At 54.0% G+C, this 51,599-nt stretch carries 49 protein-coding genes and 1 rRNA gene (1 of these 50 only partly in view); 24 read left to right on the top strand and 26 right to left on the bottom strand.

The window, feature by feature from the left end; genetic code table 11:
• The first annotated feature begins 2 nt into the window (after nt 1-2).
• Nucleotides 3-118: ribosomal RNA gene (gene rrf, locus F3J30_RS21645) — 5S ribosomal RNA — on the top strand.
• 68 nt (nt 119-186) lie between these two features.
• Here the strand turns inward: rrf and mobB are convergent.
• Complete coding sequence (mobB, locus tag F3J30_RS21640) at nt 187-690, bottom strand: molybdopterin-guanine dinucleotide biosynthesis protein MobB (RefSeq protein WP_166718537.1); 504 nt, start codon at nt 688-690, stop codon at nt 187-189.
• On the bottom strand, nt 687-1,271 hold the full coding sequence (mobA, locus tag F3J30_RS21635; RefSeq protein ID WP_166718536.1) for a molybdenum cofactor guanylyltransferase MobA: 585 nt from the start codon (nt 1,269-1,271) through the stop codon (nt 687-689). The genes mobB and mobA overlap by 4 nt, the downstream gene beginning before the upstream one ends.
• A 68-nt stretch (nt 1,272-1,339) precedes the next feature.
• Here mobA and F3J30_RS21630 point away from each other — a divergent pair, with 68 nt between their 5' ends.
• From F3J30_RS21630 to dsbA, 3 genes are all read left to right on the top strand, one after another.
• The gene (locus F3J30_RS21630) at nt 1,340-1,609 is read left to right on the top strand and encodes a YihD family protein (RefSeq protein WP_014072418.1); all 270 of its coding nucleotides are present in this window, start codon (nt 1,340-1,342) and stop codon (nt 1,607-1,609) included.
• Nucleotides 1,610-1,684: 75 nt separating this feature from the next.
• Nucleotides 1,685-2,671: a serine/threonine protein kinase gene (locus tag F3J30_RS21625; protein ID WP_166718535.1), complete on the top strand. Its 987-nt coding sequence runs from the start codon at nt 1,685-1,687 to the stop codon at nt 2,669-2,671.
• Nucleotides 2,672-2,698: 27 nt separating this feature from the next.
• Nucleotides 2,699-3,322: a thiol:disulfide interchange protein DsbA gene (dsbA, locus tag F3J30_RS21620; RefSeq protein ID WP_166718534.1), complete on the top strand. Its 624-nt coding sequence runs from the start codon at nt 2,699-2,701 to the stop codon at nt 3,320-3,322.
• Nucleotides 3,323-3,337: 15 nt separating this feature from the next.
• On the opposite strand, the gene F3J30_RS21615 is transcribed toward dsbA, so the two are convergent.
• Complete coding sequence (locus F3J30_RS21615) at nt 3,338-4,246, bottom strand: acyltransferase (protein ID WP_166718533.1); 909 nt, start codon at nt 4,244-4,246, stop codon at nt 3,338-3,340.
• 438 nt (nt 4,247-4,684) lie between these two features.
• Between F3J30_RS21615 and polA the strand changes: the two genes are divergently transcribed.
• Complete coding sequence (polA, locus tag F3J30_RS21610) at nt 4,685-7,474, top strand: DNA polymerase I (RefSeq protein ID WP_166718532.1); 2,790 nt, start codon at nt 4,685-4,687, stop codon at nt 7,472-7,474.
• 312 nt (nt 7,475-7,786) lie between these two features.
• Here the strand turns inward: polA and yihA are convergent, their stop codons facing one another.
• The gene (yihA, locus tag F3J30_RS21605) at nt 7,787-8,416 is read right to left on the bottom strand and encodes a ribosome biogenesis GTP-binding protein YihA/YsxC (protein ID WP_166718531.1); all 630 of its coding nucleotides are present in this window, start codon (nt 8,414-8,416) and stop codon (nt 7,787-7,789) included.
• 580 nt (nt 8,417-8,996) lie between these two features.
• Here yihA and yihI point away from each other — a divergent pair.
• Together yihI and hemN are read left to right on the top strand one after the other, a co-directional pair.
• Nucleotides 8,997-9,512 carry a Der GTPase-activating protein YihI gene (yihI, locus tag F3J30_RS21600; RefSeq protein ID WP_014072411.1) on the top strand — a complete coding sequence of 172 codons (516 nt, stop codon included), beginning with the start codon at nt 8,997-8,999 and terminating at the stop codon, nt 9,510-9,512.
• A gap of 188 nt (nt 9,513-9,700) precedes the next feature.
• Nucleotides 9,701-11,074 carry an oxygen-independent coproporphyrinogen III oxidase gene (gene hemN / locus F3J30_RS21595; RefSeq protein WP_166718530.1) on the top strand — a complete coding sequence of 458 codons (1,374 nt, stop codon included), beginning with the start codon at nt 9,701-9,703 and terminating at the stop codon, nt 11,072-11,074.
• 72 nt (nt 11,075-11,146) lie between these two features.
• On the opposite strand, the gene F3J30_RS21590 is transcribed toward hemN, so the two are convergent.
• The 4 genes from F3J30_RS21590 to glnA all read right to left on the bottom strand — a co-directional run bounded on the left by F3J30_RS21590 (nt 11,147) and on the right by glnA (nt 15,437).
• Nucleotides 11,147-11,257, bottom strand: coding sequence for a YshB family small membrane protein (locus tag F3J30_RS21590; protein WP_125358805.1), 111 nt, complete (start codon nt 11,255-11,257; stop codon nt 11,147-11,149).
• A gap of 110 nt (nt 11,258-11,367) precedes the next feature.
• Complete coding sequence (glnG, locus tag F3J30_RS21585) at nt 11,368-12,780, bottom strand: nitrogen regulation protein NR(I) (protein ID WP_014072408.1); 1,413 nt, start codon at nt 12,778-12,780, stop codon at nt 11,368-11,370.
• Nucleotides 12,781-12,791: 11 nt separating this feature from the next.
• Nucleotides 12,792-13,841, bottom strand: a complete 1,050-nt coding sequence (gene glnL, locus F3J30_RS21580; protein WP_014072407.1) for a nitrogen regulation protein NR(II) — start codon at nt 13,839-13,841, stop codon at nt 12,792-12,794.
• A gap of 186 nt (nt 13,842-14,027) precedes the next feature.
• The gene (gene glnA / locus F3J30_RS21575; RefSeq protein WP_014072406.1) at nt 14,028-15,437 is read right to left on the bottom strand and encodes a glutamate--ammonia ligase; all 1,410 of its coding nucleotides are present in this window, start codon (nt 15,435-15,437) and stop codon (nt 14,028-14,030) included.
• A 379-nt stretch (nt 15,438-15,816) separates the two neighbouring features.
• Between glnA and typA the strand changes: the two genes are divergently transcribed.
• The 5 genes from typA to fabY all read left to right on the top strand — a co-directional run bounded on the left by typA (nt 15,817) and on the right by fabY (nt 20,669).
• Entirely contained in the window at nt 15,817-17,640 is a 1,824-nt protein-coding gene (typA, locus tag F3J30_RS21570; protein WP_166718529.1) for a ribosome-dependent GTPase TypA, read from the top strand.
• A gap of 134 nt (nt 17,641-17,774) precedes the next feature.
• Nucleotides 17,775-18,374 (top strand): glucose-1-phosphatase, encoded by a 600-nt coding sequence (gene yihX, locus F3J30_RS21565; RefSeq protein WP_014072395.1) that lies wholly within the window; start codon nt 17,775-17,777, stop codon nt 18,372-18,374.
• On the top strand, nt 18,368-19,249 hold the full coding sequence (locus tag F3J30_RS21560; protein WP_166718528.1) for a virulence factor BrkB family protein: 882 nt from the start codon (nt 18,368-18,370) through the stop codon (nt 19,247-19,249). Before yihX ends, F3J30_RS21560 begins: the two co-directional genes overlap by 7 nt.
• A complete protein-coding gene (gene dtd, locus F3J30_RS21555) occupies nt 19,246-19,683 on the top strand; it encodes a D-aminoacyl-tRNA deacylase (RefSeq protein WP_166718527.1) in 438 nt (145 codons plus the stop codon). The genes F3J30_RS21560 and dtd overlap by 4 nt, the downstream gene beginning before the upstream one ends.
• Nucleotides 19,684-19,727: 44 nt before the next feature.
• Nucleotides 19,728-20,669, top strand: coding sequence for a fatty acid biosynthesis protein FabY (gene fabY, locus F3J30_RS21550; protein WP_041162159.1), 942 nt, complete (start codon nt 19,728-19,730; stop codon nt 20,667-20,669).
• A 16-nt stretch (nt 20,670-20,685) separates the two neighbouring features.
• On the opposite strand, the gene F3J30_RS21545 is transcribed toward fabY, so the two are convergent.
• Entirely contained in the window at nt 20,686-21,603 is a 918-nt protein-coding gene (locus tag F3J30_RS21545; protein WP_166718526.1) for an alpha/beta hydrolase, read from the bottom strand.
• 227 nt (nt 21,604-21,830) lie between these two features.
• Here F3J30_RS21545 and F3J30_RS21540 point away from each other — a divergent pair, with 227 nt between their 5' ends.
• A complete protein-coding gene (locus F3J30_RS21540) occupies nt 21,831-22,142 on the top strand; it encodes a type II toxin-antitoxin system RelE/ParE family toxin (RefSeq protein WP_166718525.1) in 312 nt (103 codons plus the stop codon).
• Nucleotides 22,143-22,433, top strand: a complete 291-nt coding sequence (nadS, locus tag F3J30_RS21535) for a NadS family protein (RefSeq protein ID WP_166718524.1) — start codon at nt 22,143-22,145, stop codon at nt 22,431-22,433.
• A 41-nt stretch (nt 22,434-22,474) separates the two neighbouring features.
• On the opposite strand, the gene fdhE is transcribed toward nadS, so the two are convergent.
• The 4 genes from fdhE to fdnG are packed head-to-tail and all read right to left on the bottom strand — an operon-like array spanning nt 22,475 to nt 27,998.
• The gene (fdhE, locus tag F3J30_RS21530) at nt 22,475-23,404 is read right to left on the bottom strand and encodes a formate dehydrogenase accessory protein FdhE (RefSeq protein ID WP_014072388.1); all 930 of its coding nucleotides are present in this window, start codon (nt 23,402-23,404) and stop codon (nt 22,475-22,477) included.
• Entirely contained in the window at nt 23,401-24,036 is a 636-nt protein-coding gene (gene fdoI / locus F3J30_RS21525) for a formate dehydrogenase cytochrome b556 subunit (protein WP_008501832.1), read from the bottom strand. Before fdoI ends, fdhE begins: the two co-directional genes overlap by 4 nt.
• On the bottom strand, nt 24,033-24,935 hold the full coding sequence (gene fdxH / locus F3J30_RS21520) for a formate dehydrogenase subunit beta (protein ID WP_014072386.1): 903 nt from the start codon (nt 24,933-24,935) through the stop codon (nt 24,033-24,035). Before fdxH ends, fdoI begins: the two co-directional genes overlap by 4 nt.
• Nucleotides 24,936-24,947: 12 nt before the next feature.
• Nucleotides 24,948-27,998, bottom strand: a complete 3,051-nt coding sequence (gene fdnG / locus F3J30_RS21515; RefSeq protein WP_088201878.1) for a formate dehydrogenase-N subunit alpha — start codon at nt 27,996-27,998, stop codon at nt 24,948-24,950.
• 382 nt (nt 27,999-28,380) lie between these two features.
• On the opposite strand from fdnG, the gene fdhD reads away from it, so the two are divergent.
• Both fdhD and F3J30_RS21505 read left to right on the top strand, forming a co-directional pair.
• Nucleotides 28,381-29,217: a formate dehydrogenase accessory sulfurtransferase FdhD gene (fdhD, locus tag F3J30_RS21510; protein ID WP_166718523.1), complete on the top strand. Its 837-nt coding sequence runs from the start codon at nt 28,381-28,383 to the stop codon at nt 29,215-29,217.
• Nucleotides 29,218-29,331: 114 nt separating this feature from the next.
• A complete protein-coding gene (locus F3J30_RS21505; protein ID WP_014072382.1) occupies nt 29,332-29,544 on the top strand; it encodes a DUF1471 domain-containing protein in 213 nt (70 codons plus the stop codon).
• A 41-nt stretch (nt 29,545-29,585) separates the two neighbouring features.
• Here the strand turns inward: F3J30_RS21505 and F3J30_RS21500 are convergent, their stop codons facing one another.
• Together F3J30_RS21500 and F3J30_RS21495 are read right to left on the bottom strand one after the other, a co-directional pair.
• Nucleotides 29,586-29,909 carry an AzlD domain-containing protein gene (locus F3J30_RS21500; RefSeq protein ID WP_014072381.1) on the bottom strand — a complete coding sequence of 108 codons (324 nt, stop codon included), beginning with the start codon at nt 29,907-29,909 and terminating at the stop codon, nt 29,586-29,588.
• On the bottom strand, nt 29,909-30,568 hold the full coding sequence (locus F3J30_RS21495; protein WP_014072380.1) for an AzlC family ABC transporter permease: 660 nt from the start codon (nt 30,566-30,568) through the stop codon (nt 29,909-29,911). Before F3J30_RS21495 ends, F3J30_RS21500 begins: the two co-directional genes overlap by 1 nt.
• 101 nt (nt 30,569-30,669) lie before the next feature.
• On the opposite strand from F3J30_RS21495, the gene F3J30_RS21490 reads away from it, so the two are divergent.
• From F3J30_RS21490 to F3J30_RS21475, 4 genes are all read left to right on the top strand, one after another.
• On the top strand, nt 30,670-31,218 hold the full coding sequence (locus tag F3J30_RS21490; protein WP_014072379.1) for an XRE family transcriptional regulator: 549 nt from the start codon (nt 30,670-30,672) through the stop codon (nt 31,216-31,218).
• Between the two features lie 17 nt (nt 31,219-31,235).
• The gene (locus F3J30_RS21485) at nt 31,236-32,231 is read left to right on the top strand and encodes a LacI family DNA-binding transcriptional regulator (RefSeq protein ID WP_166718522.1); all 996 of its coding nucleotides are present in this window, start codon (nt 31,236-31,238) and stop codon (nt 32,229-32,231) included.
• Between the two features lie 104 nt (nt 32,232-32,335).
• Nucleotides 32,336-34,459 carry an alpha-galactosidase gene (locus F3J30_RS21480; protein ID WP_166718521.1) on the top strand — a complete coding sequence of 708 codons (2,124 nt, stop codon included), beginning with the start codon at nt 32,336-32,338 and terminating at the stop codon, nt 34,457-34,459.
• Nucleotides 34,460-34,503: 44 nt separating this feature from the next.
• Nucleotides 34,504-35,769 carry an MFS transporter gene (locus F3J30_RS21475; protein ID WP_166718520.1) on the top strand — a complete coding sequence of 422 codons (1,266 nt, stop codon included), beginning with the start codon at nt 34,504-34,506 and terminating at the stop codon, nt 35,767-35,769.
• A 37-nt stretch (nt 35,770-35,806) separates the two neighbouring features.
• On the opposite strand, the gene rhaM is transcribed toward F3J30_RS21475, so the two are convergent.
• From rhaM to rhaB, 8 genes are all read right to left on the bottom strand, one after another.
• Nucleotides 35,807-36,121: an L-rhamnose mutarotase gene (gene rhaM / locus F3J30_RS21470; protein ID WP_166718519.1), complete on the bottom strand. Its 315-nt coding sequence runs from the start codon at nt 36,119-36,121 to the stop codon at nt 35,807-35,809.
• On the bottom strand, nt 36,118-37,266 hold the full coding sequence (fucO, locus tag F3J30_RS21465) for a lactaldehyde reductase (protein ID WP_166718518.1): 1,149 nt from the start codon (nt 37,264-37,266) through the stop codon (nt 36,118-36,120). The genes rhaM and fucO overlap by 4 nt, the downstream gene beginning before the upstream one ends.
• Nucleotides 37,267-37,298: 32 nt before the next feature.
• The gene (locus F3J30_RS21460; RefSeq protein WP_166718517.1) at nt 37,299-38,303 is read right to left on the bottom strand and encodes an ABC transporter permease; all 1,005 of its coding nucleotides are present in this window, start codon (nt 38,301-38,303) and stop codon (nt 37,299-37,301) included.
• On the bottom strand, nt 38,300-39,304 hold the full coding sequence (locus F3J30_RS21455; RefSeq protein WP_166718516.1) for an ABC transporter permease: 1,005 nt from the start codon (nt 39,302-39,304) through the stop codon (nt 38,300-38,302). The genes F3J30_RS21460 and F3J30_RS21455 overlap by 4 nt, the downstream gene beginning before the upstream one ends.
• A complete protein-coding gene (locus F3J30_RS21450) occupies nt 39,304-40,806 on the bottom strand; it encodes a sugar ABC transporter ATP-binding protein (protein ID WP_166718515.1) in 1,503 nt (500 codons plus the stop codon). Before F3J30_RS21450 ends, F3J30_RS21455 begins: the two co-directional genes overlap by 1 nt.
• Before the next feature lie 113 nt (nt 40,807-40,919).
• A complete protein-coding gene (gene rhaS / locus F3J30_RS21445; RefSeq protein WP_166718514.1) occupies nt 40,920-41,906 on the bottom strand; it encodes a rhamnose ABC transporter substrate-binding protein in 987 nt (328 codons plus the stop codon).
• A gap of 153 nt (nt 41,907-42,059) precedes the next feature.
• Nucleotides 42,060-43,319, bottom strand: a complete 1,260-nt coding sequence (rhaA, locus tag F3J30_RS21440) for an L-rhamnose isomerase (RefSeq protein WP_166718513.1) — start codon at nt 43,317-43,319, stop codon at nt 42,060-42,062.
• Nucleotides 43,316-44,785, bottom strand: a complete 1,470-nt coding sequence (gene rhaB, locus F3J30_RS21435; protein ID WP_166718512.1) for a rhamnulokinase — start codon at nt 44,783-44,785, stop codon at nt 43,316-43,318. Before rhaB ends, rhaA begins: the two co-directional genes overlap by 4 nt.
• A 301-nt stretch (nt 44,786-45,086) precedes the next feature.
• Here rhaB and rhaS (F3J30_RS21430) point away from each other — a divergent pair, with 301 nt between their 5' ends.
• On the top strand, nt 45,087-45,923 hold the full coding sequence (gene rhaS / locus F3J30_RS21430; protein ID WP_166718511.1) for an HTH-type transcriptional activator RhaS: 837 nt from the start codon (nt 45,087-45,089) through the stop codon (nt 45,921-45,923).
• 73 nt (nt 45,924-45,996) lie between these two features.
• The gene (gene rhaR, locus F3J30_RS21425; protein ID WP_166718510.1) at nt 45,997-46,845 is read left to right on the top strand and encodes an HTH-type transcriptional activator RhaR; all 849 of its coding nucleotides are present in this window, start codon (nt 45,997-45,999) and stop codon (nt 46,843-46,845) included.
• Here the strand turns inward: rhaR and rhaT are convergent, their stop codons facing one another.
• Nucleotides 46,846-47,880 (bottom strand): L-rhamnose/proton symporter RhaT, encoded by a 1,035-nt coding sequence (rhaT, locus tag F3J30_RS21420; protein ID WP_014072365.1) that lies wholly within the window; start codon nt 47,878-47,880, stop codon nt 46,846-46,848.
• A 290-nt stretch (nt 47,881-48,170) separates the two neighbouring features.
• On the opposite strand from rhaT, the gene sodA reads away from it, so the two are divergent.
• Both sodA and yiiM read left to right on the top strand, forming a co-directional pair.
• Nucleotides 48,171-48,791, top strand: a complete 621-nt coding sequence (sodA, locus tag F3J30_RS21415) for a superoxide dismutase [Mn] (RefSeq protein ID WP_010436906.1) — start codon at nt 48,171-48,173, stop codon at nt 48,789-48,791.
• A 196-nt stretch (nt 48,792-48,987) separates the two neighbouring features.
• Nucleotides 48,988-49,662 (top strand): 6-hydroxyaminopurine reductase, encoded by a 675-nt coding sequence (gene yiiM / locus F3J30_RS21410; RefSeq protein WP_166718509.1) that lies wholly within the window; start codon nt 48,988-48,990, stop codon nt 49,660-49,662.
• 58 nt (nt 49,663-49,720) lie between these two features.
• Here yiiM and cpxA read toward each other — a convergent pair whose 3' ends face one another.
• The gene (gene cpxA, locus F3J30_RS21405; protein WP_014072363.1) at nt 49,721-51,094 is read right to left on the bottom strand and encodes an envelope stress sensor histidine kinase CpxA; all 1,374 of its coding nucleotides are present in this window, start codon (nt 51,092-51,094) and stop codon (nt 49,721-49,723) included.
• Nucleotides 51,091-51,599, bottom strand: the 3' portion of a protein-coding gene (gene cpxR / locus F3J30_RS21400) for an envelope stress response regulator transcription factor CpxR (RefSeq protein ID WP_006179159.1). It continues 190 nt past the right edge of the window; 509 of the gene's 699 nt are visible here — the last part of the coding sequence; the start codon falls outside the window, past its right edge; it ends in the stop codon at nt 51,091-51,093. Before cpxR ends, cpxA begins: the two co-directional genes overlap by 4 nt.

Raw genomic sequence — 51,599 nt, 5'->3', positions numbered from 1 at the left:
TGCCTGGCGGCTTTAGCGCGGTGGTCCCACCTGACCCCATGCCGAACTCAGAAGTGAAACGCCGTAGCGCCGATGGTAGTGTGGGGTCTCCCCATGTGAGAGTAGGGAACTGCCAGGCATCAAATAAGTGAAGAGGCCATCCGCAAGGATGGCCTTTTTGCGTTTCTGAACTACCGCTTTTGCAAGTCAGATCGCACTCCACGCCACAATAAACTCTGCAATCCCATCCACATCATTCAAATCCAGCACAGGTACAGGCAGGTCTAACCCGATATCGCTGGCCACTGCAATAACATGTTCATCAAGCGTTAATTCAGCGATATCGTGCCCCGCGTCGCGTCTGAAAAGCAGTATTTTCGGCACGGCTTCATGCTTAAATCCTTCTACCAGGACCAAATCCAGCAACGAATGATCCATCCGACTGACCAGATAAGCGAGATCCAGCGGTGCTTCATCAGGCGTTTCTGTCATTAATGCCCAGCGCTGGCTACTGGCCACCATCGTCTGCGCTGCACCTGCTTTGCGAAGTTCGTAGCTGTCTTTGCCGGGTTTATCTACGTCCATATTGTGATGAGTATGTTTGATTAATCCCGGGCGGATCCCTTTGTCGCAAAGAGCGGGTATCAGTTTTTTCAGGAGTGTGGTTTTACCTGTTCCACTCCATGCTGAAATGGCTAAAACCAGTGTCATTGTTTCACCTGCATCATCTGTAGATCTTCCGTTGTATTCACATTGATAAACGCCGACTTCAGATCGCTAAAATCAACTGAATGCCCGCCAGACTGGCGCATAAATACCATCACCCGCCGTTCTCCCGCCGCAAGATACGTTTGCAGGTCAGGGACTAACGTTTTGTTAATTAATGCAATTGTCGGATGATCTCGTTCACCATCATGCACCCAGACAACGGGTGATTCGCCTCGTTGCATCGCCATGCGCTCAACCAGGCAAGACGGAATAAAAGGCGTATCGCAAGAGCAAAAGAGAAACCACTCCCCCTGGGATTGCTGCATCACCGAGAGCATTCCAGCCAGAGGGCCCGGGTAATCCGCAAGGTTATCCTGATAGACGGTAAACCCACTGCGCTGATAAATATCAATATTGCGGTTAGCGCTAATGGCGATTGATTCCACCTGGCCTGACAGGGTATCGGCGACATGTTTCCATAAAGGCTTACCGTTTAGCGCCTCAAGCCCCTTATCTTTCCCTCCCATGCGCGTTGCTCTTCCACCTGCCAGAACGACTCCGGTAATTTCCTGATGTCGATTCACGAATATCGCCTCTTTTATTGTGGGATTGACCCTGCTAACGTGTCTTTCTAAATGAAAGGAGCACCACCATGAAATGTAAACGTCTGAATGAAGTTATTGAACTCCTCCAGCCGGCCTGGCAAAAAGAGCCAGAGCTGAATCTGATGCAATTTTTGCAGAAACTGGCGAAAGAGTCAGGTTATGACGGTGAATTGACGGACCTTTCTGATGACATCCTGATCTATCACCTTAAAATGCGCGACTCCGCAAAAGATGCTGTTATTCCGGGTATTCAGAAAGATTATGAGGAAGATTTTAAAACCGCATTACTGCGCGCACGTGGCGTAATTAAAGAGTAAAAGCTTGTAAGCGCCGACTCCGAAATCGCCACAAGATGATATCCTGAATCATTCGTATATTTTCCGGATGATCGGATGAACGACCAGGCTTTTACTTTCCAGACATTGCACCCGGATACCATTATGGATGCCCTCTTTGAGCAGGGTATTCGGGTGGATTCCGGGTTAACTCCCTTAAATAGCTACGAAAACCGCGTCTATCAATTTCAGGACGAGGATCGGCAGCGTTTTGTCGTTAAATTCTATCGTCCCGAGCGCTGGTCAGCGGAACAAATTCAGGAAGAACATCAGTTTGCCCACGATCTGCTGGAGGACGATGTCCCTGTTGCCGCACCACTGAAATTCAATAACCAGACGTTGCTCATCCACCAGGGATTCTACTTTGCTGTATTTCCCAGCCTGGGTGGCCGCCAGTTCGAAGCCGATAATATCGATCAAATGGAATGGGTGGCGCGTTATCTTGGGCGAATCCATCAGACTGGCCGTAAAAAACCGTTTATTGCTCGCCCGACAATGAGCATTCAGGAATATCTTCTGGCGCCGCGTCAGGTATTCGAATCGTCAGCGCTTATTCCGGCAATGCTGAAAGATAATTTTCTCGCTGCGACGGATAAACTTATCGATGCGGTGACGTCATGCTGGCGCGACGATATTCCAGTGCTTCGTCTGCATGGGGATTGCCATGCCGGTAATATTCTCTGGCGTGATGGCCCACTGTTTGTTGACCTGGACGATGCCCGAATGGGGCCTGCCGTTCAGGATCTGTGGATGCTGCTCAACGGAGACAAAGCCGAGCAGCGTATGCAGCTTGAAACCATCATTGAAGCTTATGAAGAGTTTAGCCCCTTTAATTCAGACGAAATTGCCTTGATTGAGCCTTTACGTGCGATGCGTTTTGTTTATTATCTCGCATGGTTAATCAGGCGTTGGGATGACCCCGCATTTCCCCGAAATTTCCCGTGGCTTACCGGGGAGGATTACTGGCGCAACCAGATATCCACATTTACCGAGCAGGTTAAGGTTCTTCAGGAACCCCCTCTGCAATTAACGCCGATGTATTAATTAGACACACCCAGGAGAAAGTTGATCATGAAAAAAATTTGGCTGGCGCTGGCAGGTATGATTCTGGCATTTAGCGCTTCTGCTGCTCAGTTTACCGACGGCAAGCAGTTCATCACGCTCGATAAGCCAGTTGCTGGCGAGCCACAGGTTCTGGAATTCTTCTCGTTTTATTGCCCGCACTGCTATGAGTTTGAGCAGGTGCTGCATGTTTCTGACAACGTGAAGAAAAAGCTGCCAGAAGGCACCAAAATGACCAAGTACCACGTTGAGTTTCTGGGCCCATTGGGCAAAGACCTGACTCAGGCGTGGGCGGTTGCCATTGCCCTGGGTGTGGAAGACAAGATCTCCTCCCCAATGTTTGAAGCGGTACAGAAAACCCAGACCGTACAAACCACTGCCGATATCCGTAAGGTATTTGTTGATGCAGGTGTGAAGGGTGAAGATTATGACGCGGCCTGGAACAGCTTCGTGGTGAAATCTCTGGTTGCTCAGCAAGAGAAAGCCGCAGCCGACCTGCAATTGCAGGGTGTTCCGGCGATGTATGTTAACGGCAAATACCAGCTGAACATGCAGGGCATGGACACCAGCAGCATGGATATCTTCGTACAACAGTATGCTGATACCGTGAAATATCTGGTTGAGAAGAAGTAAGAAAAAAAACGCCGGTCACTGACCGGCGTTTTTGTATGAAGATTTTATGTTGTTTATCTGCTCGTCTTTATCTTTCCAGAGCGTGTTGAGCCAAAGCTGGAAACGACGTTTGAAATTCTTATCGTTAACGTAATCACCATGCAACTCTGCATCCACAGGCACCAGATCGACTCGCACAACGATTCGCGTCAGCTTGCCGCTGAGCATATCGTAGAATGGCGTCTTATCGTTTTCCGGGTAGCATAAGGTGACGTTAAGCAGCTTATCGAACTGTTCCCCTAATACGTTAAGCGCCATCGCAATACCTGCGGCCTTCGGTGGTAATAAGTTCTGATAAGGTGATCGCGTTTGCTGGCGTTTATCTTCTGTAAAACGCGAGCCTTCAACAAAGTTAACGATGGTAGTTGGATGTGACCGAAACTTTTCGCATGAGCGACGCGTTGTTTCGACATCTTTACCGCGGCGTTCAGGATGGCGGATCAGATAGCTGCGCGAATAGCGCTTCATAAACGGCATATCCAGCGCCCAGCAGGCCAGACCAATAAAAGGCACCCAGGCCAGTTGCTGTTTCAGGAAGTATTTGTTCATCGGGATATGTTTGCGGAACAACACGCATAAAACCACGATATCTGCCCAGCTATGGTGATTACAGATCAGCAAATACCAGTTCTTTTTGTTCAGCCTTTCCAGGCCTTCGACATCCCACTTCAGGCGCGGGTTCAGGTAGAGCAGTATGGCCAAACCTTCACACCAACAGTACATCATAAAGTTACAAAATGCAGAAACCGCTCGCCAGACAGCGGGAACAGGCAACAGCAGTTTAATTATTCCGGCGACAATAATCGGCACAGAACAGGCGATGGTAACCAGAATAGTTAAAATGATGCTTAACAATAATGTTATCGCAGCGAGTAATCTCAACATAATGAGCTTTTTCAGATAGTTAGCTGTAAGGTGCGGCCGGTTTTCGGCGCTGGGCGCTGATTTTACCAGAAAACAGACAGAATAATGGCGCTTTCATACCGCGAGCCTGAGGCTTTTACGCAACCGCAGACGATTTCACTATGATGGTGGGAATGGCAAGGCTTATATCCACATGGAGTAAATTGTCATCAGTTGACACCAGAGATCTCGGATCAATAATCAACTAACTGATATTAAAAATAAAAATAGAATGCCGTATATAATTTTTATGGCTCTTATTCATATGAAGCAAAAATATGCACAAACTTATCCACAGATTGAAATTTGCGAGCGATCCTCACGATCGCAAAATCTTTTTCTGTAATCGGCGCTAAAAACTGATGTTTTCATCCTTCTGTGGCATCCTTTACCCATAAATTGATTAAAGGCACGGACATTATGGTTCAGATCCCAGAAAACCCTCTTATTCTCGTCGACGGCTCTTCTTACCTGTATCGGGCGTATCATGCGTTTCCTCCTCTGACCAATAGTGCAGGAGAGCCTACCGGCGCGATGTACGGCGTGTTAAACATGCTGCGCAGCCTGATCCTTCAGTATCAACCAACCCATGCGGCCGTTGTTTTTGATGCGAAGGGGAAAACCTTCCGTGATGAATTATTCGAAGACTACAAGTCTCATCGTCCGCCAATGCCTGACGATCTGCGCGCACAAATAGAGCCGCTGCACACAATGGTGAAAGCGATGGGTCTGCCGCTGCTGGCGGTGTCCGGGGTAGAGGCTGATGACGTTATCGGTACGTTGGCGCGTGAAGCCGAAAAACTGGGCCGTCCTGTGCTTATCAGCACCGGCGATAAAGATATGGCGCAGCTGGTGACCCCAGGGATCACCCTGATTAACACCATGACGAACACCATTCTGGGGCCGGAAGAAGTGGTCACCAAATACGGTGTGCCACCAGAGTTGATCATCGATTTCCTCGCCTTAATGGGCGACTCCTCCGATAACATTCCGGGCGTACCGGGTGTGGGTGAAAAGACGGCTCAGGCGTTGCTGCAGGGGCTTGGCGGGCTGGACACGCTTTACGGTGAATCAGATAAAATCGCGAGCCTGACATTCCGCGGCGCGAAGACGATGGCGGCTAAGCTTGAGCAAAATAAAGATCTGGCTTACCTCTCTTATAAACTGGCAACCATCAAAACTGATGTTGAGCTGGAGCTGGGCTGCGAGCAACTTGAAGTGCAGCAACCGTCAGCGGACGCTCTGCTCAGCCTGTTTAAAAAATACGAATTCAAACGCTGGACGACAGACGTAGAAGCAGGCAAATGGATGCAGGCGAAGGGTGCTAAACCTGCGGCAAAACCAAAAGAAACCATCGAGGTTGAGGTTGAAGTGGAAGAAGAGCTGGTGAACGCCCTGTCTTCTGAACACTATGAAACCCTGCTTGAAGAAGCACAGTTAATTGCATGGATTGAAAAGCTGAAGAAGGCTCCGGTCTTCGCGTTCGATACTGAGACGGACAGCCTCGACAACATCTCAGCCAATATGGTGGGTCTCTCGTTTGCAACGGAGCCGGGTCTGGCGGCGTATGTCCCTGTGGCGCATGACTACCTGGACGCACCGGATCAAATTCCTCGTGAGCGCGTGCTGGAATTGCTCAAACCTCTCCTTGAAGACGAAAAAGCCCTTAAGGTGGGGCAAAACCTCAAATATGACCGTGGCATCCTGCAAAACTACGGTATTGAGCTGCGCGGTATCGCCTTCGACACCATGCTGGAATCCTACATTCTGGATAGCGTTGCAGGCCGTCATGATATGGACTCCTTGTCCGATCGCTGGCTGAAGCACAAAACCATTACCTTTGAAGAGATTGCCGGGAAGGGTAAAAATCAGCTGACCTTTAACCAGATTGCGCTGGAAGAAGCAGGCCGCTATGCGGCAGAAGATGCCGACGTAACGCTGCAACTGCATCTGAAGATGTGGCCAAAGCTCCAGAAGAACGAAGGCCCGCTGAACGTATTCCAGCATATCGAAATGCCGCTGGTACCGGTGTTGTCCCGTATTGAACGCAACGGCGTGAAAATTGACCCAACGGTGCTGCATAACCACTCGGGTGAGCTGGCGCAACGTCTGACCGAGCTTGAGCAAAAAGCGCATGAGCTGGCCGGCGAGGCGTTTAACCTGTCATCGCCTAAACAACTGCAAACGATCCTGTTTGAAAAACAGGGTATCAAGCCATTGAAGAAAACCCCTGGCGGCGCACCATCGACCTCTGAAGAAGTGCTTGAGGAGCTGGCGCTGGATTATCCGTTGCCAAAAGTGATCCTCGAGTATCGTGGGCTTGCGAAGCTTAAATCGACCTATACCGATAAGCTGCCACTGATGATTAACCCGAAAACTGGACGCGTGCATACCTCCTACCACCAGGCGGTTGCGGCGACCGGACGACTGTCATCGACCGATCCAAACCTGCAAAACATCCCGGTTCGTAATGAAGAGGGGCGTCGTATCCGCCAGGCGTTTATCGCCCCGGATGATTACCTGATTGTCTCTGCGGACTACTCGCAAATTGAACTGCGTATTATGGCGCATCTGTCGCGTGACAAAGGTTTGCTGACTGCGTTTGCCGAAGGCAAGGATATCCACCGCGCTACCGCAGCAGAGGTGTTTGGCCTGCCGCTGGAAAGCGTGACCAACGAGCAGCGCCGTAGTGCAAAAGCGATCAACTTCGGTCTGATTTATGGCATGAGCGCATTCGGGCTTTCACGTCAGCTCAACATTCCGCGTAAAGAGTCGCAGAAGTATATGGATCTCTACTTTGAGCGTTACCCGGGTGTGCTGGACTATATGGAGCGTACCCGCGCCCAGGCGAAAGAGAAAGGCTACGTTGAAACGCTGGAAGGCCGTCGTCTTTATCTGCCGGACATCAAATCCAGCAATGCAGCCCGCCGTGCCGGAGCAGAGCGTGCAGCGATCAATGCCCCAATGCAAGGTACAGCGGCTGACATCATTAAACGTGCAATGATTGCCGTTGATGCCTGGCTGGAACACGAGAAACCGCGTGTGCGTATGATCATGCAGGTGCACGATGAACTGGTGTTCGAAGTGCATAAAGATGACCTTGCCGCTGTCTCGAAAAAGATCCACGAACTGATGGAAAGCAGCATGAAGCTGGATGTGCCATTGCTGGTGGAAGTGGGGAGTGGGGAAAACTGGGATCAAGCTCACTAAGGGTCAGGCGAATAACGCGCTTTTTATGTAACTTAGCAACATAACCAGGTGCGTTTTGTGATGATCATTAGAATTCCCTATGTAAAGAATGAAAAAAAACTACGAAAAGTGCTTTTTCGATCGCTAAAAAAAGAGTAGAGTTAAAGACGTAGGGTACAGAGGTAAGATGTTCTATCTTTCAGACCTTTTACTTCACGTAATCGGATTTGGCTGAATATTTTAGCCGCCCCAGTCAGTAATGACTGGGGCGTTTTTTATTGCGCCAAAGAAAATTACGGGCAAAAAAAAGCGCGGACATTGCCGCGCGCTTTATTATTCTTCTTCCGCTTCTGTCGTGGGCTCCAGCTCGTTGAACCAGCTATCAAGCTTCTGACGCAGTTTGTCGACACCCTGCTTTTTCAGCGAGGAGAATGGCTCAACCTGCACATCGCCATTAAACGCCAGCACCGCTTCGCGAACCATGTTCACCTGTGCTTTACGTGCGCCGCTCGCCAGTTTGTCGGCTTTCGTCAGCAGCACGAGCACTGCAATTTCACTCGCTACAGCCCAGTCGATCATTTGCTGATCGAGGTCTTTCAGTGGATGGCGAATATCCATCAGTACCACAAGACCTTTCAGGCACTGGCGTTTTTCCAGGTATTCACCCAGCGCGCGTTGCCATTTGATCTTCATCTCTTCCGGTACTTGCGCATAACCATAGCCTGGCAAGTCGACCAGACGTTTGCCGTCTGCCACTTCAAACAGGTTAATCAACTGAGTACGGCCAGGCGTTTTTGACGTACGCGCCAGGCTTTTCTGATTGGTCAGCGCATTCAGGGCGCTGGATTTCCCCGCATTGGAGCGGCCAGCAAATGCCACTTCAATACCTGTATCAGAAGGTAAGTGGCGAATATCAGGCGCACTGGTGACAAAATGCGTCTGTTGGTAGTTCCAGGTAGTCACGTGGTCGTCTCCAAAAATCGTAATCTGTGGGGGATTATACCTGAATGCGGGCAAAAGGCTTTTCTCATCGTGATAACCCTGTAGGCCATAACTACAACACGTGTAGGAAATCTGCCATAAATGCTATGGGAGATCTCAGAGAAATCGCAGGTGTTAAAAAATACAAACTATTTAAAATCATAAAGTTAAATATAGGTAATTTTCTTAAAATCCACTTTTGTACCTTTCTGTTGCTTGTTAGTTTAATGGAACAAGGTAAAGTGTGCGGCAAGGCGAGGATGCCAACAGGATAACGACTTAAGGATAAGGGTCAGGAGCGCCAGGAGGCGAAGACTCAGGATTGTCAGGATGACGAGCGCCTGGAGGCGTTTAAAACAGGAAAGGGAACCGTATCACGGACGGTATCAGCCAAAGGATAAACAGGGTTTGTTGTTGGCAAACATGGAATGTCTGACCCGTTAAGGGTTGTGAGTCAGGAAAAAAGGCGACAGATTGCTCTGTCGCCTTTTTTCTTTGCTTGCTTTCTGCTAGATTTCGCCGCAATTCTATACTGATGAAAACGGCTTAAAGACAATACACCATGAAAAAACCGACCTCCGCAGCAGGCGCTAAACGTCCTGCAAAAGCACGCCGTAAAACGCGCGAAGAATTGAACCAGGAAGCGCGCGACCGCAAACGCGATAAAAAGCATCGTGGTCACGCTGCGGGTAGCCGTGCGAGCGGTAGCGGTGCATCGTCTTCTTCTGCGAAAAACAAGCAGCAGAAAGATCCGCGTATCGGCAGTAAAACTCCCATTCAACTGGGCGTGACAGACACCCCGGTCACTAAGCAGCACAAACCAAAGAGCGAGAAACCTATGCTTTCACCGCAGGCTGAGCTGGATATGCTGGAGAACGATGAGCGCCTGGACGCGTTGCTGGAACGTCTTGAAGAGGGAGAAGCCCTGACCGCTGAAGAGCAGTCCTGGGTTGATGCCAAACTGGATCGTATCGATGAGCTGATGCAGAAACTTGGTCTGTCTTACGACGATGAAGATGACGAAGAAGAAGAAGAGAAGCAGGAAGATATGATGCGTCTTCTGAAGGGTGGAAACTAACATTTGCACCCGGCAGGTACGATAGTCCTGCTTATAACCCTTCCGGTTATATGTTATCTGGTGTGGTTATTCGTTAAACTACGGCGGTTGTCGCGGCGACATAAGTGGCTGCGCACCCGAATGATGGCCCGCAATGGGGCCAGAACGGGCCGCCGTATACGAACGCGACACCAACGGAAGGAGTGAGCATGTCTGTACCATCTATCGACTGGGATTTGGCCCTAATCCAGAAATATAACTATTCCGGGCCACGTTATACGTCATACCCAACCGCGCTGGAGTTTACCGATACCTTCGGCGAACCTGAATTTCTTCAGGCCGTCGCGCGCTATCCTGAGCGCCCGCTTTCGCTCTACGTCCATATTCCGTTCTGCCATAAGCTCTGCTACTTCTGCGGCTGCAATAAAATTGTTACCCGCCAGCAGCACAAGGCCGATCAATACCTGGATGCGCTCGAACAGGAAATCCTGCATCGTGCGCCTCTCTTTGCTGGACGCCACGTCAGCCAGCTGCACTGGGGCGGCGGTACACCAACCTATCTCAACAAAGCGCAAATCAGCCGTTTGATGACGTTGCTGCGCGGCAACTTCAGTTTTAACGATGACGCTGAAATCTCGATCGAAGTCGATCCGCGTGAAATTGAGCTGGATGTACTGGATCACTTACGCGCTGAAGGTTTCAATCGCCTGAGTATGGGCGTGCAGGATTTCAACAAAGAAGTGCAGCGTCTGGTGAACCGTGAGCAGGATGAAGACTTTATCTTTGCCTTGCTGAACCATGCGCGTGAAATCGGCTTTACGTCGACCAACATTGACCTGATTTATGGCCTGCCAAAACAGACGCCGGAAAGCTTCGCCTTTACGCTGAAGCGTGTGGCCGAGCTCAATCCCGATCGCCTTAGCGTCTTTAACTATGCGCACCTGCCGACGTTGTTCGCTGCGCAGCGCAAAATCAAGGATGCGGATCTGCCTTCCGCCCAGCAGAAGCTGGATATTTTGCAGGAAACCATCACTTCGCTGACCGATACCGGTTATCAGTTTATTGGTATGGATCACTTTGCCCGCCCGGACGATGAGCTGGCGATTGCACAGCGTGAAGGCGTGTTGCACCGCAACTTCCAGGGCTACACCACCCAGGGCGATACCGATTTACTGGGGATGGGCGTTTCAGCCATCAGCATGATTGGTGATTGCTACGCGCAGAACCAGAAAGAGTTAAAGCAGTACTATCAGCAGGTCGATGACACGGGTAATGCGCTGTGGCGCGGTATCGCGTTAACGCGGGATGACTGTATTCGCCGTGATGTGATTAAGGCGCTTATCTGTAATTTCCGCCTCGATTTCAGTGCGACAGAAGCGCAGTGGGATCTGGTGTTTAACGAATATTTTGCGGAAGACCTGAAGCTGATTGCGCCGCTGGCGAAAGATGGGCTGGTGGATGTCTCGGAGAGTGCCATTGAGGTCACGCCTAAAGGGCGTTTGCTGATTCGTAATATTTGCATGTGCTTCGACGCGTACCTGCGTCAGAAGGCGCGTCTGCAACAGTTCTCGCGGGTGATTTAATACGCACAGCATTGCGTTGAAAGGTAGGCCGGGTAAGGCATAGCCGCCACCCGGCTTTTACGTGCAAACCCGCTAGCTAAACAGCCCAACCAGCGCCGCACACAATACCGCAGCAACGGCGGTTTGCGGCGTGTGGCTTTCGGCTGCTCCGCTCGAGAGCAAATTCACTAATGATTCCAGCATGATGATCCCCCCCATTTTCCGGGCACGATCATACAAAACTCATCGGAACAGTAAAGCGCAAAATAACAGCAATTTGCGCTCAATTAGTCATTTTTACACAACGGTAAAAATCACTCCATTCCCAGCTCTTTCAGCTTACGTGTCAGGGTATTGCGTCCCCATCCCAGTAAACGAGCCGCTTCCTGTTTATGGCCCTGAGTATGACGAAGTGCAGTGGTTAACAGCGTGCGCTCCATCTCTGGCTGAGCCTCTGATAGCAAGTTTTGATGACCGGATCGAAGCGCGCGGTCTGCCCATTGCGCCAGAAGTGTTGCCCAGCTGTCTGGCAGCGCGTGTCCGGTGCTGCTTTCCGGGGCGGTGGCTTCGAACAGCTCACCCGGTAAATCCTGAATCAGTACTTCCTGGCCGGCGGCCATGACCGTCAACCAGCGACAGGTATTTTCAAGCTGACGCACGTTACCCGGCCAGGCCAGGCGGGTGAGGGCGGCATCGGTTTCCGGGTGGAGCTGTTTAGCCTCCACACCCAGCTCACGTGCAGCAACCTGGAGGAAGTGGCGTGCCAGACGAGGAATATCCTCGCGACGCTCGCGCAGCGGCGGCAGGTGAACGCGGATCACGTTCAGACGATGGAACAAGTCTTCACGGAATTTGCCTTCCTGAACGCGCTGCTCCAGGTTCTGGTGCGTGGCGGCAATAATACGCACGTCTACTTTTACGGGAGCATAACCCCCTACGCGGTAGAACTGCCCGTCAGCCAGCACGCGAAGCAGGCGGGTCTGAACATCCAGCGGCATATCGCCGATTTCATCCAGGAAAAGTGTCCCGCCGTCGGCCTGTTCAAAGCGACCCTGGCGAATGGTGTTCGCGCCGGTAAAGGCCCCTTTTTCATGGCCGAACAGCTCTGACTCAATCAAATCCTTCGGGATCGCCGCCATATTCAGGGCGATAAACGGCGCTTTCGCCCGCGGGCTATGCCGGTGTAACGCATGGGCGACCAGCTCTTTACCGGTTCCCGATTCACCGTTAATCAATACGCTGATGGAAGAGCGAGACAGGCGACCGATAATGCGAAAAACATCCTGCATGGCAGGCGCTTCGCCAATGATGTCCGTCGTCGGGCCAAAAACGGGCGCGTTGCGGGGCTGTTGCTGCTCCTGGTAGTGGCTGATGGCGCGCTCAACCAGAGCGACCGCTTCGTCAATATCAAAAGGTTTTGGCAGATAATCGAATGCCCCTTGCTGGTACGCGCTGACGGCGGCATCCAGATCGGAGTGGGCAGTCATTATGATGACCGGAAGCATTGGGTGGCGTTGTTTGATCTGCTTTAAGAGCGCCAGCCCGTCCATGCCAGGCATCCGAATATCTGACAGCAAAACATCCGGGGTTTTGGTGGTGAGTGCATCAAGCACATCGCTACCGCTCTCAAACGTCGTGCAGCTTAATCCCGCTCCCGTGAGTGCGCGTTCAAGCACCCAACGGATGGAGCTATCGTCATCGACTACCCAGACTATCCCTCGTTGCATACACGTCACCTTTATTTTTTAATTGGCAGGTAAACCGAAAACTCGGTATGACCTGGCCAACTGGTAAATTCAATTTTGCCAGAGTGTTGATCGATCAAATTACGGGCAATGGATAACCCCAGCCCTGTACCGCCTTCGCGGCCGCTCACCATCGGGTAGAACAAGGTGTCCTGGAGATGCGATGGGATGCCAGGCCCGTTATCCTCAACGTCGATTCTCGCTGCCAGTCGGTAGCGCACGCCGTGCAGTGTTAACTGGAAAGCGGTGCGGGTACGCAGAATAATTTCACCGCCATCAGGCCCCAGCGCCTGAAGGGCATTACGCACGATATTCAGAAGAACCTGTTCAATCTGATCAGGATCGTGCGCCAGTTCTGGCAGGCTTGGATCGTAATCGCGCACCAGCGTGACGTTTTCAGGAAGCTCCATCGACACGAGTTTCACCACCCGCTCGGCCACTTTATGAATGCTTTCGGATACATGCATTCCCGGTTGCTGCGGCCCAAGCAGTCTGTCGACCAGATTGCGCAGACGGTCTGCCTGTTCAATGATGACGTTGGTGTACTCGGCAAGCGCAGGGTCGGGGAGTGCTTTGGTCAACAGCTGCGCCGCTCCGCGCAAACCACCCAGCGGATTTTTGATTTCATGGGCCAGGCCGCGCACCAAATCCCGGGCAGCGATCTGCTGGGCATGTTGGAGCTGTTCCTGGCTAAGGCGACGCTGATTATCCATCGGCGCCATCTCGAGCAGAATAAGCCCCTCAGGCAGGCGTTGTGCCGTCAGCGAAAGAATATGGGAACGCCCGTCTATCACCAGCGTCACTTCGTTATCGGTGAAACCCTGACCGGCCTGCAAACTTTCCTGCATCAGGCCAATATTCAGTGAAAAGTAGCTCAGCAATTCCGGGAGCGGTGTACCAAACAGTTTGCGTGCGCTCTGGGCAAGCAGTTGCTGCGCCGCCGGGTTGGCATAATGCACGGCCAGCTCGTCGTCGACCAACAAGATACTGTTAATTAAAGAATTGAGGATCTGCCCAGCATCGGGCAGCGTGCCAGTTGCCATTCAGCAGTCTCCTGGAGTTGTTTGCACTAATTTAGTGCAGTATAGCTTTTTCGGCGTAAAAAGCGCGTGAGATCAGTTTGTTGGTGGAGAAAAAAGCCCATCCGAAGATGGGCTGAAAGTTTCCACGGCAACAAAAAAACAGCTTTCGGATTCGCGCGGAAAAGGTCGCGCGAAACCCGTTAAAACTTAAACGCTGTAGTACAGTTCGAATTCAACTGGGTGCGGAGTCATACGCACGCGGTCGTTCTCTTCGATACGCAGCGCGATGTAAGCATCGATAGCTTCATCAGTGAACACACCACCCGCAGTCAGGAACTCGCGGTCTGCGTCCAGCGCTTGCAGTGCTTCTTCCAGAGAACCGGCAACCTGTGGGATCTCTTTCGCTTCTTCTGGCGGCAGGTCGTACAGGTTTTTGTCCATTGCTTCGCCTGGGTGGATCTTGTTCTTGATACCGTCAAGACCAGCCATCAGCAGAGCTGCGAAGCACAGGTATGGGTTAGCCGCCGGGTCCGGGAAGCGAACTTCGATACGACGCGCTTTCGGAGACGCAACCACTGGGATACGGATAGAAGCAGAACGGTTACGGGCAGAGTAAGCCAGCATTACTGGAGCTTCATAGCCTGGGACCAGACGCTTGTAGGAGTTGGTAGTTGGGTTCGCCAGGGCGTTGATCGCTTTAGCGTGTTTGATAACACCACCGATGTAGTGCAGCGCCTGCTCAGACAGACCCGCATATTTGTCGCCAGAGAACAGGTTGGTACCGTTCTTGGACAGAGACATGTGGCAGTGCATACCGGAACCGTTGTCGCCAAACATTGGTTTTGGCATGAAGGTCGCGGTTTTACCGAAACGGTGCGCAACGTTGTGCACAACGTATTTGTAGATCTGAATCTCATCCGCTTTTTTGGTCATGGTGTTGAAGCGGGTTGCGATTTCGTTCTGGCCAGCAGTTGCCACTTCGTGGTGATGAGCTTCAACAACCAGGCCCATCTCTTCCATGATCAGACACATGGTAGAACGGATGTCCTGTGAAGAATCGACCGGAGGAACCGGGAAGTAACCGCCTTTCACGCCTGGACGGTGACCTTTGTTGCCACCTTCGTATTTGGTGGAGGAGTTCCATGCGCCTTCGATGTCATCGATAGCAACGTGGGAACCAGAAATTGAAGCACCAAAACGGATGTCGTCGAACAGGAAGAATTCTGGCTCTGGCCCGAACAGAACGGTGTCTGCGATGCCGGTAGAACGCAGGTACTCTTCTGCGCGCTTAGCGATAGAGCGTGGGTCACGGTCGTAACCTTGCAGTGTACCTGGCTCGAGGATATCGCAACGGATGATCAGAGTTGGCTCTTCGAAGAACGGGTCAATGAGCGCAGTAGTAGCGTCCGGCATCAGAACCATGTCGGATTCGTTAATGCCTTTCCAGCCACCAATGGAGGAGCCGTCAAACATTTTGCCTTCTTCAAAGAATTCGGCGTTCACCTGATGAGCAGGAATAGTGACGTGCTGTTCTTTACCTTTGGTATCGGTGAAGCGCAGATCAACAAACTTCACTTCATGTTCGTTCAGCATCGTCAAAACGTGTTCAGCGGACATACTTAACTCTCCAGATTGGTCATTGTCGTCGTGGTAACGAGGTCTTCAATTTCTGTCTTGTACTGGCTGTGTTGCCATGTTTTTTATAAAGCGAAATCTGTGCCAACTTTTAAAACACCCCAAAAAGGCGTTATCATGCGCACCATAGTGCAAAAGGGCTGCACCACAATGGATTTGTTGCACCAGTATAGTGCTTCAATGTGAACATTGAGCACCATATTGGTGCAATTTACGTTAAAGAGCCCTTTTACCGCTCCGTGAAAGCGATCACAAAGCATCTCTGCAATACTTGTTTGCGGGGGATGTTTGTGATCCTGTTTTGTAGTGCGATTAATCCGTGTACAATAACGCGCTATTTCTAAATGCCTGAGGCAAAGTTGTGATCGAAAATTTGCGTAACATCGCCATCATCGCGCACGTTGACCATGGTAAAACTACCCTGGTTGATAAGCTGCTGCAGCAATCCGGTACGTTTGATGCTCGTGCCGAAACCCAAGAACGCGTGATGGACTCCAACGATTTGGAGAAAGAGCGTGGGATTACCATCCTCGCGAAAAACACCGCGATTAAATGGAATGACTACCGTATCAACATCGTTGATACCCCAGGGCACGCCGACTTCGGTGGTGAAGTTGAACGTGTAATGTCCATGGTAGACTCCGTTCTGCTGGTCGTTGACGCAATGGATGGCCCAATGCCGCAGACGCGCTTCGTGACCAAAAAGGCATTTGCCCACGGTCTGAAGCCAATCGTTGTAATTAACAAAGTTGACCGTCCTGGCGCGCGTCCTGACTGGGTTGTTGACCAGGTATTCGACCTGTTCGTAAACCTCGACGCGACCGACGAGCAGCTGGACTTCCCTATCGTTTACGCTTCTGCGCTGAACGGTATCGCAGGTCTGGACCATGAAGACATGGCTGAAGACATGACCCCGCTGTACCAGGCGATTGTTGACCGTGTTCCTGCACCAAACGTTGATCTCGACGGTACCCTGCAGATGCAGATCTCTCAGCTCGACTACAACAACTATGTTGGCGTAATCGGCATTGGTCGTATCAAGCGCGGTAAAGTTAAGCCTAACCAGCAGGTGACTATCATCGATAGCGAAGGCAAAACCCGTAACGGTAAAGTCGGTAAAGTACTGACTCACCTGGGTCTTGAGCGTATCGAGAGTGACGTTGCTGAAGCTGGCGACATCATCGCCATCACCGGTCTGGGTGAGCTGAACATCTCCGACACCATCTGCGATCCGCAGAACGTTGAAGCGCTGCCAGCACTGTCTGTTGATGAACCAACCGTTTCCATGTTCTTCAACGTCAACACCTCTCCGTTCTGTGGTAAAGAAGGTAAGTTCGTTACCTCTCGTCAGATCCTTGACCGCCTGAACAAAGAGCTGGTGCACAACGTTGCGCTGCGCGTTGAAGAAACTCCGGATGCAGACGCATTCCGCGTTTCTGGTCGTGGTGAGCTGCACCTGTCTGTTCTGATCGAAAACATGCGTCGTGAAGGTTTCGAAATGGCGGTTTCCCGTCCGAAAGTTATCTTCCGCGAAATCGATGGCCGTAAACAAGAGCCGTTCGAAAACGTGACGCTGGACGTTGAAGAGCAGCATCAGGGTTCTGTGATGCAGGCTCTGGGTGAGCGTAAAGGCGACCTGAAAAACATGAATCCAGATGGCAAAGGCCGCGTACGTCTCGACTACGTGATCCCAAGCCGCGGTCTGATCGGCTTCCGTTCAGAGTTCATGACCATGACTTCTGGTACTGGTCTGCTGTACTCCACCTTCAGCCACTACGACGACGTTCGTCCAGGCGACGTGGGCCAGCGTAACAACGGCGTTCTGATCTCCAACGGTCAGGGTAAAGCGGTTGCGTTTGCACTGTTCAGCCTGCAGGACCGCGGTAAGCTGTTCCTGGGTCACGGTGCTGAAGTTTACGAAGGCCAGATCATCGGTATTCACAGTCGTTCTAACGACCTGACTGTAAACTGCCTGACCGGTAAGAAACTGACCAACATGCGTGCGTCAGGTACTGACGAAGCAACGGTTCTGGTTCCACCAGTCAAGATGACCCTGGAGCAAGCTCTGGAATTCATCGATGATGACGAACTGGTAGAAGTGACTCCACAGTCAATTCGTATCCGTAAACGTCACCTGACCGAGAACGATCGTAAACGTGCGATGCGCGGTCCGAAAGAAGACTAATTCACGCTTCTTTTAGTCTGCAAAACCCCGTCCTTTGTGGCGGGGTTTTTCTTTTTCTGCGTTATGTCGCAGTTCATAGCCAAAGCTTATCTTTCCCGCTACAGTTACTTTTCCACGGCGAAAAGGAGATAAACATGCTTTATATCTTTGACTTAGGAAATGTAATCGTCGATATCGATTTTAATCGGGTGCTGGGCGCATGGAGCGATTTTAGCCGCGTTCCGCTGGCGACATTAAAACAGAGCTTCGCGATGAGCGAGACTTTCCATCAGCATGAGCGCGGTGAAATCAGTGATGAAGAGTTTGCCGAGCGCTTTTGTCACGAAATGGACCTGTCATTAAGTTACGAGCAGTTTGCTCACGGCTGGCAGGCTGTCTTTGTGGCGATCCGCCCTGAAGTCACCGACATCATGAACAAACTTCGCAAACAAGGACACCGTGTGGTGGTCCTGTCAAATACCAACCGTCTGCACACGACATTCTGGCCAGATGAATACCCTGAGGTAAATGCCGCAGCGGATCACGTCTATCTCTCGCAGGAGATGGGAATGCGCAAACCTGAGGCGCGAATTTATCAGGCTGTATTGCAGGCAGAAGGATACTCAGCGGCGGATGCGGTCTTTTTTGACGACAACGCCGATAATATAGAGGGAGCTAACCAGTTAGGTATCACGTCAATTCTGGTGACCGGAAAAGAGACGATACCCAACTATTTCGCGAAGCAGTTATGCTAAAAAACGTTCATCAAAAAGCCGCTCACCATACCCGCCCACTCAGGTCGTGGCTGAAACTTCTCTGGCATCGCATTGATGAGGACAACATGACGACACTGGCGGGCAATCTTGCCTACGTGTCGTTGCTCTCGTTAGTGCCGCTGGTGGCGGTTGTTTTTGCCCTTTTTTCTGCATTCCCGATGTTTGCAGATGTGAGCCTACAGCTGCGTCATTTCATCTTTGCTAACTTTATTCCGGCCACCGGGGATGTGATTCAGAATTACATCGAGCAGTTTGTTGCTAATTCCAACAAGATGACCGCCGTTGGGGCCTGCGGGTTGATCGTGACGGCGTTACTGCTGATGTATGCCATTGATAGTGCGCTGAACACTATCTGGCGCAGTAAGCGGATTCGACCCAGAGTGTACTCTTTTGCCGTTTACTGGATGATTTTGACACTTGGGCCGCTGCTCGCGGGGGCAAGCCTGGCGATAAGCTCGTATCTGCTCTCGTTGCGTTGGGCCAGTGAGCTAAATGGCGTTATCGACAATGCGCTGCGGCTTTTCCCGCTGATATTGTCCTGGCTCTCGTTCTGGCTGCTATACAGCGTGGTTCCGACCACACGCGTACCCAATCGCGATGCCGTGTTAGGCGCGCTGGTGGCGGCAGTGCTTTTTGAACTGGGGAAAAAAGGATTTGCTCTCTATATCACCATGTTCCCGTCTTATCAGCTGATCTACGGTGTGCTGGCGGTGATCCCCATTTTGTTTGTCTGGGTGTACTGGACCTGGTGTATCGTCTTGCTTGGCGCCGAAATAACTGTCACTCTCGGGATATATCGAGAACTCAAAAAAGCAGCAGAAGCTGAAAAACAACAAGAAGCAGACCAACCATGATTGCATTGATACAGCGCGTAACCCGTGCCAGCGTCACCGTGGAGGGAGAGGTGACGGGTGAAATTGGCCCAGGACTTTTAGTGTTGTTAGGTGTCGAAAAGGAAGATGACGAACAAAAAGCCAACCGCTTGTGTGAGCGTGTGCTGGGCTACCGCATCTTTAGCGATGCAGAAGGGAAGATGAATCTCAATGTCCAGCAGGCGGGAGGCAGCGTGCTGGTGGTGTCGCAATTTACGCTTGCTGCGGACACCGAGCGCGGAATGCGCCCGGGGTTCTCCAAAGGAGCAGCACCGGATCGTGCAGAAGCGCTTTATGAGTACTTTGTTGAGCGTTGTCGCCAACAGGAAATGAATACGCAAACCGGACGATTCGCTGCGGATATGCAGGTTTCGCTGGTGAACGATGGCCCCGTCACTTTCTGGCTCCAGGTATGAGCCAGCTGGCGGCGTGGCCGCGGGTAACAAGAGAGAGTACAGCTATGTATCACCTTCGAGTACCGCAAACAGAAGAAGAGTTAGACGTTTACTACCATTTCCGCTGGGAAATGCTGCGTAAGCCATTACATCAGCCTCAGGGCTCTGAACGTGACGCCTGGGATGCAATGGCGCATCACCAGATGGTGGTGGATGAAGAGGGTAACCTCGTCGCCGTTGGGCGTTTGTACATTAACGCCGATAATGAAGCCTCCATTCGTTTTATGGCAGTGCATCCTTCAGTACAGGATAAAGGTCTGGGCACGCTGATGGCGATGACGCTGGAGTCCGTCGCCCGTCAGGAAGGCGTAAAGCGCGTGACCTGTAGCGCCCGTGAAGATGCCGTGGAGTTTTTCGCTAAGCTGGGTTTTGTTAACCAGGGTGAAATCACGACACCACAAACCACCCCGGTTCGCCATTTCCTGATGATTAAACCCGTTGCCACGCTGGATGATATTTTGCATCGTGCAGACTGGTGCGGGCAGCTTCAACAGGCCTGGTATCAGCACATCCCTCTGAGTGAAAAAATGGGTGTCCGTATCCAGCAATATACGGGGCAAAAATTCATCACCACGATGCCGGAAATCGGCAATCAGAATCCGCACCACACGCTGTTTGCTGGCAGCCTTTTCTCGCTGGCCACGCTCACTGGCTGGGGGCTTATCTGGCTGATGCTGCGCGAGCGCCATCTTGGTGGCACCATCATTCTTGCTGATGCCCACATTCGCTATAGCGCACCGATAAGCGGCAAGCCAAGTGCCGTTGCCGATCTGGGTTCGCTCGGTGGCGACCTTGACCGCCTGGCACGTGGCCGCAAAGCCCGCGTGCAGATGCAGGTTGAGCTTTTTGGTGACGAAACATCGGGTGCGGTATTTGAAGGTACTTACATCGTTCTCCCTGCGAAGCCGTTTGGCGCGTATGAAGAGGGTGGGAACGAGGAAGAGTAACTTCATTCAGCCCGGTTTATTGCCGGGCTGGATTAATTCGCCGTGCGATATCTTGTATGACTTCCCGTGCTGACTGGCTGATACCGCCAAGCTGGTAGAAGCCGTGGATCACGCCCAACCAGCTCTGAGCCGTACACACCACGCCTTGTTCTGTCAGATATTGATAGAGTGTCTCTCCCTCATCGCATAGCGGATCAAATTCGGCAGTAATAATGTGTACAGGCGGCAGACCGTTCAAATCTTCTCGCCATAGCGGGCTGGCTTCAGGATGAAGTTTTTCGGTTTCGGCCAGATACATTTCAAAGCCGCTCAACAGCGTATCGCGGGTGATGACATAATCCATGCCATTGCGGGTGTAGCTTTCGGACCTGGCGGTAGCATCAAGCATGGGGTAGATAAGAATCAGCTGTGCGGGTAACCAGACTCCGGCCTTCTTGAGCCGTAGTGACGTCACCAGTGCCAGATGGCCACCTGCACTGTCTCCGCAGAGGGTGATCCGGTTTGTATCCACCCCAAACGTATCCGCGTACTTCCGTACCAGGTTTGCCCCTTTTTCCGCATCATCATGTGCTGCCGGAAAGGTATGTTCTGGCGCCAACCTGTATTTTATGGCAATCACGCGACAGTTACCGTAATACGCCAGCTGGCGGAGCTGGTGGTCATGCGTTTCAAACCCGCCGCTAATAAAACAACCACCGTGATAATAAATAACGGCGGGCAGTAATTCGGCCGCGTTACGTGGTGAGTAGACCTGGAAAGTCATACCTTCACGTTCAAGTTTTTCAACCGTTATGCGCGTTTCTGTCTCCCCGGCGAGCACCGTACTGGCGAGATATCCCGCCCTCCGGTCATCAATACTCTGGCTACTCGAAGCGGGCCTTCCTGCGGCAATAAAATCCTGAACCAGTTTATCTATACCCTTTTCCAGTGCCATGTGAATGCCTTTTTCTGTATGGATATACAGTGTTATAACCTGGGTTATCGCGGAAGAAAATAGAGGATTTACATGGGAAATCGATTCTGGAAAGCGGTTCGCAAAGGCTAAATGTCACTCGTGGTAAGCGTGGATTTTTTCACTTTATCTTAATAACGTAAAAAGGGAGGGGTACGTCATTGACGTACATTGGGAGTTTGTTACTATAAGCCAATGGCGTATATTTTATGCTGTTCATTGAAACGGAAATTTTCACTGAAGACGTCAAATTGTTATTGGATGACGATGAATACCGTAAACTTCAGGTATTCCTGGCTATGCAACCTGATTATGGCGATCTGATCCAGAATACAGGAGGCTTGCGAAAGATTCGTTGGCTTGCTGGAGGTAAGGGAAAGCGTGGTGGGGTCCGGGTCATCTATTTTCATCGTACGCGTGAGTTTGAAAGTAGGTTGCTGCTTATCTATCGCAAAGGAATCAAAGATGATCTGTCGGCAACTGAGAAAGCCGTACTGAAAAAGATTATTGAGAGGTGGTAAATGGACAAAGCGCTGTTTGAGCGGTTAACCCAAAGCATGGCCCAAATGAATGAAATTGCCGAGGGCAGACGCGATCCGTCGCGGACGTTTCAAATTGATGCGATGAAAATTAAAGAAATCCGTCAGGCGTCGGGATTGTCACAGAGTAAATTTGCAAATTTAATTTCTGTCAGCGTCGATACCTTACGCAATTGGGAACAAGGGAGACGTTCACCCACAGGACCGGCTAAAGCACTGCTGCGTGCAATTGCCAATGACCCTCAACATGTTATCCCTGCGCTCTCGCATTAGTTAGCCCGGCGGCAAAATAGCTTACCGGGCTAAAATGGAGACTACTCCCCTTCACCCGGGAACAGGAACGGGTTGATAGAGCTACGGGCAAAGCCCTCTTGCTCCATTTTTGCGTCCAGAATCAGCGAGGCGAGATCGTCGGCAACCGCTTCGACTTTCGGGTCTTTTTCCTGATACAGGATCTTCAGGTAAGTGCCGCAGTCGCCGCAGCTTTCGGCTTTTACTGCCGCTTCTTCGTTTTCCAGCGACCAGTAGTTCAGATCGCGGGTCTGCTCGCAGTTGCTGCACTTCACGCGCACCACGTGCCATTCGGTTTCGCACAGGTTGCAGTGCAGGTAGCGCAGCCCCTGGGTCGTACCGATCTGCACCATGCTGGAAACCGGCATTGAACCGCACACCGGGCAGAACTGACGTGCTTCACCATATTCGGCGCGGGCTTTACCTGGGATCAGGCTGGCCATTTGCGCCCAGTAAAGCGACAGCGCAGCCCAGATAAACGGGGCTTTATCGCTGCTGACAAGCGTAAAGTCGGAAGCAAACAGCGCGCTCGCCATCTCTTCCAGCTCCATGTCAGACGCTTTTTCCAGGTTCTCGATCACTGCCAGCGCAGTGCCGCTCATCTCCGGCTTCAGCTCGGCAATCAGCGAATGCAGCAGCTTGTGCCAGTGTTTGTCGCGCGGCAACACGTGGATATCTAATGGCGGTTTACCCTGCTCATTGGCTTCTTTGATGCGCGCGGTGAGATCCATTTGCAGAGGGTGGTCGTACAGCACCACTTCCTGTGCGTGGGCAATCAGCGCGGCAAAGCGCAAAAAGTCGCCCAGAGGATTGTTCTCTGCCAGCTCGCGCAGACGCTCTGCGCGGCGGTTATAGAGGTTCTTGAGTCTGGGGAATAACAACGGCGGAATATATTCCGCCGTACGTTTTTCGCTCGAACCCAGCTCATCTTGCGGGATTATGCGAATACTCATTCAGATGACTTTTCCTGTTTCTGGCGGACCTCACGGTACCAGCGCGGGTGGTGTTTCTTCGCCCACGTACTGGTTACCCATCCTTCCACCATCGCGGTAATGGTGCCTTTCACCCAAAGGGCGGCGTAAATATGCACCATGATAACCACAATTAACGCCACTGCGGCAAATGAATGCAGCATCAGCGCAAATCGGATCACCGGGATTGAGAAAGCAGGCGCAAAATACGGACGCCAGATGATCACACCGCTCACCAGCAACAGCACCAGGAAGATAATCGCCGCCCAGAATACGCATTTCTGGCCGAAGTTATAACGCCCGGTATCACCCACTTCCTCGTTGACGACGATCTTACGAATATTCTTCGCCCAAAAGATATCATCCCGATTGATTAGGTTATGGTGCCAGTATCGGAAAAACATGATGATGAACGACGCGAACATGATGACGCCAACAAACGGGTGCAGTATACGCGCCAGCTGTGGTGTCCCCATGATCTGCATCAGCCAGTTGAAGGACGGGAAGAAGAATCCCAGCCCGCTTATCGCCGCCAGCATGAAGCAGAAGGCGGTGACCCAGTGGTTGATTCGCTCCGGCGCGGTATAGCGCACGATGGTGTCACGTTTTCTCATTTGCGCACCTCGTCTTTCTCTTCATGCAGGTTGTCGTCTTCCTCTTCCGCGCGGTTCGGGCCGACACCGACGTAGTGGAAGATGCTTGCCGCGAAGGTGGCAGCAAAACCGACCGCTGCCAGCGGTTTCCATATGCCTTTCCAGAACTTAACGGTCGCGCTGATTTCCGGGTTCTCCGGCAGGCCGTGATACAGATTCGGCTTGTCGGCGTGGTGCAGCACGTACATCACGTGCGTACCGCCAACCCCGGCCGGATCGTACAGGCCTGCGTTGTCGTAACCACGGGTTTTCAGCTCGCCCACGCGTTCTGCTGCCAGCGTTTTCATATCCTCTTTGGAACCAAAGTGGATAGCGCCGGTTGGGCAGGTCTTCACGCAGGCTGGCTCCTGGCCGACGTTTACGCGGTCAACACACAACGTACATTTGTAGACGCGGTTGTCTTCCGGGTTCAGTCGCGGCACGTCGAACGGGCAGCCGGCAATGCAGTAGCCGCAGCCAATGCACTGCTCAGACTGGAAGTCGACGATACCGTTGGCATACTGAATGATAGCGCCTTCTGACGGACACGCCTTCAGGCAGCCCGGATCCGCACAGTGCATACAGCCGTCTTTGCGGATAAGCCATTCCAGTTTGTCGTTCTGCTCCACTTCCGAGAAACGCATTACCGTCCAGGACTTGGCGGTCAGGTCCGCCGGGTTGTCGTACACCCCGACGTTGTGACCGACTTCATCACGGATGTCGTTCCACTCCGAACAGGCCACCTGACAGGCTTTACAGCCGATACAGGTGGTCACGTCGATAAGCTTCGCCACTTCCTGCTGGTGGTCCCGCGCCTGAGGCGCGGGAGTGAAACCATTAGTCGCGGAACGACGAATAATGTCTTGCGATTGATAAGCCATAAGTCGTCTCCGTTACACCTTTTCCACGTTCACGAGGAAAGCCTTAAACTCCGGCGTCTGCGTGTTCGCATCACCGACGAACGGCGTCAGGGTGTTAGCAATAAACCCTTTCTTCGCCACGCCCTCGTAACCCCAGTGGATAGGAATACCAATGGTGTCCACCTGCTGACCGTGAACGTTCAGCGTGCGAATACGCTTGGTCACCACTGCCTTGGCCTTGATATAGCCACGGTTAGAGGAGACTTTCACGGTATCGCCGTGGGCAATGCCGAGCTTGTTCGCCAGCTTCTCTCCGATCTCCACAAACTGTTCCGGCTGCGCGATGGCGTTAAGCAGCGCGTGCTTGGTCCAGTAGTGGAAGTGTTCGGTCAGACGATAGGTTGTACCCACATACGGGAACTTGTCTTTTTTACCCAGCGCTTCGAAATCGCCCTTGAAGATACGGGCTGCCGGGTTAGAGACCACGTTCGGGTGCAGCGGGTTGGTACCCAGCGGCGTTTCAAACGGCTCGTAGTGTTCCGGGAACGGCCCTTCCGCCATCTTATCGATAGCAAACAGACGTCCCATCCCTTCAGGCTGCATGATAAACGGCCCAACATCGCTGCCAGGTGCGGCAGTGCTGTAGTCCGGAATATCCACGCCGCCCCACTTCGCACCGTCCCACTTCAGAAGCTGACGCTTCGGATCCCACGGGTTACCCTGCGGGTCTGCGGAAGCGCGGTTGTACAGAATGCGGCGGTTAAGCGGCCATGCCCATGCCCAGCCCAGCGTATTACCCAGACCCGATGGGTCGGCATTATCGCGGTTGGCCATCTGGTTGCCTTTCGGCGTCCAGCTACCGGCGAAGATCCAGCAACCGCTGGATGTTGTACCGTCATCACGCAGGTGTGCGAAGGTGCTGAGCTGTTCGCCTTTCTTCGCCAGAACCGCACCGGTAGCCGGGTCGATAACATCCGCCAGCGCCTTACCGTTACTTTCCATCGCCACTTCTTCCGCAGATGGATTTTCCGGCGTTGAGTAGTTCCAGGACATGTTCAGAACCGGTTCCGGATTGGCGCCGCCTTCGGCTGCGTACATTTTACGCAGGCGTAAGAAGATGCCAGCCAGGATCTCGCCATCGTTCATGGCAAGCCCCGGGGCGTCTGCGCCTTTCCAGTGCCACTGCAACCAGCGCCCGGAGTTAACGATAGAGCCGTTCTCTTCCGCGAAGCAGGTTGATGGCAGACGGAACACCTCGGTCTGAATCTTCGATGGATCGACATCGTTCGATTCACCGTGGTTCTGCCAGAAGGTCGAGGTTTCGGTATTGAGCGGGTCAATCGTTACCAGGAACTTCAGTTTTGACAGGGATGCGACAACCTTGTTCTTGTTCGGGAACGAGGCAACCGGGTTAAAGCCCTGGCACAGATAGCCGTTGACCTTGCCCTGGTTCATCATCTCGAAGTACTGAAGAACGTCGTAACCTTTGTCCCACTTCGGCAGCCAGTCATAGCCCCAGCTGTTTTCAGCCGTTGCTTTGTCGCCGAAGAACGCTTTCATCATCGAGACGAAGAACTTCGGATAGTTGCCCCAGTAGTTCACCTGGCCTTCCAGCAGCGGTTTTGGTGTGCTGGCGGTCAGATAGGTTTGCAGGTCAGGCTGTTTCTCGCTTGGCAGGTTCATATAACCCGTCAAGCTCTGAGACAGCAGGCCGAGGTCGGTCAGACCCTGGATGTTGGAGTGACCGCGCAGGGCGTTTACGCCGCCGCCTGCCATCCCCATGTTACCGAGCAGCAACTGCACCATCGCCATAGTACGGATGTTCTGCGCACCGATGGAGTGTTGCGTCCAGCCGAGTGCATACAGGAACGACGCAGTTTTATCTTTCGCGCTGGTTTCGGCGATAAGCTCACAGACTTTCAGGAAGTCCGCCTTCGGCGTACCGCAGATGTTTTCAACCACATCCGGCGTGTAGCGGGAAACGTGCTCTTTCAGCAGGTTCCACACGCAGCGCGGGTGTTGCAGCGTGGTGTCGCGCTTCGCAAAGCCTTTCTCATCCAGCTCGTAGTTCCAGCTGGTTTTGTCGTACTTGCGTTTTTCGGCGTCATAACCGCTGAACAGGCCATCTTCGAAGTGATAATCCTCGCGCACGATCAGGCTGGCGTTGGTATAGGCTTCGGTGTATTCGCGGTTATATTTTTCGTTAGTCATCAGGTACAGCAATACGCCTGACAGGAAAGTGATGTCAGTACCTGAACGAATAGGGGTGTAGAAATCCGCCACTGACGCAGTACGCGTAAAGCGGGGATCGATAACAATCAATTTTGCGCCGTTGTGGATTTTGGCTTCCATCGCCCAGCGGAACCCGACAGGGTGCGCTTCAGCGGCGTTACCGCCCATCACCACGATGAGGTTGGCGTTCTTGATGTCGACCCAGTGGTTGGTCATCGCACCGCGACCAAATGTTGGAGCAAGACTTGCTACCGTTGGTCCGTGTCAGACACGCGCCTGGTTGTCGACCGCGAGCATACCGAGTGCACGCGTAAATTTCTGGGTTAAATAACCGGTTTCGTTGCTGGAAGCAGAGGCACACAGCATCCCGGTAGAGAGCCAGCGGTTCACCGTTACGCCGTCGGCGTTCTTGTCGATGAAGTTGGCATCGCGGTCTTCTTTAATCAGTTTCGCGATGCGGTCAAACGCATCATCCCAGCTGATTTGCTGCCATTTGTCGGAGCCTGGAGCGCGGTATTCGGGGAATTTCAGGCGGCTTTCTGAGTGGATAAAGTCCACCAGACCTGCGCCTTTCGGGCACAGCGCACCGCGGTTGACCGGATGATCCGGATCGCCTTCGATGTGGAAGATAGACGCTTTGGCGTTTTTCGCACCGTCGCCGAGGCTATACATCAACAGCCCGCAACCGACAGAGCAGTACGTACAGGTATTACGGGTTTCACGGGTACGCAGCAGTTTGTACTGCCGCGTTTCCGCCAGCGCTACACCGGGCGCAAAGCCCAGTGCCGCTGCCGTGGTGCCTGCCATACCGCCAGCGCAGATCTTAAAGAACTGCCTTCTGCTGACCTGCATGGGTCACTCCTTGTTTCGACATTGCTTACTTATAGAGTCTTAACTTCGCGGTCGTTTTTTGCCCGCAAAGAAGAAAATTTGAGTTAATCCCTCAATTCCGCGAGGGATATCATCAGAATACCACAATGTTGGTAAGCCTGTTTGAACTGCGTTAATACAAAGTGAACGTATTATCACTGTATTGATTATAAAGTGTGATATTAATCACATTATCGGCCACCCATGTTAAAGGGGTGTATCATGGCTTTGGTTGCCCCCCTCCTGAATGAGTAGGTAAACTTGATGAGGATGGGTGCTGAAAAGTTGATCCATACTATGCGTAAGGTCTGCCGTTTATGCTGCAATAGCAGACCTGCTTCTGTGGTTGTTCAGGAATACCGTTGTGTCTAAACAAAACAGTGCTACCCACGCGTCGCCACTGCCTGCGGGCATTGTGGAACTGTCGGTACACAGACCGCCCCACATTACCCGCGTCACTCCCGATTTTCTGGCGGAGGAAGTCCCTGTTGCCCTGGTCTACAACGGTATCTCGCACGTTGTGATGATGGCCTCGCCCAAAGATCTCGACCTGTTCGCCATCGGCTTTTCCCTTTCGGAAGGCATCATTGAGCACCCGCAGGATATCTACGGCATGGACGTGGTTCAGGCCTGTAATGGCCTTGAAGTGCAAATCGAGCTTTCCAGTCGCCGCTTTATGGGGCTGAAAGAGCGCCGTCGCGCACTGGCAGGCCGCACAGGCTGCGGAGTCTGCGGCGTTGAGCAGCTTAACGATATTGGCAAACCGATATCCCCGCTGCCGTTTACCCAGACATTTAACCTGGCGTATCTCGATAACGCTCTTGAGCACCTGAACGATGTCCAGCCCATTGGCCAGTTGAGCGGGTGTACACACGCCGCGGCCTGGGTGCTGCCATCAGGTAAAATTGCTGGTGGGCATGAGGATGTGGGTCGCCATGTGGCACTGGATAAACTGCTGGGCCGCCGGGCGCGCGAGAGCGATATCTGGAAACAGGGTGCAGCGCTGGTGTCCAGCCGGGCCAGCTATGAGATGGTGCAGAAGTCGGCGATGTGTGGCATTGAAATTCTGTTCGCGGTGTCAGCGGCGACCACGCTGGCTGTGGAAGTGGCAGAGCGCTGTAACCTGACGCTGGTCGGATTCTGTAAGCCGGGAAGGGCGACGATTTATACCCATCCTCAGCGGTTAATTGTTGATCAGTAATTTTGAATGATATTAGCAAATCCTTCCGCTTTTAGTTGTTCGTGATGAGGTCTAGTATTTATCTCATCAAGGCACGGCGCCTTACCTAAACAACTAAATGAAAGGGTTTACATCATGAAAAGCATCAAAACTTTTGTCGCAGTAATCGCTCTGGCTACTTCTTTCGGTTCTTTCGCTGCACAGACTGTTACCGCAACCGCCTCTACCATTGACGGCGCAGAAGCGAAAATCGCAGCACAGGCTCAGGAAGCTGGCGCGTCATCTTATAAAATTACTCAGGCATTCTCGGGTAACCGCGTACACATGACGGCTGAACTGAACAAATAATCCCGCTTTACCGTCGAAAGAGCGCCCCCGGGGCGCTTTTTTTATTGGATCCCCGCCAGGCGCAGCAGCGCTGTCACCACCGCAGCCGCAACGATCACCACAATTAATGGCATTTTGCGCCAGGCAAGGAATACGGCAAACGCCACGCCCAGAACGCGCGCCATTCCCGCAAAGTGTTCCCCTTCATAAAAGGTGGTCGCCAGCGCCACGGAGAAGAGTAAGACTGTTGCTGCATCAGACAGCAGCGCCTGTGAACGCTCTGACAGCGCCAGCCGGCTGCCCAGTTTTGCCCCGCCAAGACGCATCAGATACGTCCCTGCCGATAAGATGGCGATACCCAGAATAAAGAATGTCATGTTTCCCATTATTTTTTCCTCGCCGCCAGGCCCAGTAAAGAAAGAAGCACCGGCAAACCGACCGGCGCAAATGGCACAGCGGCCAGTGACAACACCGCACCGCTACAGGCGCGGATAAGCGTGGTACGGTTTTTAAATGCCGGAACCACCAGCGCCAGTAAAATGGCCGGGAACACGGCGTCCAGCCCGATGGTTTCCGGTGCGGGTAAGAGTTTGCCCACCATCGCCCCCAGCAACGCGCCAAGCGGCCAGATGAGCGCCACGCCAAGGCCGCACAACCAGTAGGCGGCTTTTCGTTGTTCAGGCGTTTTTTGCGACAGGCCAAACACCACACTTTCATCGTTCATGATGTGGCAGCCGAGCAGGCTGAGGCCGCGCTTACCCACCAGTTCACGCACTGTTACGCCAAACGGGACATGGCGCGCGTTGACCAGTAAGCCCGCAGCGGCAGCCGCCAGCGGATTACCGCCACTGGCCACAATGCCGATAAACATAAATTCAGACGCGCCCGCCAGCACGGTGATAGAGAGCACAAACGGCACCCAGACCGGGAAACCATACGCCATCGCCAGCGAGCCGTAGGACATCCCGACAACGCCTACCGCCAGGCACACCAGGATGATTGCTTTTATCGTGTCGCCTTTAAGACAGGAGAGGTGATGCTTCATACAATTTTAGCCATATCGAACGTGTTTCCATTATAATGAACGCATCAAGATCGTTTTTCAAGATGAACGATTCGTTCGATTTATAGAACAGAGGCCGTTTTATGACGCAGCCAATTAGCGTGATCGCCAAAAGTCTGGTGCGAGAACGCCTGCGAACCGGGCTTTCACTGGCGGAAATTGCCCGCCGTGCCGGGATCGCCAAGTCCACGCTTTCGCAGCTGGAATCCGGTAACGGTAACCCAAGCCTGGAGACGCTCTGGTCGTTGTGTGTTGCCCTGGGCATTCCGTTTGCCCGCTTGCTGGAGCCGCAACAACCTACCACGCAGGTCATCCGCCGTGGCGAAGGCACCAAAGTGATTGCTGAACAGGCAAACTATCAGGCGATTTTGCTGGCCGCGTGCCCGCCGGGCGCTCGTCGGGATGTCTATTTACTGCTGACGCAGCCGGGGGCAGACCGTATTTCCCAGCCGCATCCGCCGGGTTCAGTTGAGCATATTATTGTGACGCAAGGCCGGGCGCTGGTTGGCCTGACGGATGCGCCAGAGGAGCTGGGGCCGGGGGATTACATTTGTTATCCCGCCGATTTGCCGCACATATTTAAGGCGCTGGAGCCGGATACCCATGCGCTGCTGGTTGCGGAACAAAACTAACGAAGTTACGGAAAATCATGTCGCTTAAAGCCATTGCCAAAGAACTGGGGCTGTCTGTTACCACCGTCAGCCGCGCCCTGAACGGATATGACGACGTCTCCAGTGAGACGCGCACCCGCGTTGAAGCGGAGGCCCAGCGCCGGGGTTACCGGCCTAACACCTTCGCCCGACGTCTGAAGATGGGTAAAATCGATGCCGTCGGCCTGGTGTTTCCGGTTCATCCTGTTCCGCTCAATAACAGCGTATTTATGGACATGGTCGGCGAGATTAGCCATGAACTTGCGCGACATGAAATCGATCTCCTGCTGATTGCCGATGACGACCTGGCCGATAAGCACAGCTACATGCGCATGGTGCAAAGCCGCCGCGTGGACGCGCTGATTGTGGCGCACACGCTGGATCATGACCCGCGTCTGGAGCAGCTCCAGGCCGCCGGGTTCCCCTTCCTGGCGCTTGGGCGTAGCCAGTTGCCGCAGCCGTATGCATGGTTTGACTTCGACAATTATGCCGGTACGTATCAGGCGACACGCTGGCTTATCGAAAAGGGCCATCAGCGGATTGCGTTTTTGGGCGAGAGCAACAATCAGGCTTTTATTACGCAGCGTCGGAAGGGCTTCCTGGACGCCTTGCGGGAAGCAGGCCTTTCCAGCGAATGGCTACGTGCCATGCCGCCATCGCGCCGCGTGGGTTATGCCACCACGAATGAACTCCTCTCTTTGCCACAACCGCCTACAGCCATCATTACCGACTGCAACACCCACGGCGACGGCGCGGCTATGGCACTGGCACAGCGTGGCCGCTTAACAGGCGAAAACGCAGTGTCGCTGGTGGTCTACGACGGTTTGCCGCAGGACAGCATCGTTGAAACGGATGTGGCCTCGGTCATTCAGTCTACGCGTCAGGGCGTGGGTATACAGATTGCCGGTATGGTGCGCCAGCTGATTAACGGCGACGATATCGCTCAGCTTCAGGTGCTCTGGCAGCCGGAATTCTCCCCAGGTCAGACGGCCTAAATACAGCAAATTTCCAAACCCGATCACAAATCCGAAACGTTTTGGTTCTCATCCGAAACGTTTCGGATTAACACTCAGGACATCCCGATGACAGGAGATGTCTGATGCAAGATTTCATTTTACGGCTCGAAAGCAAGACGGTTGACGTGGTGATCAAAACCCACCCGTTCGCCGAAATTCTCTACTGGGGGCCGCATCTTGGCCACTTTTCACCACAGGATGTCGCAAGTCTCGCGCGCCCGGTGGCCAACGGCAGGCTGGATGTGGATTCCCCGGTCACGCTGATGGCGGAGCTGGGCCACGGTTTATTTGGGTCGCCCGGGATCGAGGGGCATCGGCAGGGGCTGGACGGCTCCCCGGTATTCAAGACCTCTGATGTGCAACTACAGGGGCAAACCCTGACGGTGACCGCAGAAGATGCGCACGCAGGCCTGCGTCTGACCAGTGAGCTGGCGCTGGATGCCAGTGGCGTACTGGTGGTGCGTCATGGTTTGACTAACCTGAAAGCGCAGCCCTGGCAGGTGGATCGCTTCGCCGTGACGCTGCCGGTGGCCGAGCGTGCGCAGGAGGTCATGGCTTTCCACGGGCGTTGGATCCACGAATTTCAGCCACACCGCGTAACGCTTGAGCACAACAGTTTTGTGATAGAAAACCGTCGCGGAAAAACATCCCATGAGCATTTCCCGGCGCTGATCTCAGGCACCTCGTCTTTCAGTGAAATGCAGGGTGACGTCTGGGGCGTACATCTGGGCTGGAGCGGTAACCACCGTCTGCGTGCCGAAGCCAAAACGGACGGACGCCGTTATCTCCAGGCCGAAGCGCTCTATCTGCCAGGGGAAATGACGATTAACGAAGGGGAAACACTCTGGACGCCACGCCTGTTTGCGAGTTACTCCGCGCAGGGGCTGAACGGCATGAGCCAGCAGTTTCATCGCTACCTGCGTGACAACATTATCCACTTCCCGGAAAACAAACCGCGTCCGGTGCATCTCAACACCTGGGAGGGGATCTACTTCAACCACGACCCGGACTACATCATGCGGATGGCTGATGAAGCGGCCGCGCTAGGCGTTGAGCGCTTTATCATCGACGACGGCTGGTTCAAAGGCCGTAACGACGACCATGCCGCGCTGGGTGACTGGTATCTGGACGAGAAGAAATACCCGAAAGGGCTGGCACCGGTGATTAACCATGTGAAAAGTCTCGGCATGGAATTTGGTATCTGGGTTGAGCCGGAGATGATTAACCCTGATTCTGATCTTTACCGTGCGCATCCGGACTGGGTGCTGGCGCTACCGGGTTACACGCAAGCGACGGGGCGCCATCAACTCGTGCTTAATCTGAACATCCCTGAAGCTTTTGATTATCTGGTAGAACGTATGAGCTGGCTGCTGGGTGAACATGCGGTCGACTACGTGAAATGGGATATGAACCGCGAGCTGGTGCAGCCGGGGCACAAGGGTAAAGCGGCTGCCGATGCACAAACACGCCAGTTCTATCGTCTGTTGGATGTACTGGGTGAGCGCTTCCCGCATATTGAATTTGAATCCTGTTCTTCAGGCGGCGGACGCATCGACTATGAGGTGTTGACCCGCAGCCACCGTTTCTGGGCTTCTGATAATAACGACGCGCTGGAGCGCAACACCATTCAGCGCGGCATGAGCTATTTCTTCCCGCCGGAGGTGATGGGCGCGCATATCGGTCATCATAAATGCCATGCCACCTTCCGCCAGCACAGCATCGCATTCCGTGGCCTGACAGCGTTGTTTGGCCATATGGGGCTGGAGTTGGATCCGCTCACCGTCGATGAACAGGAGCGCGAAGGGTATCGCCATTACGCGGCGCTGCATAAGCAGTGGCGCGAGGTGATCCATCACGGTACCCAGTGGCGGGTGGATATGCCGGACAGCAGCACCCTGGCGCAGGGTATAGTGAGCGAAGACAAAACGCAGGGGCTGTTTATTGTCAGCCAGTTGGCAATGCCGGATTACACCCTGATGATGCCGCTGCGAATGCCGGGGCTGGAGGCCAGCGCGCAATATCGCATCACTCTGCTCGATCACCCAAACATTCAAATCACAGGCAAGGGTGGGCACACCATGCGCAAGTTGCCGGCATGGATGGAAACACCACAAACGGTGAGCGGTGAGTGGCTGATGCAGGCGGGGATCGCGCTGCCGATCCTGGACCCGGAAACCGCCATTCTGATTGGCGTAGAACGCGTATAAGGGTGATGGGCCGGGTAACCGGCCCTCCGTTGAGGATAAAAATAATGAACACAACAACCTGTACCCACAAAGACAACCCTAACTTCTGGATCTTCGGGCTGTTCTTCTTTCTCTACTTCTTCATCATGGCCACCTGCTTTCCGTTCCTGCCGATCTGGCTGTCGGACATCATCGGCCTGAACAAAACCCATACCGGGATTGTGTTCTCCTGCATTTCGCTTTCGGCTATCGCATTTCAGCCAGTGCTGGGGGTTATCTCAGATAAGCTGGGGCTGAAAAAACATCTGCTGTGGATTATCGCGGTGCTGCTGTTTTTATTCGCACCCTTCTTTCTGTTCGTCTTTGCGCCACTGCTGAAAGCGAATATCTGGCTGGGGGCATTGAGCGGCGGGTTGTACATCGGGTTCGTCTTCTCGGCGGGATCAGGGGCGATTGAGGCTTACATTGAACGCGTGAGCCGCAACAGCTTCTTTGAATACGGTAAGGCACGCATGTTCGGCTGTCTCGGTTGGGGGCTGTGTGCCTCGACGGGCGGGATCTTGTTTGGCATCGACCCATCGTATGTTTTCTGGATGGGGTCGGCAGCGGCGCTGTTGCTTATGTTGTTGCTGGTGGTCGCCAAACCGAAACCGAATCAAACCGCCCAGGTGATGAATGCTCTGGGTGCCAATCAGCCGCAAATCACGGCGAAAACCGTCTTCAATCTGTTCCGCCAGCGCAGAATGTGGATGTTCATTCTGTATGTGATTGGCGTGGCCTGCGTGTATGACGTGTTCGACCAGCAGTTCGCCACCTTCTTCAAAACCTTCTTTGCCACACCGCAGGAAGGGACGCGTGCATTCGGTTTTGCCACCACGGCAGGTGAAATTTGTAATGCCATCATCATGTTCTGTTCGCCGTGGATCATTAACCGCATTGGCGCGAAAAATACGCTGCTGATTGCCGGGCTGATTATGGCGACGCGCATTATTGGTTCGTCATTTGCCACCACCGCCGTGGAAGTGATTGCCCTGAAGATGCTGCACGCACTGGAGGTGCCATTCCTGCTGGTGGGCGCATTCAAGTACATCACCGGGGTGTTCGATACCCGCCTGTCTGCCACTATCTACCTGATTGGCTTCCAGTTTGCGAAACAGTCGGCGGCCATTTTCCTCTCCGCCTTTGCCGGGAATATGTATGACCGGATCGGCTTCCAGGATACTTACCTGATGCTGGGCTGCTTTGTGCTGGCGATTACGGTGGTGTCGGCGTTTACGCTGAGCAGCAGGCAGGAGATTGCCGCGCGCAGTAATACGGTGGAGGCAAACTAGGCAAAAACGCTGCCGCGAATGCGGCAGCGTTAACGTATTAGTCCAGGTAAAACACCTCTTTTAATTCCGCGCTCACCGGGCTGTTGTCCGGGTTCGACGGCATCACGTCTCGCATATGTTTCCACCAGCGCTGGCAAACGTCGGTGTTCGCCACCGCGTTCCAGCGCTCTTCCGATTCAATCTCTACGGTCGCAAACAGCAGATTGCGAGCCTTGTCGAGATAAATGGCGTAGTGGTGCGCACCGTGGCTTTTCAGCGTGGCTTCCAGCTCAGGCCAGATGGGGTTATGGCGACGCTGATACTCTTCGTGCGCGTCGGGGTTAACCTGCATCACAAAGGCTTTACGGATCATAATGCCTCCAGATACAGCTCGCGGACTTCATCGCGGCTGGCAGTGCGTGGATTGCATGGCGCACACGGGTCGGCGAGGGCTTTATCCAGCCAGCCTTCGATATCCGCTTTGGTCACGCCAAGCTGGCTAAAACCAGACGGAATGCCAACCCGGGTGCTCAGGTCGCGGATCGCCTGGATGGCCGACATGCTGGCCGCTTCATCGCTCATGCCGCGCGTGTCGACACCCATCGCCTGCGCCACGCGGGCAAAGCGTGCGACAGCGTTAGGGCGGTTAAAGTTTTCGATGATCGGCAGCAGGATGGCGTTGCACACACCGTGTGGCAGGTTGTGCGTTGCCCCCGGCTGATGTGCCAGGGCGTGAACCAGACCCAGACCGGCGCTGTTAAACGCCATGCCCGCCAGATACTGACCAAATGCCATTTGCTCGCGCGCTTCCAGGTTATGACCATCATCGACCGCTTTTGGCAGCCACAGGTTGATCAGGCGAATGGCTTCCAGCGCATTGGCATCTGTCAGTGGGTGAGCACCAACGGAGACATAGGCTTCAATGGCGTGGGTTAATGCGTCCATGCCGGTAGCGGCGGTGACGGATGCAGGAATATCGAGCATTACGCTGGCATCGTCCACGGCGATATCCGGGATGATGTTCGGGTCGATGATCACCTCTTTCACCTGGCGCGCGGAATCGATGATGACCGCGTTACTGGTCATCTCTGCCGCCGTACCGGCGGTGGTATTAATCGCCACCAGCGGCACGCCCGCGTTTTTCACCTTGCCCACGCCAGAATACGCGGTTGACGGGCCAGGGTTAGCCGTGAGGATCTTGATCGCTTTGGCGGTATCAATCGGGCTACCGCCGCCAAAAGCGATCACGTAATCACACTCTGCGTCCTGGTAAGCGGCAAATCCTTTTTGCACCAGGGCTTCCGTCGGGTTCGGGAACACCTCGTCAAACAGATGATATGACATCTGATGGGCGTCCAGCGCGGAGAACAGGCTATCCAGCAAGCCGAGTTTCACCAGCTGGCCGTCGGTGACAACCAGTGCTTTACCCCACTGTTTGTTTGCCACCAGATTAACCATATCGCCGATTGCGCCCGCACCGTGCAGGCTGATTTTTGGAAGTGCCAACATAAAGCTCATGATAATTCTCCTTAATATTGATATTGCGAAACTCAAATCCGTCTTCGTTGCATCATCCGGCGCGTAATAATGGGCAGTGAAATCACCACGATCAGCATCGCGCCGATAATCACCGACATCACGATGCCGGGCACGTTAAGCAGGCTCAGGCCAAAGGTCACCAGACCCATCAGGAAGGCGGCGATAATCACGCCCACCATGCTGCCGGACCCACCCAGAATATTGACCCCACCGAGCACCGCCATCGTCACCACTGCCAGCTCCCAGCCCATCGCAATCGTTGGGCGGGTACTACCCAGACGCGAGGTGAGCAGCACCGATGCCAGACCGGACATCAGTCCCACCAGTGCAAACAGGATCAGGTTATGGCGTTTGACGTTAATGCCCGAATACCACGCGCCGGTGGGGTTATTGCCGATGGCATAAGTGCGACGGCCAAAGTTAGTACGGTGCAGCACAAAGGCAAACACCGCCGCGAGCACGATGAACAGGGCAAACTCAAAGGACAGCGCGCCAAAGACGTAGCCTTGCCCCAACCAGGCGAAGCTGTCCGGGTAGCTGTTCAGCGCCTGATCGCCGAGCAGGATGTAAGTGATCCCGCGATAAAGGCTCATGGTGCCGATGGTGATGACGATGGACGACAGGTTAAAGCGCGTCACCAGGATGCCGTTGAATAACCCGCACAGCAGCCCCACACCTAACCCCACGCACACCAGCAGTGGCGTATCCACGCCCGCTGCCGCGCAAAAGCCCATTACCGTGGAGCTGAGGGCGATGGTGGAGGCCACCGACAGATCAATTTCCCGGGCGATAATCAGCATCGCCATTGGCAGCACGATGATCGCTTTTTCGGTGAAGTTGAATGTCGCATCCGAGAGGTTCCAGATGTTGAGGAAATAGGGCGAGGCGAGGGCATTCACCACAAACACCGCCAGCGTGACCGCCAGCAGAAAACCTTCCCAGCACAGCAGGCGCTGGAAAAGGCCCGCCGGAGCAGGCTCGTTTTTGATCTCTTCAGAGGTCATCATTTTGCTCATGATTTCACCGCCATTTTCTGACGTGCCAGCGCGGCATCGCGCAGGATAAGGCGGCCTTTACGTTTATTGCCGCGCTCGTTAAGCAGAACCGCAATCACGATAACCGTGCCGGAAATCGCCATTTGCCAGAATGGAGAGACGCCAATCACCGGCAGGGCGTTGTTGATGACGCCGAGGAACAGCGCGCCAAACAGACAGCCGAGCACTCGCCCGGTGCCGCCCATGGTGCTGATCCCGCCAATAACACACGCCGCCACCACCTGTAACTCAAAGCCGTTGGCAACATCGACATACGCCACCGCGAAACGTGAAATCCACAGATAGCCACAGAACCCGGCCAGCAGCCCCGACAGGCAGAAGCTGACAAACTGCATCTTTCCGGCGTTGATTCCGGTGTAGTAGGCCGCTGTGGCGTTACCGCCCGCCGTGTAGAGCGCCCGTCCTGTGCGGCTGTAGCGCAGGAAATACCCCACCAGCAGTAGCGCGGCGATGGCGCACCAGCTCAGCACCGGTAACCCCAGCACCGAGGCGCGCGGCAGGCCGAGAAAATCTGCCCCCATCTGGTTGGAGTTGACCCAACCGCCGCCGGAGAGCAAAAAGATGATCCCGCGGTAGATGCTCATGGTGCCCAGCGTCACGACAATCGCCGGAATGCCCAGCTTCCACACCAGCAGGCCGTTGATGACGCCCATCAGCAGGCCAAGCGCGGTGGCGAGGATCAACAGTATCCAGACGGGAACGTCCGGGTAATGGAAGTTAATCAGCGCGACTATCATTCCGGTCAATGCGAGGTTCGCCGCCATCGACAGATCAATGCCTTTGGTCAGCAGCACCATCATCTGCCCCAGTGCGAGGATGACCAGAATGGAGGTGTCGTTAAACATCTCCACCAGGTTTCCCGGCGCGATAAACGACGGCACGCGGCTGCCAATGGCAATCACCATCAGAATAATGACCGCCCCCAGCAGGGCTTCACGGTGTTTAAGGAGTGAGTTCAACATTACGCTGCCTCCTGTTTTGCACCGCTGGCGGCGCTGACGATAGTTTCCGCCGTGGCGTCGCCCGCCTGGTATTCCGCCACCATCAGCCCTTCGTGCATGACGATTATTCTGTCTGCCATGCCCATCACTTCCGGCAGCTCGGACGACACCATAATCACCGCCAGCCCCTGCCCAACCAGTTCGGACATAAATTGATGAACGGCCGCTTTTGAGCCGATATCAATGCCTTTTGTTGGCTCATCGAGGATGATCACGTCAGGATGCGTGGCCAGCCATTTGCCGATCACCACTTTTTGTTGGTTACCGCCAGAGAGGGTTTCAACCGCCTGCTTCCAGCTAAAGGCTTTGACCTGTAAACGCTTTGCGTACTCGTCGGCCAGCTGCCATTCGCGGTCATCGTGCAGCACACCATTCGGATTGAGCTTGCTGAGTTGCGGCAGACTGATGTTCTGCGCAATCGGCAATTCGATAATCGCACCCTGCTTCTGACGCTCTTCCGGTACGCAGACGATACCGGCTTTGATGGCATCGGCAGGCTGGCGGAAGTGCTGGGCGTGACCGTTCAGGACAATCTCCCCCGACGACGGCCGCGTGACACCGGAAAGCGCCTGCATCAGTTCGGTACGACCGGCGCCCACCAGCCCATAGAAGCCAAGAATTTCCCCTTTCCGTAGGGAGAAGCTGATATTGGCGAACTCAGTCGGGTGACACAGATCTTTTACCTCCAGCACCGTTGCGCCTTTTTCGCAGTCGACTTTCGGGAAGGTCTGGGTAATGGCGCGCCCGACCATCATCGATACCATCCGCTCTTCGGTTATGTCGCTCATCGCACCGGCACCCACAAAGACGCCGTCGCGCAAAATGGTGTAGTGATCGGCAAGCTCAAAGATCTCGTCAAATTTGTGCGAAATAAACAGGATGGCTTTGCCTTCCTGCTTTAAGCGCTCAACGATTTGGTAAAACTCGAGGATTTCGTGTTGCGATAGCGCCGCCGTGGGTTCGTCGAGAATAACCACCTGCGCCTCAAACGACAGCGCGCGAGCTATCGCCACCATATGACGCTGGGCAATGCTCAGGGTTTTCAGCGTGGCGCGTGGATCGATTGGGACTTCCAGACGGGTGAGGATGGCCTGCGCCCGACGGTGCATCTCTGGCCAGTCGAGTTTTTTGAAAAAGCCTGTGTAGAGGTATTGCCCGACGAAAATGTTTTCGGTGACCGACAGTTCATCGAACAGGACGGTTTCCTGATGGATGGCGGTGATCCCAACCTTGTGCGCCGATTCCGGCGTCGGGAGCTGAATAGGGATTGCCTTATAGAGGATTTCGCCCTCTTCAGGCTGGTAAATGCCGGTCATCACTTTGACCAGCGTCGACTTGCCCGCACCGTTCTCACCAATAAGGGCAGTAACTTTGCCGGGCCAGAGCTCAAGCTGGACGTTCTCAAGGGCACGCACACCAGGGAAAACCTTGGTGATGCCGGAAAGCTGTAGCAATGGGGTCATGATAGTTCTCCATAGATTACCCCTCACCCTAACCCTCTCCCCGAAGGGGAGAGGGAACCGATCGAGCCCCTCGCCCCTTTGGGGAGAGGGGTTGGGGTGAGGGGGGAAAAGGATCAAAAGATCTTCGAGAACTTATCAATATTGCTGGCATCGTAGACGAACGGCTCAGCCATCGCCCCGTTACCGTCGGCATCCAGCTTCACTTTGCCCAGTTTCCCCATGCTGGCTTCGTCTTTTGTCGCTGTTCCTTTCACCAGGTCATCCGCTAAATAGGTTGCGGCGTAGCCCAGGTCGATGGGGTTCCAGATGGCAAAGCTTTTGCTGGCGCCCGATTTCACCGCGCCTGCCATTTCAGACGGCAGCCCTAAACCCGTGACGTACACTTTGCCAATCTTGCCCTGGTCTTTGACCGCCTGCGCTGCGGCCACAATGCCGACAGACGATGGCGAAACAATTACTTTCAGATCCGGGTAGGTTTTCAGCAGGCCGACCGCTTCGCGGTAGCTCTTGTCAGAGAGATCGTCACCGTACGCCACGGTCACCAGATTGACGGACGGGTACTGTGGCAGCACCTTTTTCATCTCTGCAATCCAGGTGTTCTGGTTGGTGGAGGTTGGCGTGGCGCTCAGTACGGCCACTTCACCTTTATCCACGTTCAGCGCTTTTAGTGCATCGGCAGCGAGCTTGACGTTGGTCTCGCCAATCAGGGCGTTGTTGGACGGGTTCAGGTGGATTTGACGCCCGGCTTTTGCCACGCCGGAATCCCAGGAAACGACTTTGATCCCGCGCTGCATCGCTTTCTTCAGTACTGGTACCAGCGCATCCGGATCGTTCGCGGAAATGGCGATCGCATCAACGCCCTGGGCGATCAGCCCGTTCAGCACTTCGATCTGCGCTTCAGCGGTGGTCGTGGTTGGGCCGGTATAAATGACTTTTACATCGCCTAACTCTTTGGCTGCCTCCTGCGCGCCAACGTTCGCTGCCTCGAAGAATCCATTTCCTAGTGATTTCGCCACCAGGGCGATTTTAACTTCTGCTAAAGCGGAACCGGACAACGCCAGAGCGGCAACGGTGAGGATCAAGCTTGTCTTTATTTTCATTGCTTTTACTCCACTGACTTGAGTTAGTTGTAGGGATTGCAGGTGGTTTTCGTCCCGTCTGAATCAGCGGGACGCGATGTTTTTATTGGTACAGATCTCACGCCGACTGCACCGGGCATTTACCTGGTGCAGTCGGTTCTTACCGGGGATAACTCATCCACGTTTGCTTAAAATTTCTTTCTCATACGCCCGCACGTTATCCAGCCACTGGCTGCCTGCCGGAGCATCGTTTCGCTGGCAATACATTTCCCAGACCGCCTGCCATGGCAGGGATTTCTGTTCTTCCAGCAGGGCCAGACGGGCGGTGTAGTCGCCGTTTGCTTCCAGCTGTTTGAGCGCATCGGTGGGTTCCAGCAGCGCACGCAGCAGCGCTTTCTTCATGTTGCGGGTGCCGATAACCCATGCCGCGATGCGGTTGATGGAAGCATCGAAGAAGTCGAGACCAATGTGCACGCGGTCGAACAGATCGTGGCGAATGATTTCGCTGGCGATGGCCTGTGTTTCGTCATCCAGCAGCACGACGTGGTCGCTGTCCCAGCGTACCGGGCGGCTCACGTGCAGCAGCAGGCGCGGCACGTAGAGCATGGCGGCTGATATTTTGTCGGAGATCACCTCTGTTGGATGGAAGTGACCGGCATCCAGGCACAGCGCGGTCTGGCGGCTGGTGGCGTAACCCATGTAGAACTCGTTAGAGCCCACGGTGTAGCTTTCTGCGCCAATGCCGAACAACTTGCTCTCTACGGCATCGATGTGATGCGCCGGGTTCAGTTTTTCGCTGATAGCCTCATCCAGTGCGGCCAGCAGGCGCTGACGCGGAGCCAGACGGTCAACGGTGATATCTTTCATGCCGTCCGGGATCCAGATGTTCATCACCGATGGCGTGCCAAGCTGTTCGCCAAAATACGCAGAGACGCGACGGCTGGCCTTCACGTGGTCGATCCAGAACTGACGAATTTCATCATCCGCATGGGCGAGGGTAAAACCATCGGCGCTCAGCGGGTGAGAGAAACAGGACGGGTTAAAGTCCAGCCCCAGTTTGTTGGCTTTCGCCCACTCAACCCAGTTCTTAAAGTGTTCTGGTTTGATCTCGTTACGCGCAACCGGCTCGCTTGATTCGAGGTAAATCGCATGAAGGTTCAGGCGTTTTGGCCCCGGGATCAGGCTCAGCGCCAGCTCCAGGTCGGCACGCAGTTCGGTCGCGTTACGCGCTTTGCCCGGGTAGTTACCGGTCGCCTGAATGCCCCCCGTCAGGGAACCGCCTGGATTCTCGAAACCAGCAACGTCATCGCCCTGCCAGCAGTGCATGGACACTGGCAGACGGTCGAGCTGGCTCAGCGCCTCTTCGACATCCACGCCAACGGCGGCGAAACGCTGTTTAGCCAGTTCCCAGGCTTGTTCAAGTTGAGTGGTCATGCGCAAAGCTCCTTAGTCAGTCGTTTTTGCTGAAACTGGGCCCGGTAGCGGGCAATTTCATTGCAGGGATTGGGTGTGAAGGTGGTCAGGCTGTAGTTCGCCGTCACCACCGAGCGGAAATCATCAACGTTTGAAAGCTCATCCAGCGTCATCAGCTGAATGCCGATATTGCCGAGCGTGGAGGCTTCTACAGGGCCTGCCACCACGGTGATGCCGCAGGCATCGGCGCAAAGCTGGTTCAGAAGCTGGTTCTGGCAACCACCACCCACGATGTGTAACTGGCTGAATGGCTTACCGCGAAGGGCTTCCAGCTCGTTCAGCACGTCGGCATACAGCAGCGCCAGGCTGTCGAATATGCAGCGCGCCAGCTCAGCGGGGCTGGATGGCACGGCGTGTCCGGCCTCGAAGCAGGCGGCCTGGATCTCGGCGCTCATGTGCGCCGGGTTAATAAAACGGTCATCGTTCGGGTTAATCAGGAAACGACATGCGGGAAGCGCCCCGGTATCGGCGATAAGGCGCGGCAGGTCGGTAATGTTTTGCTCTTTCAGCACGCGCTGAAGCAACCACAGACCCATGATGTTTTTCAGCACCCGATAACGGCCTTCCGCACCGCCTTCATTGGTGATGTTTGCCGCCAGAGCGGCGGTGCTGGTGTACGGCGTTTTGCTCTCAAAGCCCATCAGCGACCAGGTGCCGGAAGAGAGGTAGGCAGCGTCCTTACTGGCGAGTGGCGAGGCAATCACCGCGCTGGCGGTATCGTGGCTCGCAACGGCCACCACCGGGATTTCATTTCCCTGCGGGCATATCCACTGACCGATCACATTACCGGGATGGGTTGGCGTACCGAACCAGGATGCCGATGCGCCCGTCCAGTTCAGCAGGTGTTCGTCCCAGTTATCGGAATTGATGTTGACCAGCTGAGTCGTGGTGGCGTTGGTGTATTCCCAGTTCATGTTGCCGGTCAGGCGGTAGCTGAAGTAATCCGGGATCATCAAAGCATGAGCGACATTTGCTACCAGCTCCGGCTGCGTGTTGACCAGAGCGCGCAGTTGGTAGAGCGTATTGAAAGGGAGGAACTGAATGCCTGAGCGGCCATAGATATTCGCCATGCCGAGCTGTTCGATGGCCTGCATCATTACGCCATCGGTACGACTGTCGCGATACGAAACGGGTAGGCCAACACGCTCGCCGTTGTTGCCAAGCAGCACATAATCCACGCCCCAGGTATCAATGCCGATGCTATCGATACGGATCCCGTCATCGCAGACTTTCGTCAACCCGATGCGGATCTCGGCTTCCAGGCCGTCAATATCCCAGGTATCAAAACCATCCTGCTTTTGCAGGCAGTTAACAAAGCGGTGCATTTCACGAAGCGAAAGTGTGCGCTGGGTACAGTCATATGTGGCCAGCATTACGCGGCCGCTGGATGCGCCTAAATCGACTGCCACACAATGGCGAAATGTCATGTTCGGGTCCCTCTTTAAGTCATTGGGGATGAGTGTAAGAAAGGGAAGAAAAAGTCACCTTCTCGTTACTGACAGGCGAAAACCGGGGCTGGCAAGAAAGCAAAGATGAACGTGAGGGAGTTCACAGTTTCCAGTAATGGCGGGCTTTGCAGGCAATGTGACGCTTGCCGCATTTCCTGATCTTTCCATCTGTTTCTTGAAAAACGGACAGCTTTTGCGAGGTTTGCTGCCGAAAATTTAAGGTGAGTATGAAGCGCCTTAATTACTATTTTGAGAACATTTCTCATCGGTGGGGGCTGCTATGACCGTACTACACAGCGTGGATTTTTTTCCTTCGGGCGGTTCGCCTGTTGCAATTGAACCCCGGCTCCCACAGGCTGCATTTCCGGAGCATTATCATGATTTCCATGAAATTGTGATTGTTGAACACGGCACGGGTATCCACGTGTTTAACGGCCAGCCGTACACCATCAGCGGCGGTACAGTGTGCTTTGTGCGTGACCACGACAGGCACTTGTATGAACATACGGACAACCTGTGCCTGACCAATGTTCTTTACCGTTCACCGGATGCGTTCCAGTTTCTTTCAGGGCTTAACCAGCTGCTGCCACAGGAGAAGGACGGACACTATCCTTCGCACTGGCGGGTGAATCAGGCCACGCTGCAACAGGTGCGCCAGCTGGTTAATCAGATGGAAAAAAGTGAAGACGGGCATGAGACGCATGTTATCGCCACCCGCGAGATGCTGTTTATGCAGTTACTGGTTCTCCTGCGCCGCAGTAGCCTGGTGGAAGGGCTGGAAAATAACGACGCGCGGCTGAATCAACTGATGGCCTGGCTGGAAGATCACTTTGCCGAGGATATTAGCTGGGAAACGCTGGCAGATGATTTCTCGTTATCGCTGCGCACCCTGCATCGTCAGCTCAAACATCACACCGGACTCACGCCGCAGCGCTACCTCAACCGCCTGCGCCTGATCAAAGCACGGCACCTGCTGCGCCACACTGACGAAAGCGTTACGGATATCGCGTATCGCTGCGGTTTCGGCGACAGTAACCATTTTTCGACCCTTTTTCGCCGGGAATTTAACTGGTCGCCGCGCGATATTCGCCAGGGTAAGGACGCATCACTTCAGTAACGCGAGGGCAGTCACCGTTTTTATGCCGCAAAAAGGCTAATAATGTCAGGTTATTCGCCGTTGAGGTTGTGGTGTGGCTGCTCAGTTAATCCTTCGCAAAAATGATTTTTTTGCCTCCGCCAGCCAGTCTGTCGCGGTGGCCGATCGCTATCCGCAAAATGTTTTTGCCGAACACACGCATGAGTTTTGCGAGCTGGTGCTGGTGTGGCGGGGAAATGGCTTACACGTTCTCAACGACCGGCCTTACCGCATTACGCGCGGTGACCTGTTTTATATCCGCGCCGAAGACAAACACTCCTACGCTTCAGTAAACGATCTGGTGTTGCAGAACGTGATTTACTGCCCCGACAGACTCAAACTCAACGTCGACTGGGCTGCGCATATTCCCGGGTTTAACGATGCCAACAGCACACCCCACTGGCGTTTAAGCAGCAACGGTATGAACCCGGTGCGGCAGGTGATTTCCCAGCTTGAACAAGAGAGTCAGAAGGCCGATCCGCTTGCCAACCAGATGGCGGAACTGCTTTTCGCCCAGTTGGTTATGACGCTTAAACGCTATCGCTACGCCACTGATAACCCTTCTGCGAGTGAACAGGAAGCGCTGCTGGATAAGCTCATTACTACCCTGGCGGGCAGCCTGAACAAGAGCTTTGTGCTGGAGAAATTCTGCGAGCAGGAGCAGTGCAGCGAGCGCGCGCTGCGCCAGCAGTTTCGCACTCAGACCGGGATGACGGTGAACCACTATCTGCGCCAGCTGCGCATCTGCCATGCTCAGTATCTGCTGCAACACACGGAGCTGATGGTCAGCGAAGTGGCGATGCGTTGTGGCTTTGAGGACAGTAACTACTTTTCGGTGGTGTTTAACCGTGAAGTGGGGATGACGCCGGTTCAGTGGCGTCATCGCAGTCGAAAGGCGGCGTAATCAGTTCGCCATGCCGAGGCCAACGATGTTGGCGGCGATAATAATCACCACGCAACCCAGGCTCAGTACACCCACCGGACGACGCCCGGCATTATTCCACTCCTTCAGGATCAAGCCAACCAACCCGCCGCACAGCACGTAGAAGCTCATGTGCAGCATCCAGCTCATGTAGTCATATTGCGCCGGAATACTGGCGTGGCCCCAGGCGTAGAAGAAGAACTGCAAATACCACATCAGGCCGCCGAGAGCAGAGAGCAGCACGTTGGTGATGATCAACGGTTTTGCCAGCGAGAAGTCTGCTTTTACCGACAAGTTCTTCACTTTTGCCAGACGAATGAAGCAGAAGCCCAGGTTTACCAGTGCGCCACCGCCCATGATCACCACGTAGCTTGGCAGCGCGACGTACAGCGGGTCTACACCCAGCGCGGCAGCAGCTTCATGCATCGGTTTGGCCGCGTTCATGGCAAAGGACATGCCTGCGGAGAAAATGCCGCACATCACTGCCAGCACCAGACCTTTCTTCAGGTTGAAGTCTTCGGCCTTAATGCCCATTTTGCGCTCTTTGAGCTGGCCCGCGCGGGTCACGATAGCCACGCCAATCACCGCAACCAGCACGCCAAGCAGCGTCATCTGCCCGCCCTGGGTGTGGATCAGCACATCGAAGTTGCCGTTGAGGATCGGCGTCATCAGCGTACCGACAATCAACGTAATCCCGATGGCAATGCCAATGCCCATCGACATACCGAGATAGCGCATGGTCAGGCCGTAGTTGATGTTACCGATACCCCACATCGCACCGAACAGAAACACCGGCAGCAGCGTGGAGGCGTTAAAAGAAGAGTAGTAAGCCCAGAAATCGGGCAACAATATGGCGCTGATGGTCCAGGGCAGGATAAGCCAGGAGACGGTACCCCCAACGGACCACATGGTTTCCCACGACCAGTGTTTAACCTTTTTAAACGGGGCATAGAAACAGGCTGCACTGGCTGCGCCTATCAGATGCCAGAAAATACCCATCGTAATCGCATGATTCATTTTTACATCCTCATCGTTTTTATATGTCGGAGGCTTCCCGCCGACTTGATGAGTGTAAAAATTAGGCGGTTTGGGAACCTTCAGAAGGTTGCCGCAATTTGGTTTTAAATGGCAATGAACGCGTTAACCGCGTGAGCAGACTCACAATTTCGGGATTGTTGCGAAAGGCGAATAACCTTATAAAAACTACGGCATTGATAATCATTTTCAATATCATTTAATTAACTATAATGAACCAACTGCTTACGCGGCATTAACAGCTGTGCCGCCCGACACTAATGGAGAGGATTATGAGTTATACACTGCCATCCCTGCCGTATGCCTACGACGCACTGGAACCGCATTTCGACAAGCAGACGATGGAAATCCATCACACTAAACATCACCAGACCTATGTAAACAACGCGAACGCAGCGCTGGAAAGCCTGCCAGAATTCGCAAACCTGTCTGCTGAAGAGCTGATCACCAAACTTGACCAGCTGCCAGCTGACAAGAAAACCGTTCTGCGTAACAACGCAGGTGGTCACGCTAACCACAGCCTGTTCTGGAAAGGCCTGAAAACCGGCACTACCCTGCAAGGCGACCTGAAAGCCGCTATCGAGCGCGATTTCGGCTCTGTAGACAACTTCAAAGCTGAGTTTGAAAAAGCTGCTGCTACCCGTTTCGGCTCTGGCTGGGCGTGGCTGGTACTGAAAGGCGACAAACTGGCCGTTGTCTCTACCGCAAACCAGGACTCCCCTCTGATGGGTGAAGCAATTTCTGGCGCATCCGGCTTCCCAATCGTGGGCCTGGACGTGTGGGAACACGCTTACTACCTGAAATTCCAGAACCGTCGCCCTGACTACATCAAAGCATTCTGGGATGTGGTTAACTGGGACGAAGCAGCAGCGCGTTTCGCCGCTAAAAAATAAGGTTGCATTGACGCCTGTGAGAAGCGAGTCTGATGACTCGCTTTTTTTGTATCTGTATACCCGTCATACTTCACGTTGCAGGTGCGTTGGCTGCGTTCGCTCACCCTAGTCACTTACTTGAGTAAACTCCTGGGGGATTCACTCTCTTGCCGCCTTCCTGCAACTCGAATTATTTAGGGCATATAAAGGAGCCAGGATGCACTACCCGGTGAATGTATTTACAGGCAAGGTAAGGGATTACGATGGCAGCCGTCCGAGCGCCATCGCCAAGGTACAGGTTGACGGAGAACTGACGCTAACCGACCTCGGGCTGGCGGGTGACGAGCAGGCCGAAAAGAAAATCCACGGCGGGCCTGAGCGCGCGCTGTGCCACTACCCGCGCGAGCACTATCAGCACTGGATTACCGAGTTCCCCGAACAGGCAGATCTGTTTGTGGCACCGGCGTTTGGCGAGAACCTCTCGACCGAAGGGCTGACCGAGAACAACGTCTTTATCGGCGATATCTTCCGCTGGGGCGACGCCCTGATTCAGGTGACGCAGCCGCGCTCGCCGTGCTTCAAACTGAATTACCATTTCGGCATCAGCGATATGTCGGCCCGGCTGCAAACGGCGGGCAAAACCGGCTGGCTGTACCGAGTGGTGCTGGCAGGGCAGGTTTCTGCTGACGCGCCGCTGGAGCTGGCGTCACGCCTGAGTGATGTCTCGGTGTACGACGCCTGTGCGATTGCCTGGCATATGCCGTTTGACGATGAACAATATCATCGCCTGCTGTCGGCGGCGGGGTTATCGACCAGCTGGACAAGAACGATGCAGAAGCGCCGCATTAGCGGTGAGATCGAGGATAATTCGCGGAGATTGTGGGGGAAATAATCTTCCCCCGCAGGAAATGTAGGCCGGGTAAGGCGAAGCCGCCACCCGGCACAAACTGCTACGAACGCTTATACAGCGGTAACCACAGCGTTAACCGCAACCCACCCAGCGGGCTGTCATCGGCTTTCACCCAACCGCGGTGCTGTTGCATGGCGGTTTCAACAATTGCCAGACCCAGCCCCGTACCGCCAGATTCACGGTCACGCGCTTCGTCGGTACGGTAGAACGGACGGAAAATCTGCTCGCGATCTTCCGGGCTTACGCCTGGACCGTCGTCGTCGACAATGACGGTGATCCCGTCTTTATCCACCGAGAACGCCACCTCAATCTTCGTATGCGAATAGCGCAGGGCGTTACGTACGATATTCTCCAGCGCGCTTTCCAGCGTGTTGGGGTTACCGTACAGCGGCCATGGCCCCGGCGGGAAGTTGACGGTAAAGGATTTGCCCATCTGCTCTGCTTCGAATGCGGCATTGTCTAACACCTCATGCCACAGGTGATTGGCTTTCACCGTTTCGCTGACCAGCGCATTTTTCTGCTGATTACGCGACATTACCAGCAGGTCGTTGATCATGCTGTCCAGACGATGCGCTTCCGTTTCGATTCGTTCCAGCTCTTTGCTTTCACCGCTGCGTCGACGCAGCAGCGCGGTGCCAAGCTGGAGTCGCGTGAGCGGTGTGCGCAGCTCGTGCGAGATATCCGAGAGCAGCCGTTGCTGCGCCGTCATCATGCGCTCCAGCGCGCTCACCATCTGGTTAAAACTGGCACCTGCGGCCAGGAACTCCTGCGGCCCGGATTCCAGCTCAGGGTGCTGCCTCAGGTTACCCTGAGCCACTTCGTCGGCGGCATTTTTCAGCTTACGCGCCGGTTTTGCCAGGCTCCACGCCAGCCAAAGCAACAGCGGTGAGCTTACCAGCATCGTGACAATCAGCAGCAGCAGCGGACGGTCAAACAGCAGGTTGATAAAGTCAGACTGGGAATTGCTCGCAGGACGAATCAGATAGAGCTGGTAGTTATCTTCCCCATCTCTCACGGAGAAGGGGCCAACCATTTCTACCCGACCATATTTTTTCTTCTGAGGGTGATCGGCGTTATCCGCCTGGCCAATGAAGTTGCGGATAATCTGCATTTCATTGCGATCGGCCCCAATGACGCGGCCTTCGCTGGTGACCAGCAACAGGCGTTGCCCCGGTGGCGCCCATTTGTCGATAGCGCGAAACAGCCTGCGCCACCACATTAAATCGTTCGGCGGATCGTTTGCCAGCTCGGCTTCTACATGCTGCTCGATCATCACGCCCTGACGTTGCTCACTGTCGAGAAGCTCCGTCATCTGGCGTGAGTCGAGTTTTGGCAACATCAAAACGAGCATTAAAACCAGTGCCAGCGTCAGCCAGAAGATGGCGAAGATGCGGGCGGTTAAGCTACCTATCATGAAGCGGAAACCATCAGATAACCACGACCACGCAGGGTTTTAAACCATGGGTGACCATCTTTGCGTTCCGGCAGTTTACGACGCAGGTTAGAGATATGCATATCGATAGCACGGTCAAACGGCGTCAGGCGCTTGCCCAGAACTTCCTGGCTCAAATGTTCACGCGATACCACCTGGCCCAGATGTTGCGCCAGCAGATACAGCAGGGTGAACTCAGTGCCGGTCAGTTCCAGCGTCTGACCGTCGAAGCTGGCTTCCTGGCGGCCTGGGTTCAGGCTGAGGGAATCCACTTCCAGCGTTGGCGAGCTGTTGTCAGTATTCTGCTGCTGTTCGCTCCAGTGGGAACGACGCAGGATAGCGCGAATACGGGCAACCAGTTCACGGTCGTTGAACGGTTTCGGTAAATAGTCATCCGCACCCAGCTCAAGGCCGAGTACACGGTCAAGTTCGCTGCCGCGTGCGGTCAGCATAATGACGGGGGTCTGGTGTGTCTGGCGAAGCTCTT

The organism is Enterobacter sp. Tr-810, assembly GCF_011752765.1.
Taxonomy (GTDB): Bacteria; Pseudomonadota; Gammaproteobacteria; order Enterobacterales; family Enterobacteriaceae; genus Enterobacter; species Enterobacter soli.
The sequence above is the reverse complement of the archived record's forward strand: the minus strand, read 5'-3'. Positions and strand labels throughout refer to the sequence as shown.

What these genes read in the sequence shown, in the direction of transcription:
- mobB (WP_166718537.1), bottom strand. Translation starts at nt 690, where the DNA reads ATGACACTGGTTTTAGCCATTTCAGCATGGAGTGGAACAGGTAAAACC.
- F3J30_RS21630 (WP_014072418.1), top strand. Translation starts at nt 1,340, where the DNA reads ATGAAATGTAAACGTCTGAATGAAGTTATTGAACTCCTCCAGCCGGCC.
- F3J30_RS21625 (WP_166718535.1), top strand. Translation starts at nt 1,685, where the DNA reads ATGAACGACCAGGCTTTTACTTTCCAGACATTGCACCCGGATACCATT.
- dsbA (WP_166718534.1), top strand. Translation starts at nt 2,699, where the DNA reads ATGAAAAAAATTTGGCTGGCGCTGGCAGGTATGATTCTGGCATTTAGC.
- F3J30_RS21615 (WP_166718533.1), bottom strand. Translation starts at nt 4,246, where the DNA reads ATGTTGAGATTACTCGCTGCGATAACATTATTGTTAAGCATCATTTTA.
- polA (WP_166718532.1), top strand. Translation starts at nt 4,685, where the DNA reads ATGGTTCAGATCCCAGAAAACCCTCTTATTCTCGTCGACGGCTCTTCT.
- yihI (WP_014072411.1), top strand. Translation starts at nt 8,997, where the DNA reads ATGAAAAAACCGACCTCCGCAGCAGGCGCTAAACGTCCTGCAAAAGCA.
- hemN (WP_166718530.1), top strand. Translation starts at nt 9,701, where the DNA reads ATGTCTGTACCATCTATCGACTGGGATTTGGCCCTAATCCAGAAATAT.
- F3J30_RS21590 (WP_125358805.1), bottom strand. Translation starts at nt 11,257, where the DNA reads ATGCTGGAATCATTAGTGAATTTGCTCTCGAGCGGAGCAGCCGAAAGC.
- glnG (WP_014072408.1), bottom strand. Translation starts at nt 12,780, where the DNA reads ATGCAACGAGGGATAGTCTGGGTAGTCGATGACGATAGCTCCATCCGT.
- glnL (WP_014072407.1), bottom strand. Translation starts at nt 13,841, where the DNA reads ATGGCAACTGGCACGCTGCCCGATGCTGGGCAGATCCTCAATTCTTTA.
- glnA (WP_014072406.1), bottom strand. Translation starts at nt 15,437, where the DNA reads ATGTCCGCTGAACACGTTTTGACGATGCTGAACGAACATGAAGTGAAG.
- yihX (WP_014072395.1), top strand. Translation starts at nt 17,775, where the DNA reads ATGCTTTATATCTTTGACTTAGGAAATGTAATCGTCGATATCGATTTT.
- F3J30_RS21560 (WP_166718528.1), top strand. Translation starts at nt 18,368, where the DNA reads ATGCTAAAAAACGTTCATCAAAAAGCCGCTCACCATACCCGCCCACTC.
- dtd (WP_166718527.1), top strand. Translation starts at nt 19,246, where the DNA reads ATGATTGCATTGATACAGCGCGTAACCCGTGCCAGCGTCACCGTGGAG.
- fabY (WP_041162159.1), top strand. Translation starts at nt 19,728, where the DNA reads ATGTATCACCTTCGAGTACCGCAAACAGAAGAAGAGTTAGACGTTTAC.
- F3J30_RS21545 (WP_166718526.1), bottom strand. Translation starts at nt 21,603, where the DNA reads ATGGCACTGGAAAAGGGTATAGATAAACTGGTTCAGGATTTTATTGCC.
- F3J30_RS21540 (WP_166718525.1), top strand. Translation starts at nt 21,831, where the DNA reads ATGCTGTTCATTGAAACGGAAATTTTCACTGAAGACGTCAAATTGTTA.
- nadS (WP_166718524.1), top strand. Translation starts at nt 22,143, where the DNA reads ATGGACAAAGCGCTGTTTGAGCGGTTAACCCAAAGCATGGCCCAAATG.
- fdhE (WP_014072388.1), bottom strand. Translation starts at nt 23,404, where the DNA reads ATGAGTATTCGCATAATCCCGCAAGATGAGCTGGGTTCGAGCGAAAAA.
- fdoI (WP_008501832.1), bottom strand. Translation starts at nt 24,036, where the DNA reads ATGAGAAAACGTGACACCATCGTGCGCTATACCGCGCCGGAGCGAATC.
- fdxH (WP_014072386.1), bottom strand. Translation starts at nt 24,935, where the DNA reads ATGGCTTATCAATCGCAAGACATTATTCGTCGTTCCGCGACTAATGGT.
- F3J30_RS21505 (WP_014072382.1), top strand. Translation starts at nt 29,332, where the DNA reads ATGAAAAGCATCAAAACTTTTGTCGCAGTAATCGCTCTGGCTACTTCT.
- F3J30_RS21500 (WP_014072381.1), bottom strand. Translation starts at nt 29,909, where the DNA reads ATGGGAAACATGACATTCTTTATTCTGGGTATCGCCATCTTATCGGCA.
- F3J30_RS21495 (WP_014072380.1), bottom strand. Translation starts at nt 30,568, where the DNA reads ATGAAGCATCACCTCTCCTGTCTTAAAGGCGACACGATAAAAGCAATC.
- F3J30_RS21490 (WP_014072379.1), top strand. Translation starts at nt 30,670, where the DNA reads ATGACGCAGCCAATTAGCGTGATCGCCAAAAGTCTGGTGCGAGAACGC.
- F3J30_RS21485 (WP_166718522.1), top strand. Translation starts at nt 31,236, where the DNA reads ATGTCGCTTAAAGCCATTGCCAAAGAACTGGGGCTGTCTGTTACCACC.
- F3J30_RS21480 (WP_166718521.1), top strand. Translation starts at nt 32,336, where the DNA reads ATGCAAGATTTCATTTTACGGCTCGAAAGCAAGACGGTTGACGTGGTG.
- F3J30_RS21475 (WP_166718520.1), top strand. Translation starts at nt 34,504, where the DNA reads ATGAACACAACAACCTGTACCCACAAAGACAACCCTAACTTCTGGATC.
- rhaM (WP_166718519.1), bottom strand. Translation starts at nt 36,121, where the DNA reads ATGATCCGTAAAGCCTTTGTGATGCAGGTTAACCCCGACGCGCACGAA.
- fucO (WP_166718518.1), bottom strand. Translation starts at nt 37,266, where the DNA reads ATGAGCTTTATGTTGGCACTTCCAAAAATCAGCCTGCACGGTGCGGGC.
- F3J30_RS21460 (WP_166718517.1), bottom strand. Translation starts at nt 38,303, where the DNA reads ATGAGCAAAATGATGACCTCTGAAGAGATCAAAAACGAGCCTGCTCCG.
- F3J30_RS21455 (WP_166718516.1), bottom strand. Translation starts at nt 39,304, where the DNA reads ATGTTGAACTCACTCCTTAAACACCGTGAAGCCCTGCTGGGGGCGGTC.
- F3J30_RS21450 (WP_166718515.1), bottom strand. Translation starts at nt 40,806, where the DNA reads ATGACCCCATTGCTACAGCTTTCCGGCATCACCAAGGTTTTCCCTGGT.
- rhaS (WP_166718514.1), bottom strand. Translation starts at nt 41,906, where the DNA reads ATGAAAATAAAGACAAGCTTGATCCTCACCGTTGCCGCTCTGGCGTTG.
- rhaA (WP_166718513.1), bottom strand. Translation starts at nt 43,319, where the DNA reads ATGACCACTCAACTTGAACAAGCCTGGGAACTGGCTAAACAGCGTTTC.
- rhaB (WP_166718512.1), bottom strand. Translation starts at nt 44,785, where the DNA reads ATGACATTTCGCCATTGTGTGGCAGTCGATTTAGGCGCATCCAGCGGC.
- rhaS (WP_166718511.1), top strand. Translation starts at nt 45,087, where the DNA reads ATGACCGTACTACACAGCGTGGATTTTTTTCCTTCGGGCGGTTCGCCT.
- rhaT (WP_014072365.1), bottom strand. Translation starts at nt 47,880, where the DNA reads ATGAATCATGCGATTACGATGGGTATTTTCTGGCATCTGATAGGCGCA.
- sodA (WP_010436906.1), top strand. Translation starts at nt 48,171, where the DNA reads ATGAGTTATACACTGCCATCCCTGCCGTATGCCTACGACGCACTGGAA.
- yiiM (WP_166718509.1), top strand. Translation starts at nt 48,988, where the DNA reads ATGCACTACCCGGTGAATGTATTTACAGGCAAGGTAAGGGATTACGAT.
- cpxA (WP_014072363.1), bottom strand. Translation starts at nt 51,094, where the DNA reads ATGATAGGTAGCTTAACCGCCCGCATCTTCGCCATCTTCTGGCTGACG.